This is a genomic window from Cellulomonas uda (assembly GCF_006538705.1).
GTDB classification, from domain to species: Bacteria; Actinomycetota; Actinomycetes; order Actinomycetales; family Cellulomonadaceae; genus Cellulomonas; species Cellulomonas uda.
On record NZ_BJLP01000015.1, the window covers coordinates 1 to 57671 of the forward strand.

General features: G+C 74.9%; 55 protein-coding genes and 1 riboswitch (1 of these 56 running past the window's edge). Of the genes, 21 read left to right on the forward strand and 34 right to left on the reverse strand.

Features of this window, described 5'->3' with window-relative positions:
• Together CUD01_RS05790 and CUD01_RS05795 are read right to left on the reverse strand one after the other, a co-directional pair.
• The coding region (locus CUD01_RS05790) for a glycoside hydrolase family 6 protein (RefSeq protein WP_244937677.1) at positions 1–1687 on the reverse strand (1687 nt) is incomplete at its 3' end.
• Between the two features lie 254 nt (positions 1688–1941).
• The gene (locus tag CUD01_RS05795) at positions 1942–2931 is read right to left on the reverse strand and encodes a LacI family DNA-binding transcriptional regulator (RefSeq protein ID WP_232514659.1); all 990 of its coding nucleotides are present in this window, start codon (positions 2929–2931) and stop codon (positions 1942–1944) included.
• A 318-nt stretch (positions 2932–3249) separates the two neighbouring features.
• Between CUD01_RS05795 and CUD01_RS05800 the strand changes: the two genes are divergently transcribed.
• Complete coding sequence (locus CUD01_RS05800; protein WP_244937678.1) at positions 3250–5751, forward strand: substrate-binding domain-containing protein; 2502 nt, start codon at positions 3250–3252, stop codon at positions 5749–5751.
• Positions 5752–5851: 100 nt separating this feature from the next.
• Here the strand turns inward: CUD01_RS05800 and CUD01_RS05805 are convergent, their stop codons facing one another.
• Positions 5852–7633 carry a DEAD/DEAH box helicase gene (locus tag CUD01_RS05805; protein ID WP_307722667.1) on the reverse strand — a complete coding sequence of 594 codons (1782 nt, stop codon included), beginning with the start codon at positions 7631–7633 and terminating at the stop codon, positions 5852–5854.
• A gap of 343 nt (positions 7634–7976) precedes the next feature.
• Positions 7977–8387 (reverse strand): CoA-binding protein, encoded by a 411-nt coding sequence (locus CUD01_RS05810; RefSeq protein ID WP_244937679.1) that lies wholly within the window; start codon positions 8385–8387, stop codon positions 7977–7979.
• 95 nt (positions 8388–8482) lie between these two features.
• On the opposite strand from CUD01_RS05810, the gene clsA reads away from it, so the two are divergent.
• The 8 genes from clsA to CUD01_RS05850 all read left to right on the forward strand — a co-directional run bounded on the left by clsA (position 8483) and on the right by CUD01_RS05850 (position 14705).
• Positions 8483–9112 (forward strand): cardiolipin synthase ClsA, encoded by a 630-nt coding sequence (gene clsA / locus CUD01_RS05815; RefSeq protein ID WP_244937680.1) that lies wholly within the window; start codon positions 8483–8485, stop codon positions 9110–9112.
• Positions 9109–10227, forward strand: coding sequence for a DUF881 domain-containing protein (locus tag CUD01_RS05820; protein WP_244937681.1), 1119 nt, complete (start codon positions 9109–9111; stop codon positions 10225–10227). The genes clsA and CUD01_RS05820 overlap by 4 nt, the downstream gene beginning before the upstream one ends.
• Positions 10224–10556: a small basic family protein gene (locus CUD01_RS05825; protein ID WP_094180027.1), complete on the forward strand. Its 333-nt coding sequence runs from the start codon at positions 10224–10226 to the stop codon at positions 10554–10556. Before CUD01_RS05820 ends, CUD01_RS05825 begins: the two co-directional genes overlap by 4 nt.
• A gap of 2 nt (positions 10557–10558) precedes the next feature.
• Positions 10559–11947: a DUF881 domain-containing protein gene (locus CUD01_RS05830; protein WP_141319448.1), complete on the forward strand. Its 1389-nt coding sequence runs from the start codon at positions 10559–10561 to the stop codon at positions 11945–11947.
• Between the two features lie 125 nt (positions 11948–12072).
• Positions 12073–12525 carry an FHA domain-containing protein gene (locus CUD01_RS05835; protein ID WP_094180025.1) on the forward strand — a complete coding sequence of 151 codons (453 nt, stop codon included), beginning with the start codon at positions 12073–12075 and terminating at the stop codon, positions 12523–12525.
• A 166-nt stretch (positions 12526–12691) separates the two neighbouring features.
• A complete protein-coding gene (ftsR, locus tag CUD01_RS05840) occupies positions 12692–13375 on the forward strand; it encodes a transcriptional regulator FtsR (protein WP_244937685.1) in 684 nt (227 codons plus the stop codon).
• A 90-nt stretch (positions 13376–13465) separates the two neighbouring features.
• Entirely contained in the window at positions 13466–13969 is a 504-nt protein-coding gene (locus CUD01_RS05845; RefSeq protein WP_141319449.1) for a bifunctional nuclease family protein, read from the forward strand.
• A 148-nt stretch (positions 13970–14117) separates the two neighbouring features.
• Positions 14118–14705, forward strand: a complete 588-nt coding sequence (locus CUD01_RS05850) for a MerR family transcriptional regulator (RefSeq protein ID WP_141319451.1) — start codon at positions 14118–14120, stop codon at positions 14703–14705.
• A gap of 95 nt (positions 14706–14800) precedes the next feature.
• Here the strand turns inward: CUD01_RS05850 and CUD01_RS05855 are convergent, their stop codons facing one another.
• On the reverse strand, positions 14801–15565 hold the full coding sequence (locus CUD01_RS05855) for a ParA family protein (RefSeq protein ID WP_094180022.1): 765 nt from the start codon (positions 15563–15565) through the stop codon (positions 14801–14803).
• Positions 15566–15690: 125 nt separating this feature from the next.
• Here CUD01_RS05855 and CUD01_RS05860 point away from each other — a divergent pair, with 125 nt between their 5' ends.
• The 5 genes from CUD01_RS05860 to CUD01_RS05880 are packed head-to-tail and all read left to right on the forward strand — an operon-like array spanning position 15691 to position 19749.
• Positions 15691–16500 (forward strand): MBL fold metallo-hydrolase, encoded by an 810-nt coding sequence (locus CUD01_RS05860; RefSeq protein ID WP_141319453.1) that lies wholly within the window; start codon positions 15691–15693, stop codon positions 16498–16500.
• A gap of 28 nt (positions 16501–16528) precedes the next feature.
• A complete protein-coding gene (locus CUD01_RS05865) occupies positions 16529–17023 on the forward strand; it encodes a GNAT family N-acetyltransferase (protein WP_141319455.1) in 495 nt (164 codons plus the stop codon).
• Between the two features lie 60 nt (positions 17024–17083).
• A complete protein-coding gene (locus CUD01_RS05870; protein WP_141319457.1) occupies positions 17084–18466 on the forward strand; it encodes a ferredoxin reductase family protein in 1383 nt (460 codons plus the stop codon).
• On the forward strand, positions 18463–19005 hold the full coding sequence (locus CUD01_RS05875) for an FMN-binding protein (protein WP_141319459.1): 543 nt from the start codon (positions 18463–18465) through the stop codon (positions 19003–19005). The genes CUD01_RS05870 and CUD01_RS05875 overlap by 4 nt, the downstream gene beginning before the upstream one ends.
• Before the next feature lie 9 nt (positions 19006–19014).
• Positions 19015–19749, forward strand: coding sequence for an FAD:protein FMN transferase (locus CUD01_RS05880; RefSeq protein WP_244937682.1), 735 nt, complete (start codon positions 19015–19017; stop codon positions 19747–19749).
• On the opposite strand, the gene CUD01_RS05885 is transcribed toward CUD01_RS05880, so the two are convergent.
• The 4 genes from CUD01_RS05885 to CUD01_RS05900 all read right to left on the reverse strand — a co-directional run bounded on the left by CUD01_RS05885 (position 19712) and on the right by CUD01_RS05900 (position 23268).
• Complete coding sequence (locus CUD01_RS05885; RefSeq protein WP_141319462.1) at positions 19712–20956, reverse strand: sensor histidine kinase; 1245 nt, start codon at positions 20954–20956, stop codon at positions 19712–19714. The genes CUD01_RS05880 and CUD01_RS05885 overlap by 38 nt on opposite strands.
• Positions 20953–21627, reverse strand: coding sequence for a response regulator transcription factor (locus CUD01_RS05890; RefSeq protein ID WP_174773831.1), 675 nt, complete (start codon positions 21625–21627; stop codon positions 20953–20955). Before CUD01_RS05890 ends, CUD01_RS05885 begins: the two co-directional genes overlap by 4 nt.
• Before the next feature lie 499 nt (positions 21628–22126).
• Positions 22127–22771 carry a hypothetical protein gene (locus CUD01_RS05895; protein ID WP_141319464.1) on the reverse strand — a complete coding sequence of 215 codons (645 nt, stop codon included), beginning with the start codon at positions 22769–22771 and terminating at the stop codon, positions 22127–22129.
• 5 nt (positions 22772–22776) lie between these two features.
• On the reverse strand, positions 22777–23268 hold the full coding sequence (locus CUD01_RS05900) for an RNA polymerase sigma factor (RefSeq protein ID WP_166772007.1): 492 nt from the start codon (positions 23266–23268) through the stop codon (positions 22777–22779).
• A gap of 320 nt (positions 23269–23588) precedes the next feature.
• Between CUD01_RS05900 and CUD01_RS05905 the strand changes: the two genes are divergently transcribed.
• From CUD01_RS05905 to CUD01_RS05920, 4 genes are all read left to right on the forward strand, one after another.
• Positions 23589–24947, forward strand: a complete 1359-nt coding sequence (locus CUD01_RS05905) for a chymotrypsin family serine protease (protein WP_141319468.1) — start codon at positions 23589–23591, stop codon at positions 24945–24947.
• 739 nt (positions 24948–25686) lie between these two features.
• A complete protein-coding gene (locus tag CUD01_RS05910) occupies positions 25687–26040 on the forward strand; it encodes a VOC family protein (RefSeq protein ID WP_141319470.1) in 354 nt (117 codons plus the stop codon).
• A gap of 64 nt (positions 26041–26104) precedes the next feature.
• A complete protein-coding gene (locus CUD01_RS05915) occupies positions 26105–26527 on the forward strand; it encodes a helix-turn-helix domain-containing protein (protein ID WP_141319472.1) in 423 nt (140 codons plus the stop codon).
• Positions 26528–26584: 57 nt separating this feature from the next.
• Positions 26585–27055 carry a hypothetical protein gene (locus tag CUD01_RS05920; protein ID WP_141319474.1) on the forward strand — a complete coding sequence of 157 codons (471 nt, stop codon included), beginning with the start codon at positions 26585–26587 and terminating at the stop codon, positions 27053–27055.
• 3 nt (positions 27056–27058) lie between these two features.
• On the opposite strand, the gene CUD01_RS05925 is transcribed toward CUD01_RS05920, so the two are convergent.
• Complete coding sequence (locus tag CUD01_RS05925; RefSeq protein WP_141319476.1) at positions 27059–29332, reverse strand: rhamnogalacturonan lyase family protein; 2274 nt, start codon at positions 29330–29332, stop codon at positions 27059–27061.
• A 227-nt stretch (positions 29333–29559) separates the two neighbouring features.
• Between CUD01_RS05925 and CUD01_RS05930 the strand changes: the two genes are divergently transcribed.
• Complete coding sequence (locus CUD01_RS05930) at positions 29560–30063, forward strand: hypothetical protein (RefSeq protein ID WP_094180013.1); 504 nt, start codon at positions 29560–29562, stop codon at positions 30061–30063.
• 193 nt (positions 30064–30256) lie between these two features.
• Positions 30257–30601, forward strand: a complete 345-nt coding sequence (locus CUD01_RS05935) for an RNA polymerase-binding protein RbpA (RefSeq protein ID WP_048341874.1) — start codon at positions 30257–30259, stop codon at positions 30599–30601.
• Between the two features lie 80 nt (positions 30602–30681).
• On the opposite strand, the gene CUD01_RS05940 is transcribed toward CUD01_RS05935, so the two are convergent.
• From CUD01_RS05940 to CUD01_RS05985, 10 genes are all read right to left on the reverse strand, one after another.
• On the reverse strand, positions 30682–31473 hold the full coding sequence (locus CUD01_RS05940; RefSeq protein ID WP_141319478.1) for a polyprenol monophosphomannose synthase: 792 nt from the start codon (positions 31471–31473) through the stop codon (positions 30682–30684).
• Complete coding sequence (gene lnt, locus CUD01_RS05945; RefSeq protein ID WP_141319480.1) at positions 31470–33038, reverse strand: apolipoprotein N-acyltransferase; 1569 nt, start codon at positions 33036–33038, stop codon at positions 31470–31472. The genes CUD01_RS05940 and lnt overlap by 4 nt, the downstream gene beginning before the upstream one ends.
• A 534-nt stretch (positions 33039–33572) precedes the next feature.
• The gene (locus CUD01_RS05950) at positions 33573–35189 is read right to left on the reverse strand and encodes an amidohydrolase (protein ID WP_141319482.1); all 1617 of its coding nucleotides are present in this window, start codon (positions 35187–35189) and stop codon (positions 33573–33575) included.
• 28 nt (positions 35190–35217) lie between these two features.
• The gene (locus CUD01_RS05955; RefSeq protein WP_141319484.1) at positions 35218–38127 is read right to left on the reverse strand and encodes a DEAD/DEAH box helicase; all 2910 of its coding nucleotides are present in this window, start codon (positions 38125–38127) and stop codon (positions 35218–35220) included.
• Positions 38128–38156: 29 nt separating this feature from the next.
• Positions 38157–39074 carry a diacylglycerol/lipid kinase family protein gene (locus tag CUD01_RS05960; protein WP_141319486.1) on the reverse strand — a complete coding sequence of 306 codons (918 nt, stop codon included), beginning with the start codon at positions 39072–39074 and terminating at the stop codon, positions 38157–38159.
• Positions 39071–39856, reverse strand: a complete 786-nt coding sequence (tatC, locus tag CUD01_RS05965) for a twin-arginine translocase subunit TatC (RefSeq protein WP_094180007.1) — start codon at positions 39854–39856, stop codon at positions 39071–39073. Before tatC ends, CUD01_RS05960 begins: the two co-directional genes overlap by 4 nt.
• 46 nt (positions 39857–39902) lie before the next feature.
• Complete coding sequence (gene tatA, locus CUD01_RS05970) at positions 39903–40241, reverse strand: Sec-independent protein translocase subunit TatA (RefSeq protein ID WP_094180006.1); 339 nt, start codon at positions 40239–40241, stop codon at positions 39903–39905.
• A gap of 87 nt (positions 40242–40328) precedes the next feature.
• Positions 40329–40664, reverse strand: a complete 336-nt coding sequence (locus CUD01_RS05975; protein ID WP_244937683.1) for a hypothetical protein — start codon at positions 40662–40664, stop codon at positions 40329–40331.
• The gene (locus CUD01_RS05980) at positions 40657–41658 is read right to left on the reverse strand and encodes a helix-turn-helix transcriptional regulator (RefSeq protein ID WP_141319488.1); all 1002 of its coding nucleotides are present in this window, start codon (positions 41656–41658) and stop codon (positions 40657–40659) included. Before CUD01_RS05980 ends, CUD01_RS05975 begins: the two co-directional genes overlap by 8 nt.
• A complete protein-coding gene (locus CUD01_RS05985) occupies positions 41651–42673 on the reverse strand; it encodes a helix-turn-helix transcriptional regulator (RefSeq protein WP_141319490.1) in 1023 nt (340 codons plus the stop codon). The genes CUD01_RS05980 and CUD01_RS05985 overlap by 8 nt, the downstream gene beginning before the upstream one ends.
• A 35-nt stretch (positions 42674–42708) precedes the next feature.
• Between CUD01_RS05985 and CUD01_RS05990 the strand changes: the two genes are divergently transcribed.
• Positions 42709–43845: a DUF3866 family protein gene (locus CUD01_RS05990; protein WP_141319492.1), complete on the forward strand. Its 1137-nt coding sequence runs from the start codon at positions 42709–42711 to the stop codon at positions 43843–43845.
• Positions 43846–43865: 20 nt separating this feature from the next.
• Here CUD01_RS05990 and CUD01_RS05995 read toward each other — a convergent pair whose 3' ends face one another.
• From CUD01_RS05995 to coaBC, 14 genes are all read right to left on the reverse strand, one after another.
• Complete coding sequence (locus CUD01_RS05995; RefSeq protein WP_369826293.1) at positions 43866–44291, reverse strand: PH domain-containing protein; 426 nt, start codon at positions 44289–44291, stop codon at positions 43866–43868.
• A complete protein-coding gene (hisG, locus tag CUD01_RS06000; protein ID WP_141319494.1) occupies positions 44291–45139 on the reverse strand; it encodes an ATP phosphoribosyltransferase in 849 nt (282 codons plus the stop codon). Before hisG ends, CUD01_RS05995 begins: the two co-directional genes overlap by 1 nt.
• A 56-nt stretch (positions 45140–45195) precedes the next feature.
• The gene (locus CUD01_RS06005) at positions 45196–45459 is read right to left on the reverse strand and encodes a phosphoribosyl-ATP diphosphatase (protein WP_141319496.1); all 264 of its coding nucleotides are present in this window, start codon (positions 45457–45459) and stop codon (positions 45196–45198) included.
• Complete coding sequence (gene pnuC, locus CUD01_RS06010) at positions 45446–46198, reverse strand: nicotinamide riboside transporter PnuC (protein WP_094179999.1); 753 nt, start codon at positions 46196–46198, stop codon at positions 45446–45448. Before pnuC ends, CUD01_RS06005 begins: the two co-directional genes overlap by 14 nt.
• Positions 46195–46671 carry a 6,7-dimethyl-8-ribityllumazine synthase gene (ribH, locus tag CUD01_RS06015; RefSeq protein WP_141319498.1) on the reverse strand — a complete coding sequence of 159 codons (477 nt, stop codon included), beginning with the start codon at positions 46669–46671 and terminating at the stop codon, positions 46195–46197. The genes pnuC and ribH overlap by 4 nt, the downstream gene beginning before the upstream one ends.
• A complete protein-coding gene (ribB, locus tag CUD01_RS06020; RefSeq protein WP_141319500.1) occupies positions 46668–48023 on the reverse strand; it encodes a 3,4-dihydroxy-2-butanone-4-phosphate synthase in 1356 nt (451 codons plus the stop codon). Before ribB ends, ribH begins: the two co-directional genes overlap by 4 nt.
• Positions 48020–48619 carry a riboflavin synthase gene (locus tag CUD01_RS06025; protein WP_141319502.1) on the reverse strand — a complete coding sequence of 200 codons (600 nt, stop codon included), beginning with the start codon at positions 48617–48619 and terminating at the stop codon, positions 48020–48022. The genes ribB and CUD01_RS06025 overlap by 4 nt, the downstream gene beginning before the upstream one ends.
• A 1-nt stretch (position 48620) precedes the next feature.
• Positions 48621–49673, reverse strand: a complete 1053-nt coding sequence (ribD, locus tag CUD01_RS06030; RefSeq protein ID WP_141319504.1) for a bifunctional diaminohydroxyphosphoribosylaminopyrimidine deaminase/5-amino-6-(5-phosphoribosylamino)uracil reductase RibD — start codon at positions 49671–49673, stop codon at positions 48621–48623.
• Positions 49674–49753: 80 nt separating this feature from the next.
• Positions 49754–49895, reverse strand: a riboswitch (FMN riboswitch).
• A gap of 76 nt (positions 49896–49971) precedes the next feature.
• Positions 49972–50634, reverse strand: a complete 663-nt coding sequence (rpe, locus tag CUD01_RS06035) for a ribulose-phosphate 3-epimerase (RefSeq protein ID WP_141319506.1) — start codon at positions 50632–50634, stop codon at positions 49972–49974.
• Between the two features lie 57 nt (positions 50635–50691).
• Complete coding sequence (locus CUD01_RS06040; RefSeq protein WP_141319508.1) at positions 50692–52287, reverse strand: RsmB/NOP family class I SAM-dependent RNA methyltransferase; 1596 nt, start codon at positions 52285–52287, stop codon at positions 50692–50694.
• The gene (gene fmt, locus CUD01_RS06045; protein WP_141319510.1) at positions 52284–53273 is read right to left on the reverse strand and encodes a methionyl-tRNA formyltransferase; all 990 of its coding nucleotides are present in this window, start codon (positions 53271–53273) and stop codon (positions 52284–52286) included. Before fmt ends, CUD01_RS06040 begins: the two co-directional genes overlap by 4 nt.
• A 93-nt stretch (positions 53274–53366) precedes the next feature.
• Complete coding sequence (locus CUD01_RS06050) at positions 53367–55451, reverse strand: primosomal protein N' (RefSeq protein ID WP_141319512.1); 2085 nt, start codon at positions 55449–55451, stop codon at positions 53367–53369.
• An 82-nt stretch (positions 55452–55533) separates the two neighbouring features.
• Positions 55534–56736 carry a methionine adenosyltransferase gene (gene metK, locus CUD01_RS06055; protein WP_141319514.1) on the reverse strand — a complete coding sequence of 401 codons (1203 nt, stop codon included), beginning with the start codon at positions 56734–56736 and terminating at the stop codon, positions 55534–55536.
• 37 nt (positions 56737–56773) lie between these two features.
• Positions 56774–57671: the 3' portion of a bifunctional phosphopantothenoylcysteine decarboxylase/phosphopantothenate--cysteine ligase CoaBC gene (coaBC, locus tag CUD01_RS06060; protein WP_141319516.1), read on the reverse strand. It continues 299 nt past the right edge of the window; 898 of the gene's 1197 nt are visible here — the last part of the coding sequence; the start codon falls outside the window, past its right edge; it ends in the stop codon at positions 56774–56776.

Below are 57671 nucleotides of genomic sequence, written 5' to 3' on the forward strand. Positions count from 1 at the left end.
TGCCGACCTTCGAACCGTTGCGGTAGATGTCGTAGCCCGTCACGCCGACGTTGTCGGTCGAGGCGGTCCAGGACAGCGCCACCGAGGTCTCCGTGACCGTGCCAGCCGTCACGCCGCTGGGCGCGGTGGGCGCCTGCGTGTCGACCGGGTCCTGCGTCGGGTCGTCGGTCGGGTCGTCCGTGGGGTCGTCCGTCGGGTCGTCCGTCGGGTCGTCCGTCGGGTCGTCGGTCGGGTCGTCCGTGGGCTCGTCGGTCGGGTCGGGGCCCGGGTCGTCGGAGCCGGAGATGGCCGGGTAGGCGTTCTTCACGAGCGTGACGAACTGGTCCTCGAACCACTGGCCGGCGAGCGGCGCGTTGGGCGTGGCGCCCGTGAGCTGGTTCGACAGCTTCGGCGAGACGAAGGTCGGGTCGCACATGCGGTCGAATCGCTTGCCCTGGTCGTTCTCGATCTCCGTCGACGCGCCGTCGGACTCACCCGGGGGCTTGATCCAGACGAACGCGTCGAGGTGCGACGCGGTGTAGCCGGACGGCGACGCCTTCGGGAGCTCGCCGATGCCCGCGCCGAGCGGGTTGCACCACGCGCCGCGGTGCACGCGACGGTCGACGCGCGACTCGTTGACGTAGGTGTCGACGTTGGTGCTGGTCGAGACCTTCGTCGGACGGTTCGGGCCGCCCCAGCCGTTGCGCGACGTGTCGATGAGCATGCCGAGGCTCGTCGGGAAGCCCTCGGCGACGAGCAGCCGGTGCATGTGCGCCGTGAAGTCGACCTCGTCGAAGTCGTTGTTCCACTCGTAGAACTTGCTCGAGCGGATCGGGTTGCCACCGAGCGAGAGCGTCGGGTCCGTGAGGAACGGCTCCTCGAGCGGCGTGGTGTTCGCGACGTCGGAGACGAAGCCGTCGATCGACGCGAAACCGGCGACGGTCGACTTGGCGACCTCGGCGAAGAGCTTCGCCGCGGGGCCGGCGTTCGAGTCCCAGCCGAGCCAGCCCGAGTGGCCGATGTCGATGTAGTTGTAGACGTTGCCCAGCGCGTGCAGCTTGTCGAGCGCGTACTTCACGCCCTGCCGGTAGTACGGCGCGGCCTGCTGGCACGCGGCCTCGCTGTTGTTCGTCACGAGGTTCGGCAGCGAGTCGGGCTCGATCGTCGCGGCGATCCGCAGGTTCGAGTACTCGGACTTGCCGAGCAGCGCGGCGATCGCGTCGATGTACTCGGTCTTGTAGCGCGCGAGGCCCGCGTCGGTGGCGGGCAGCTCACCGTTCGAGGCGAGCGCGTAGCAGTCACGGCCGGGCAGGTCGTAGATGACGAGGTTGAAGACCAGCGGCTTGCCCGCGGCCTTCTGCTGCTGCACCGCGTTGTCGAGGTGGAACTTCAGGCCCTTGCCGTCGGCGTTGCCGGTGATCGCGCTGATGCGGTCCATCCAGACCGCCGTCGGCTGCTTGGCGACGGTCTGCATCTTCGCCGCGAGCGACGCGTCGCTCTGCTTGGCCGCCGACGCGCGCACCGAGCTCGCCCACGTCGGGTTCACGTACTGGACGGCCCCGGCGTAGGGGTTGTCGACCCGCGCCTCGGCAGCCGAGGCCGGCGACAGGAACGACAGGGTGAGGGGAACTGCGACGAGTGCGGCCGTCGTGGCTGCGCCGACGGTACGACGGCGCCGCCTGGCGACGCTGGGTCCGTGTCGGGACACGTGGTCCTCCGTGTGGTCGAACGGCACTCCCGCGCGACAGTGCGCGGGCGAGGGTCGCCGGGGTCGTCGGTGACCAGGACTCAACCCACCACGCGTGCGTACTCCAGGGGAGGCCCTAATCGATTCGCCGATACCGGACACCTCCGGAAGCGGTTCCGTGACACGGTTCAGCGGGGTCCGTCACGGTTCGTCCCGCGCCCGGACCACCCCGAGGAGCGCGCCGAGGACCCCCGGCGGCCCCCGCGGGGCGGCGCTCAGTGCGCGTGGGGAGCCGTGCTCCCACGCACCGCGAGGGCGCCCACCGCGAGCGGGACGCGCGTCGGCTCGCCGTCGCCACCCGCGTCCAGGGTCCCTGTCACCGCCGCCGCGAGCGCGGCACCCAGGTCGTGCGCGAGCGCGGGCAGGCTCGTGAGCGCGGGCGTCGCCAGGCGGCACAGCACGCTGTCCGCACCCGCCACGACCGACACGTCCCACGGCACGACGAGGCCCGTGCGACGTGCCACGTCCAGCCCCGCGAGCGCCATGACGTCGCTCGCCAGCACCACCGCCGTCGGCCGCACCGACTGCGTGAGCAGCCGTCGGGTCGCGCCCGCCGCACCCTCGACGCTGCCGTCCGTCACCACGACGTCCACGGACACGTCACCGTCACCGAGACCCTCCCGCATGCCCCGCTCGCACGCGGCCGTGCGCAGCCGGTCCGCGGGGTCCGCCACGAGCGCCACCCGGGCGTGCCCGAGGCCCCGCAGGTAGCGGGCGACACGCGCGTACGCCTCCTCGTCGTCCACCTCGACGGCCGCGAGACCGGGCGCGACGCCGACGGGTCCGATGGCCACGGGCCGCAGCCCCGCCTCGGTCGCGGCGCGCAGGCGCACGTCGTCGGAGCGCACCTCGGGGACGACGACGACCTCGCACCGCCGCTCCGCGCCCCACCGGCGGTACAGCTCCGCCGCCGCGGCCACGTCGGGGACCACCCGCAGGTCCACCCCGAGCCCGCGGTCGTGCAGCGCGCGCTGCAGCACCGCGACGACGTCGAGCACGGGCGCGCCGTGCAACGTCTCGCCGGCGACGACCGCGAGGCCCACGGCCTGGGCACCCGCACGCATGGAGCGTGCGGCGGGGTTGGGGCGCCAGCCGAGCTCGTCGGCCACGCGCAGCACGCGTTCCCGAGTCGCCACGGAGACGCCGCGTCGGTCGTTGAGGGCGTACGACACGACCGCCGTCGACACGCCCGCGGCGCGAGCCACGTCGGCGATGGTCGGTCGTCGTCCTGATCTGGGGGCTGCCGGAGTTGCCACGATCACCTAGTCTGTCGCCCGATGCGGACGAATGGCATCATCTCGGCTCCGACGATGTGGACGGGGTGACCGGTGACGGCAGCGACACCAGCGCGGCGGGGGACCCTCCCCGGGCCTGCGCGGAGGACGGTCGGCGTACTCGCCCCCGTCGTGGGGGGCTTCTACTTCGGCGCGGTGATCGCCGGGGTCGCGCGCGCGTGCAGGGCAGGCGGGCACCGGGTCGTCGCAGTCCAGACGTACCGGGCCGGACTCGAGCGGGAACCCGTCGTGACCTCGGACGACGTCCCCGTGGCGATCGACGCGGTCGACGGTCTCGTGGTGCTCTCGGGCGCCCTGCCGGCCGACCGGCTCCTCGCCCTCGAGCACTCCGGGATCCCGGTCGTACTGGTCAGCGAGGACGAGTCCACGGGCACCGCGCCGGTGGTGCTGCCCGACAACGCGCACGGCGTGCGCGCGTCCGTCGAGCACCTGGTCGCGCACGGTCACAGGTCCATCGGGTTCATCGGCTGTCTCGACCAGCGGGACATGAGAGAGCGGTTCGAGGCCTACCGCGAGACGCTGCTGGCCAACGACATCGCCCCTGACGACGGCTGGGTGTACCCCGCGAGCGACAACAACGAGGCCGGCGGCCAGGCCGCCGCCCGGCTCATGCTCGCCGACGGCATGCGGACCACCGCGGTCGTCGTCGCGACCGACCGCAACGCCTCGGGGTTCGTCGCCGGGCTGCGCCAGGCCGGCCTGTCGGTCCCGCGCGACCAGGCGGTGGTCGCGTTCGACCACGCCGACTTCGGCGCACGGCTCACCCCGCGCCTGACCACCGTGGACGCGCACTTCGACCGCGTCGGCGAGGCCGCCGTCCGCCTCCTGCTCGCGCGGCTGCGCGGCGAGGCGGTGCCCGTCGGCGAGCACCGGACGCCGACGTCGCTCGTGGTGCGCGAGTCGTGCGGGTGCACGCCGCTGCGCCGCATCGAGGACTCGGGCACCGACTGGCGCGACGAGCTGCTCGACCTGGTGCGCACCGCGTTCGCGGGCGGACGGGTCACCGTGCCGGCCCCGCACGCCGCGCGCGGGCACCGCGACAGCCACACCGACGGCCGCGGGGTGCGCGGTGGTGAGCGCCACGAGCGGCGGTCGCCCCAGGAGGCGTGGTGGCGCGCGGTCGTCGAGCCGCTCACCGCGGCCCGCGGGGGAGTGCTGCCCGAGGACCTCGCGATGTCCCGCCTCACCGAGCTCACCACCGGCCTGCAGCCCTACCCGGACGCTCTCGAGCTCCTGGTCGCGGTCGTGCGGCGGGCGCACGACGCCCTCCTCGCGGGCGACGAGCTCGACGCGCGCGCCCGCGAGGCCGTCGAGTCCGCGACGACCGAGGTCATCCTCGCCCTGACGCGCGGCTGCACTGCCGCGCTCCTGCAGCGCGCCGGGCGGCTCGAGTCGACCCTCGTGCACCAGTACGAGGTCGCGACCGACCTGCTGCGCAGCGACGGCGCCGACCCGCGCACGCTCGACTGGCTGCCGCGCTCGCTGCGCGGCCGTGCGTGCCTCGCGCTGTGGGCGGACGACTCGTCCGGCCCGGACCGCCCGCTCGAGATCGTCGGGGTCCGCGACGGGTCCGGCGGGCTCGCGCGGCTCGTCGGCAGCCGCACGGTCGCCGCGGAGTTCCCGCCCGCCGCGATGCTGCGTGGCGGCATGACGGCAGAGGCGACGTTCGTCGTGCCTGTGACCTGTGGGAACAGCGACTGGGGGCTGCTCGCGCTCGAGGGCGCCGTCGACGCCCGGTCCACCACGGCCCGGGACCGCGCCAACCACTGGGCCGCGCTGCTCGCGGTCGCGCTCGACCAGCAGAGCATGCTCGAGTCGCTGCACGAGCAGCGCGTGCAGCTCGAGCAGGCCGCCGCCCGCGAGCGTGCGCTGGCCGACGCGGTCCGGGCGAGCGAGGAGCACTACGCGCTCGCGTCGATGGCCGCCGACGACGGCACGTGGGACTGGGACGTCTCGGCCGGCACGGTCTACTACTCGCCACGCTGGAAGCGCACGCTCGGTTACGACGACGACGCCGTGGGCTCCTCGCCGACCGAGTGGCTCGAGCGCGTGCACCCGGCGGACCGGGACGAGGTCTCGACCGCGATCGCCGCCGCGCTCGCCGGGGTCGACACGACGCTCGAGCTCGAGCACCGCGTGCGCTCCGCGACCGGCGACTACCGCTGGCTGATGTGCCGTGCGATGACCGTGCTCGACGACGCGGGCTGCCCCGCGCGCGTCGTCGGGACCATCGTCGACGTCACCGAGCGCAAGCAGTCCGAGATCGCGCAGCAGCAGGACGCGCTGCGCGAGTCCGAGACGGGCCTCGCGACCCGGCTGCTGTTCCTCGACCGGCTCGGCGGCGCGGTCGTGCGGGCCCACCGCGTGCACGAGTTCGACTGCGCGCTCGTCGTGGTCCGGCTGCCCGGGCTCGACCAGGTCTCGCGCGGCGAGCCCACGGTCTCGGTCCGCCAGCTCGCCGAGCGGCTGCAGGCCGCGGTCCGCGCGGGCGACACCGCGGCACGCATCGCGGAGGACCAGATCGCGCTGCTGCTGGAGGACACCGCGGGCGCGGGCGTGCCGATGCGCGTGCGCCGTGTGATCGACTCGCTCGAGGCCGAGCTGGGCGAGCGCGTGCGGGTCGGTGTCGTGCCGAGCGTGCGGGGCTGCGCCGACGCGTCGGCCGTGCTGCGCGAGGCCGACATCGCGCTGGCACGCGCGGCGGCGGGGCCGGTGCGCACGCACCTGTGACCGGACGCGAACGGCCTCGCCCGGGAAGGGCGAGGCCGTTCGCGTGTCAGGAGCGGCGCCGGGTCCCGCGCCGCGCCCCAGGGGTCAGGAACGCGGGGTGTCAGGAGCGCGCGCGCGACGGGGCATGCCCGGCGCGGCTCGCACCGTGACCGCCGCGCGGCCCGGAGTCGCCGTGGCCGCCACGCGGGCCCGAGTCCACCCGGATCCGCAGCGGGCGTCCCGCGACGCGCGTGCGGGACAGCCGGTCGACGGCCTCGGCGGACAGGCCGCCGGGGATGTCCACCAGCGCGAAGCTCGGGAAGATGTCGATCTTGCCCACGTCCGCGCCCGTGAGGCCGCCCTCGCCCGTGAGCGCGCCGACGAGCGCGCCCGGCTGGAGGCCGTCGCGGTGCCCGACGGCGACGCGCCACCGCGGCGGACCGCCGGCGATGTGGGTGCTCGTGCGGCGACGCTCGCGCGGCGGGGCTCCGTCGCGGGACGCGCCGACCCGGTCGTGCGACGGGGCCGCCGCGGCACGCGCGAGCGCGTCGTCGAGGTCGTCGGCAGCGCCGGGGCCCTCGTCGCCGACGGCGAGCGCGAGCACGGTGGCGAGCAGGTCGGCCAGGTCGGCTCCCGGGTCCTCGCGCACGAGGTCCGCGACCGCCGTGCGGTACACGTCCAGGCGACCGGCGGACGTGCGCTGCGGCACGCGCTCCAGCAGGGTGCGCACCCGGTGCGCGCTGACCTCGGCGGGCGACGGGATGGTGACCTGCTCGAGCGACGTGCGCGTGGTGCGCTCGATGGTGCGCAGTCGCGACTGCTCGGCGGGCGTGACGAACGTGAGCGCGGTGCCGTCGCGGCCCGCACGGCCGGTGCGACCGATGCGGTGCACGTACGTCTCCGGCTCGCGCGGCACGTCGAAGTTGACGACGAGGCCGATGCGCTCGACGTCGAGCCCGCGCGCCGCGACGTCCGTGGCGACAAGCACGTCGAGGGCGCCGCTGCGCAGCCGCTCGACGATCTTCTCGCGCTCGCCCTGGGCGACGTCGCCCGAGATGTACGCCGCCGAGACCCCGCGCTCCACGAGCGCCGAACCCAGCTCCTCGGCGTTGCCCCGCGTACGGACGAACACGATCGCGGCGTCCGCGTCGGTGACCGCGAGGACGCGCGCGAGCGCACCGGCCTTGTGTCGGAACGGGACGACCGCGTAGGTCTGGCGCACGCTCGTCACGGTCGAGGACTGGCGGGCGACGGTCACCTCGACCGGGTCGACCATGTGCTGCTCGGCGACACGGCGGATCGGCGTCGGCATCGTCGCGGAGAACAGCGCGACCTGACGCTGCCGCGGTGCTCGCGACAGGACCTTGTCGACGTCCTCCGCGAAGCCCATGCGCAGCATCTCGTCGGCCTCGTCGAGGACCAGGAACCGCACCTGGTCGAGCACGAGGGACCCGCGCTCGAGGTGGTCGATCACACGCCCCGGCGTGCCGACGACGACCTGCGCACCGCGCTGCAGCGCACGCTGCTGCGGCAGGTACGGCGAGCCGCCGTACACGGGGACGACGTCGACGCCGGGCAGGTGCTTCGCGAACGACGAGATCGCGTCGGCGACCTGCATCGCGAGCTCGCGCGTCGGGGCGAGGACGACGGCCTGCACGGCACGCAGCGCGGGGTCGACCGCGGCGAGCAGGGGCAGGCCGAACGCGGCGGTCTTGCCGGTGCCGGTCTGCGCGACGCCGAGCAGGTCACGCCCGCCGAGCAGGGCCGGGACGGCGCGCTGCTGGATGGCCGACGGGGTGGTGAAGCCGAGGTCCGTCACCGCGCGGTGCAGCGCGGCGGGCAGGCCGAGGTCGTCGAACGTGGGACCCGACGGGGCGACGGGGGAGTCGGGACCGGCAGGCACGGGGGTGCCCGCGTCGGTCGAGGGGTCGGTGAGGACGTGCGAAGGCGCACGGGTGCCCGAGGGCAGCGACATGGAAGGCCGTTCCGTTCGAGGGAGGACTGAACCGGCGCCCGGATGGCGCACGGCTGTCGCAGCCCCGACACGCACCCGGCAGGTGACTGCAGGTGCCTCACGTACGCGACGCGACGCCGGCTGGCAGCCAGGGCATCGGTCGACTCGAACTTCTGGGGGACGCGACGAACTCCGCGATCGGCGACAGCCTACCCGCCACGGGCGTGCCGGTGCAGGCCACGGCCGGGCGGGACCCGGGTGAGTTCGCGCACACCGGGACCGCAGGCTGCGGTCACAGGCCCCGGGCGCGACCCTCGATCGCGGGGCAGGTGTCCATCACGACGTCCAGTCCGGCGTCCCTCGCCCGGGCCGCCGCGGCCTCGTCGACGACGTCGAGCTGCAGCCAGACCGCACGCGCGCCGCGCGCGATCGCCTCGTCGACGACACCGCCCGCGAGGCCCGCGTTGACGAACACGTCGACGACGTCGAGGTCACCCGGCACCTGGTCGAGCGTCGCGTACCCCGGGGCGCCGTGCACGGTCGCCCCGGACGGGTGCACCGGCACGATCTCGTGGCCGAGCTGCTGCAGGTACGCCGCGACGCCGTACGCCGCGCGGGACGTGTTCTGCGACAGCCCCACGACGGCCCACCGCCCGGGGGCGCGCAGCAGGCGGTCGATCACGTCCGGGTCGTTGGTGTGCACGTCGACAGCCTCGCACGCGCGCCGCGCGGGTGCGCGAGGGTCGCGTGCGGGCCGCATAGGATCGGGCCCGCACACGACGAGGGAACGGCGACCGCGTGACGGAGCAGGCAGAGCAGGGCACCCGGGACGACCACGGCGAGGGTCCGGCCGTGACGACGCGCGTCCTGACGGTGCCCAACGCCATCAGCTTCGCGCGGCTGCTGCTCGTCCCCGTGTTCGGCGTGCTCATCGCGTCCGGTCGGGACGGCTGGGCGGTGGTGGTCCTCGCGGTCTCCGGGGCGAGCGACTGGCTCGACGGCGTGCTCGCCCGTCGGCTCGGTCAGGTCAGCCGGCTCGGCCAGCTCCTCGACCCGGCGGCGGACCGGCTGTTCATCGCTGTCACGCTCGTGGGGCTCGTCTGGCGGGACGTGGTGCCGCTGTGGCTGCTCGTCGTGATCCTGGCGCGCGAGGTCGTGCTCGGGATCATGCTGATCGCGCTCGGGCGCGCGGGCTACCCGCCGCCGCAGGTGCACCTCGCGGGCAAGGCCGGCACGTTCGCCCTCCTGTACGCGTTCCCGCTCCTGCTCCTCGCGTCGTGGGACTCGTGGGTCGGCACGGTCGCGGAGGTCGCCGGATGGGCGTTCGCGCTGTGGGGCGTGGGCCTGTACTGGTTCGCGGGTGCGCTGTACCTGCTCCAGGCCCGCCGGCTGCTGCACGCCCCGCCCACGCGTGAGGCCCCCGCGTGACGACGCGGCACACCACGGCGGAGCGCGGCGGGCGGCGGCCCGACGCGTCGATGACGCTGCTCAACGAGGTCTACAGCTCGTCCCTCGACGAGGGGTACGCGCTCGTGGCTGCGCGCCGCGCGGCCGGGAACGCGACGCGCCCGTACGCCGCGCGCCGGGCCGTGGTCCTCGTCGTCGCCGTCGGGGTGGGCCTCGCCAGCTCCGCCGCGGCGATCGCCCTCCACCAGCCGACCGCGGCCGCGCAGGAGGCGCGTGAGCTGCTCGAGTCGAGCATCGTCGACCGGAGCGAGGAGGCCGCCGCGCTGCAGGAGGAGGTCGCCGCGCTCAGCTCGAACATCACCGCGCTGCAGTCCGCGCTCGTCGGGCCCGAGAGCACCCTGCTGCAGGAGGCGGCCGCGGTCGGCGTCGTCGAGGCCGGTCAGGTGCCGGTGGCCGGCTCCGGGCTGCGCGTCGAGCTCTCGGACGCCCCCGACGCGGACCCGGACGCGGGCGACGACGACGCGCGCGTGCAGGACGTCGACCTCCAGATCCTGGTGAACGGCCTGTGGTCCGCCGGTGCCGAGGCGATCGCGATCAACGACCAGCGTGTGACGGCCACGACCGCGATCCGCAGCGCCGGAAGCGCCGTGCTCGTCGACCTCGTGCCGCTGTCCGGTCCGTACCGCGTCGAGGCGCTCGGCAACCCGGTCGAGCTCCAGACCGGACTGGCCCGGGACACGGCCGGCCAGCTGCTCACCGCGTTGCGCACCACCTACGGCATCGGCGTGGACATCTCCCGGCAGGACGAGCTCTCGCTGCCCGGTGCCGGGCAGGTCACGCTGCGTCACGCGACCGTGCCCGACGACGCGCTGCCCGACGCGCTGCGTCCGACCCCGCCGGCCGCCGACGACCGCGCAACACCCGGCCCGACCACCGACGGCACGCTCGACCACGGCGCCGGCACCGCCGACGGGTCGTCGCTCGACGCCGCGGCGGACCGCCGGGCGGGCGACGCGCCGAGCCGGTCGGTTTCGTCCCGCGGGGCGCGTGTGGCAGGGTCGGCCACGCACGCGGCCGCGCTGCCCGCCGAGCCGCAGGTGGCAACCGTGCGTGAGCCTGGGGAGGGACAGCCGTGATCGCGGTGATCGGACTCGTGATCGGCGTGGTCGCCGGCCTCGTCCTGCAGCCCACCGTGCCCGCCGAGCTGCAGCCGTACCTGCCGATCGCCGTGGTCGCCGCGCTCGACGCGATCTTCGGCGGTGTCCGCGCGATGCTCGACGGCATCTTCGACGACCGCGTCTTCCTCATCTCGTTCCTGTCGAACGTGATCGTCGCGGCGCTGATCGTGTTCCTCGGCGACCAGCTCGGGGTCGGCAGCCAGCTCTCGACGGCCGTCGTCGTCGTCCTCGGCATCCGCATCTTCTCCAACGCCGCGTCGATCCGTCGCCACCTGTTCAAGGCCTGACCGTGACCGCTCGCGACCCCGCCGCCGACCCCGCGCGGGAGGACCGCGTCCGGCCCGCGGTCCCTGACGCGGTCGTGCCCGCGGTGTTCGACCCGCTCGCCGACACGCCCCCGACGGACGACGACGCGCCCCGGCAGCCCGAGCCGCCCGACGACCGGGCCGCCCTGCCGGCGTCGAACGAGGCCGGCGTGTCGGACGACGAGGTCCCCGACGACGGGTTCCTCGACGACGCGCCCGACGGCACGCCCGACGACATGCCCGACGACGTGTCCGAGGAGACGTCCGACCGCAGGCCGGGCGACACAGCGGCGGACGACGAAGCGGAGGACGACGAGGCGGTGGACGACGACGCGGTCGACGCCCGTGTCCCGTCGGACGACGAGCTCGCGCGCCCGTTGTACGACCCGCTGCCGCCGTCCGACGACGAGCTCGACGACCTGCCGGGGGACCCGCGCGGCACGCTCGCCGAGTCCGACGGCGAACCGGCCGACGTGCCGCCGAGCGAGCCGGATGCGGACGAGACGGCGACCGACGACGCAGCCGCCGACGACGCAGCGGTCGACGACGCAGCCGCCGACGAGGGGCTCACCGACGAGCAGGCCGACGAGCAGGCCGCTGCGCAGGCCGCGGTGCCCGCGACGAGCGCCGGGCTGGTCGACGTCCCGTCGCGCAGCGGCTGGGCCACGCTCGCGCGTGCGATGGCACCGCGTGCGACGCGCGCCCAGATCGCCGCCGGCGTGCTCTGCGCGCTGCTCGGGTTCGCGGTCGTCGTGCAGGTGCGTCAGAACGACGAGAGCGCGCTGTCGGGGCTGCGCCAGTCGGAGCTCGTCCGCGTGCTCGACGAGACGACCGAGCGTGGTGACCAGCTGCGTCGCGAGGTCTCGGAGCTGCGCGGCGAGCGCGACCGGCTCGCATCGGGCTCGGACGGTCAGGCCGCGGCGATCGACTCGCTGCGTCGCAGCGCGATCACGCAGGGCATCCTCTCCGGCCGGCTCCCGGCGCAGGGTCCGGGCGTCCAGGTGACGCTGCTCGACCCCGGCCGCGACCTGCAGCCCGTGACGATGCTCAACATGCTCGAGGAGCTGCGGAACGCGGGCGCGGAGGCGATCCAGCTCAACGACCGCCGCATCACCGCCAGCTCGGCGTTCACGGGGACGCGCGGTGACGTGCTGCTGGACGGGGAGCGCCTCGAGCCGCCGTACGTGTGGTCGGCGATCGGCGACCCGTCGACGCTGTCGATCGCGCTGCAGATCCCGGGCGGGGCGATGGCGACGGTCCGTGGCACGGGCGCGACCGGGACGGTCGAGGAGCGCGACGAGGTCGTGGTGTCCGCGGTCCGTACGCTGCCCGACCCGGCGTACGCGAGCCCGGTACCGATCGAGGCGGGCTGACGATCGGGGCGCGACGCGGCCGGAGGGCTGCGCTCGGGCCCGCCGATTGCATAGGGTGGACCGATCGGGACGCGACCCGACGGTGGGTTCGACGACACAACCGATGACGGACACGGGAGGCCTTGATGACCGACGACGAGCGGGCGACGCACGCCGCCGGCCCGGAGACGACCGTCAACTTCGGCCAGATCGGCCCGGTCGAGATCGAGCAGGGCGCGCCGGTCGGGCTGACGCCCGACGAGTCGTCCGCGGTGCAGGCGCTGCCGCCGACGTCCGCGCTGCTCGTGATGCAGCGGGGTCCGAGCGCCGGCGCCCGGTTCCTGCTGGACGCGGAGCGCACGGTCGCGGGCCGGTCGACGCAGGCGGACATCTTCCTCGACGACGTGACGGTCTCGCGCAAGCACGCGGAGTTCGTCCGTGAGGGCTCGCACTTCGTCGTGCGGGACATCGGCTCGCTGAACGGTACGTACGTGAACCGCCAGCGGATCGACTCGGCGGCGCTGCGCTCGGGTGACGAGGTGCAGATCGGCAAGTACCGCATGACGTTCCACCCGAGCCCGCACCGCGAGGACGCATGACGCGCACGGGGACCCGGCCGTGAGCGGGACCTCGAGCGCTCGTCGCTCCGCCACCGAGCGGGTCGCCGCCTCGACGGCCGATGTCGGGTCCGTCGACGCCGCGGCGCCCGGCGACGCGACGGGCGAGAGCGCCGCGTCCCGCGAGCAGGAGCCCTGGCCGCGGGGCATCTCGCGCCGGGCGTCCATGCGCATCTCGGACGTGCTGCAGGCGCTGCAGATCGAGTTCCCGGCGGTCACTCCCTCGAAGCTGCGGTTCCTCGAGGAGCAGGGTCTCGTGGAGCCGGTGCGTACCCCGGCGGGCTACCGGCAGTACTCGCCGGCGGACGTCGAGCGCCTGCGCTTCGTGCTGCGCCAGCAGCGCGACCGCTACATGCCGCTCAAGGTCATCGGCGAGCGCCTGGCCGCGTTGGACGCGGGTGAGGAGGACGAGCCGACCCCCCGGGCCCGCCTGGCGGCCGCCGACGGGGTCCTGGCGCGCCCGGACACGCGGCTGTCCGCCGACGCGCTCGCGCGTGACGCCGGGGTCGAGGCGACGTTGGTGGCAGAGCTGGTCGAGGCCGGCGTGCTGACGCCCGGCCCCGGCGGCGGGTTCGAGCCGTGGGCGCGCGAGGTCGTGGTGACCGCCGCGGCGCTCGCCGAGCACGGCATCGACGTGCGGCACCTGCGGCAGTTCCGCGCGGCCGCGGAGCGGCAGGCGGACCTCGTCGAGCAGGCGGTGGCGCCGTGGAAGGGCCAGCGCAACGCGTCGGCGCGCGCGCGTGCGGCGACGATCGCGGCGGAGCTCGGGGAGCTGTGCGCGCGGATGCACACGGCGCTCGTGCGCTCGTCGGTGGCCGACCTCCTGCCGTGACGGCGGCCCGCCCAGGCGCGGAGGACGCGGGCTCACGCGTTCGTCGCGCGTCCGGCGCGAAGCGGCGGCGGGCGACGTAGCGTGGACCCTGTGGACCCGGATCTCGTCGTCGTCGAGGTGGTCGGGGTGCGACGGCACCCGACCGTGGACGAGAACGTCGTGCTGCTCCTGGACCCGGACTCCGAGCTCGTCGTGCCGATCCTCGTCGGCCCGCACGAGGCGGGTGCCATCGCGGCCGCCCAGGCGGGCGTCGTGCCGCCGCGTCCGATGACGCACGACCTGCTGCGGGACGTGATCCTCGCGGAGGGCGACCAGGTGCAGCGCGCGGCGATCACCCGGCTCGAGGACGGCGTCTTCTACGCCGAGCTGCTGCTGGGCAACGGTGCGCGGGTGGACTCGCGCGCCTCGGACGCGATCGCGGTGGCGCTGCGGTTCGGCATCCCGGTGCTGTGCTCGGCCGAGGTGGTCGCGGTCGCGGGTGTCGAGGTGCAGCGCGAGGACAGCCCGGACGACGACGTCGAGCGGTTCCGGGAGTTCCTGGACCAGGTGACGCCGGAGGACTTCGAGACGGGCGACGAGCCCGGCGAGAGGTGATCCGGACGTCAACCTTCAGGTTGAGGTTGAACTTCAGACACGCCCGCCGCGACACGCCCCGCGTGTCGTTGCGTCCGGGGGTCGGGGTCCCTAGCGTTGCCCTCAGGCGGTCGGGCGATCGCACGACCGTACGACGACTGGAGGAAGCGTGGCCAACGAGAACGCGGAGGACGTGACGATCGTCCCGCAGCGCGCGCAGGGCCTCCTGTTCGACGACGACCTGCCGGACCTGGACGACGCGACCGGCTACCGCGGCCCCACCGCGTGCCGCGCCGCGGGCATCACGTACCGGCAGCTGGACTACTGGGCCCGCACGGGCCTGGTGGAGCCCGCCGTCCGCCCGGCCACCGGCTCGGGCACGCAGCGGCTCTACTCGTTCCGCGACATCCTGGTGCTCAAGGTGGTCAAGCGCCTGCTCGACACGGGCGTCTCGCTGCAGCAGATCCGCACCGCGGTCGGGCACCTGCGGGAGCGCGGGGTCGACGACCTGGCCCAGATCACGCTCATGTCCGACGGCGCCTCGGTCTACGAGTGCACGTCGGCGGACGAGGTCATCGACCTGGTCCAGGGCGGGCAGGGTGTCTTCGGCATCGCGGTCGGCCGCGTGTGGCGTGAGGTGGAGGGCTCGCTCGCCGAGCTCCCGACGGAGCGCGCCGAGGAGGAGACCCCCGCGCCCACCGGCCAGGACGTGCACGACGAGCTGGCGCTGCGCCGGCGCGCACGTACCGCGGGCTGAGCCCCAGCATCACCCGACGTCCACGAAGGCCCGCGGTCCCTGCGACCCGGGCCTTCGTCGTGGCCGGGCGCTCGACAGGCGGGGAGCGGTGCTAGCTAGCGACGCGGCGCGCGCAGCGCGCGGTCCAGGAGCGCGTCGAAGATGCCCGACAGCTCGGCGGCGGCCTGGCCGGGCCACGCGTGCACGGGCTGCGCGGCACCCTGCGCCTGCTGCAGCGCCGCCCGCTCGGGCACCGAGGGCGCCAGCAGAAGGGGCCCGTACAGCGAGCCGAGCTCCTCGAGGCGGTACGCCTGCTCGAGCGAGCGCGCCCGCACGCGGTTCACGGTGATGCCGAGCGGCTGCAGCTGCGGCGCCGGCCCGCGCCGCAGCTCGTCGATCGTGCGCATCGCGCGGCCGACGGCCATCACGGCGAACAGCCCGGGCTCCGTGACGACCATGGCCCGGTCGCACGCGGTCAGGCCCGTGCGCGTGAGCGAGCCGAGCGACGGCGGGCAGTCGACCAGGACCAGGTCGTAGTCCTGGACCCACGACAGCGCGAACCGCAGCCGGTCGAGGTCGTCATCGCCGAGGCGGTCGTGCTTGGCGTTGCGCTCCGAGCCGACGAGCACGTCGAGACCGTCCTCGGCCCACGAGCTCGCCACGGTCGCGGACCGCACCGTCTCGGCGTTCGGGGCGTCGAGCACGTCGGACACGTCGCCGCCCTCGGCGCGCGCGCCGAGCGACATGGAGCAGTCGCCCTGCGGGTCCATGTCGACGACGAGGGTGCGCAGCCCTCGTTCGAGGGCCGCGGAGGCCAGGCCGAGCGTCACGGACGTCTTGCCGACGCCACCCTTGAGGCTGCACACACCGAGCACGAGCACCTGGCAACCGTATCGGCTGCGGCGCGCCCGGGGAGACCGTGTCCAGCGGGCACGAACCGGGCGGACCGGGAGGAAGTCGGGCGCGGCGGCGTGCGTCCGCGCTGGTGGGCGCGCAGAATCGCCCCATGACACTGCGCCTGACCCGGTGGGGGCACTCCTGCGTGCGGTTCGACGACGAGACCCGCCACCTCGTCGTCGACCCCGGCGCGTTCTCCCGCCTCGACGACGCCCTCGCGGGCGCCCAGGCGATCCTCGTGACCCACGAGCACGCGGACCACCTCGCGGTCGAGACCGTCGCGGACGCGGTCCGCGGTGGCGTCCCGCTGTGGGGTCCCGCGCCCGTCGTCGCGCTGCTGCGCGAGGCAGGTGCCCCGCAGGAGCGGCTGCACGTCGTGAGCGGCGGGGACCATGTGGAGGCCGCTGGCTTCCAGGTGCGGGTCCTGGGGGAGTGGCACGCCGTCATCCACCCGGACATCCCGCGCATCCCGAACGTCGCATACCTCGTCGCAGGCGTGCTGCACCCCGGCGACGCGCACGTGCAGCCCACGGACGCGCCCGACGTGCTCCTCCTGCCGATCTCCGGCCCGTGGTTCAGCCTGACGGACGCCGTCGACCGGGCGCGCGACATCGGGGCCCGGCGCATCGTGCCGATCCACGACGGGCTCCTCAACGACCGTGGTCTCGGCTTGCTGCACGCCCTCGTCGGCCGTCTGGTGCGCGACAGCGAGCTCGTCGTGCTCACCGCGGGGGAGTCCCTCGAGCTCGCTCACCCCGGAGGTGACGTCATGACCGGCACGCACCCTGACCTGCCGCCCCACGCCGACGAGATCCCGCTGCTCGAGCAGGACGAGACCATCCCGCCCCGCCCGGAGGAGGAGGTCGCGGACGTCGCGCGCGCCGTGCCCGACCCGCTCGGGCACGGCGGTGGCCAGTGAGAGCCGGTTCGTACGGCATCCTGTGAACGTGCAGATCACGCTGGCAACTGAAGACGACTGGGCGCGAGTGCGTGAGATCCGGCTGCGCGCTCTCCGCGAGGACCCGGGCGTCTTCGGCTCGTCGCTCGAGCGCGAGGAGCGGTTCAAGGAGAAGCACTGGCGCATGCGCACCCGCACCGTGCCGACCTGGATCGCGGTCGATGCCGACGGGCTCACCCGCGGGCTCGTCTCGATGCTCCTGGAACCGGGTTCGCCCACGGACGACCGGCACATCGTGAGCCTGTGGGTCGCGCCGGAAGCGCGCCGACGCGGCATCGGGTGGGCGCTGCTCGACACCGTCCGGCAGGCGGCGATCGCCGACAAGGCCCGGACGCTGTCGCTCTGGCTCGTGGACGGCAACAACGCCGCCGGCGACCTGTACGTGCGCGCGGGGTTCGCTCGCACCGGCGAGCGGATGGCGCTGCCGCGAGACCCGGACGTCACCGAGGAGCGCTACGTCCTCAAGCTCCCTCGCCACCGCTGACCCGCACGGCGCCGCCCGCTTCCGAGAACGCTCTGAGAATCGGTCGTCACGATCGTCCCCATGAGCACGATCCTCGAGGGACGACCCCGCACCGCGTCCGCCCGCCTCCCGCGACCCGTCCCGCGTGGCGCCGCACCGGGCGGCGCGGTCGTGCGCGGTGCGCTGGTGGTCGGCTGCCTCCTCGTCGTGGCCTTCTGGTGGAGCGGGACGCCCGCGGCGGCGGGCGCCACGCCCGGCGGCGCGGCCACGGGCGCGGGGGAGCTGGCGGGCCTCCTGGCGGCGTTCCTGGTGTGCGCGCAGCTCCTGCTCATCGGCCGCGTGCCCTGGTTCGAGCGCGCCGTCGGCTTCGACCGCCTCGTCGCGTGGCACCGGTCCCTCGGGACGAGCGTCGTGCTGCTGGTCCTCACGCACGTCGCCCTCATGGTCGTGGGCGGCGCGCTGCTCGACCGGCAGACGCCGTGGGGCGAGGCCGTCTCGATCCTGACGACGCAGCCCGAGATGGTCAGCGCGTTCGTCGGCACCGGGCTGTTCGTGCTCGTCGGCGCGACCAGCGCGAGGCTCGCACGCCGCGTGCTGTCGTACGAGGCCTGGTTCGTCGTGCACCTGTCGGTCTACGTCGGCATCTACCTGACGTTCGGCCACCAGATCGCCGCCGGCGCGCACTTCGTCGCCGATCCCGTGGCGCGCGCCGTGTGGACCGCGCTCTACCTCGCGACCGCGGCCGCGCTGCTCACGTGGCGGGTCCTCGTGCCGCTGCTCGCGCACCGCCGGATGCTCCTGCGCGTCGAGCACGTGGTGCCGGAGGCTCCCGGGGTCGTGAGCGTGTGGCTGCAGGGCCGCGCGGTCGACGAGCTGGAGGCACGTGGCGGGCAGTTCGTGCTGCTGCGGTTCCTCGTGCGCGGGCACCTGACCACGGCGCACCCGTACTCCCTGTCGATGGTGCCGACCGCGCACCGGCTGCGGGTCACGGTCGCGGCGCTCGGTGACCACTCCGCCGACGTGGCGCGGCTGCGGACCGGGACGCGCGTACTCGTCGAGGGTCCGTTCGGGCGGTTCACGGCGGACGCGGCGCGCGGCCACCGGTCGCTCCTCGTCGCGGGCGGCGCGGGGATCGGCCCGATCCGGGCGCTCGCGCAGGAGCTGGTCGCGCGCGGGCACGACGTCGTGGTCGTGCACCGCGCGCACGACGTCGCCGGGCTCGCGCTCGGCCGTGAGCTGACGGGCGTGCCGGGCCTGCGCTACCTGGCGCTCCCGGGACGCCGCGCCCAGCTCGGGTACGACCCGCTGGACCGCGAGCACCTCGCCGCGGCGGTCCCCGACATCGCCGGACGCGACGTGTTCGTGTGCGGTCCCGAGTCCATGACGGCCGCGGTCGTCGACGTCGCACGGGCGCTGGGCGTCCCGCGGCGAGCCATCCACCACGAGGAGCTGAGCCTGGCATGAGTGCAGCACGCTGGCGCGGGACGCTGATCTACACGGGGACGCTGGCGACCATCGGGACCGTCGCGTTCGCGCGGTTCGGCCCGCTGGCGCAGGCCGAGGCGCCCGCCACGGCCGCCGGCGCGTCCAGCGGGAGCATCGGGGGAGCGGCGCCGTCCGTCGTCGGCGCTCCCGGCTCCACGTCCGTCGCGCCGGGTACGGGGACGGACGGGTCCGGCACGTCGGCGACCGACCCGGCGGACCCGCAGACCGGCACGCCGCAGGCCGAGACCGTCACGGTCGTCGGGTCCGTCGCGCAGACCCGGTACGGGCCCGTGCAGGTCCAGGTGACGTTCACCGGGTCCCGGCTCATCGACGTACGCACGCTGCAGGCCCCGAGCTCGCACCCCGAGAGCGCACAGATCTCGGCCCGGGCGACCCCGCTGCTGGCCCGCGAGGTCCTCGCCGCGCAGTCCGCGTCCATCGACACCGTGTCCGGCGCGACGTACACCTCCGAGGGTTACCGCGAGTCGGTCCAGTCGATCCTCGACCAGCGGGGCTGACCGGTGCGGGTGAGCGAGCACGTCATGGGCACGGTCTTCTCGCTCGACGTCCGAGCGACCGCGCCCGACGTCGCGGCGCGTGCGGCCGCGGACGCGTTCGCGCTGCTGCGCGAGGCCGAGGCACGGTTCAGCCCGTTCCTGGCGGACAGCGAGCTGCGCCGGTTCGAGCGGGGCGAGTGCGCGCCCTCGTCGGACCTGCACGAGGTGCTCGCGATCGCGGAGCGCGCGTCGGCGGCCAGCGGCGGCGCGTTCGACGTGCGGGCACCGGACGGGTCCCTCGACACGAACGGCGTGGTCAAGGGCTGGGCGGCCCAGCGGGCAGCCGACGCGCTCGCGGCCGCAGGCTGCGGCGCGTTCTGCCTGAACGCCGGGGGAGACGTCGTCACCCGCGGGGTCCCCGAGCCCGGGCGCGGCTGGCGGACCGGGGTGCGGGACCCGCACGACCCGCGGCGCATGCTCGCGGTCGTCGAGCTGGGTGACGGCGCCGTCGCGACGTCGGGCGTGTACGAGCGGGGCAGCCACGTGTGGGACGGCCGCACGGGTCGCCCGGCGACCGGGCTCCTGGCGGCCACCGTCGTCGCGGAGGACCTCACGACCGCGGACGTGCTCGCGACGAGCGTGCTCGCGCTCGGGCCGGACGGCGTCGCATGGGCACTCGACCACGGCGCGCGCGACGCGTTCGGCGTGCGACCCGACGGCCGGCTCGTCACGGCCGCGCGCGCGGCACCGTCGCCGGGAGCGTGAGCGTGACGGTCGTGCCGGGCCGCCCGTCGGCACGAGGACCGGCGTCGACGGCACCGCCGTGCTGCGCGGCGACCTCGGCGACGAGGGCCAGCCCCAGGCCGTAGTGGCGCGCGCCGTCGTCGCTGCGCGCGCGCCGCGACGCGAACCGCTCGAACACGTCGAGGGAGCCGCCCGCCGGCAGGCCGGGCCCGTCGTCACCGACCTCGACCGTCACCGATGCCCCGGTCGCGCGGGTCGTGACCTCGACGGTCGTCGTCGCATGGTCGAGCGCGTTGTCGACGAGGGCCGTGACGGCGCGCCGCACGGACGTGGGGGAGACCTCGGCGACCGGCCCGGTCCCGGGAGCCCCGAGGTGGACCAACGCCACGCCGCGCTCCTCGGCGGCGGCGGCAGCGGCGTCGACCACCCCGCGCACGAGGGCGTCCAGGTCGGTCGGCTCGGTCTCGGGAGCGCGCGTGTCGGCCGCGACGAGCATGTCCTCGAGGATCGCGGTCAGCGCGCGGGCGTCCGCCAGCACACCGTCGACCGCCTCCGGGACGCGTGAGTCGCGCGCGAGCACCCCCTCGCCCTGCAGGCGGCGCCGGAGCAGCTGCACGCGGGTCGTCAGCAGCGTCAGGGGAGTGCGCAGCTCGTGGCTCGCGTCGGCGACGAACCGCCGCTGCAGCGCGAGCGCCTCGACGGTGGGCCGCACCGCACGCCGGCCGAGCCACGCGCCGCCGAGCCCCGCGAGCAGCACCCCCGCAGCGCCCGCGACACCGAGCGCGGCCACGAGCCGCTCGGTCTCCTCGTGCGCGGGGCGCGGGTCGAGCACCGCCTGCGTCACGCCCTCCCGCGCAGGCGCCGTGAGCACGACGAAGGACCCGTCGTCGCCCGCCACGCGCGACCACTGCTCGGTCCCCGTGACTGCCGCCGCACGCAGCGCCGCCACGTCCGGGAGCGGGGTGGGCATGCCGTCGGACACCTCGAGCCCGCGCGGGCCGGCGATCGCGAGCCACACGCCGGCGGGTGCGTCCCGCACGTCGTCGGCGGTCCGGACGGCCGAGCGCAGCCGGTCCTCACCCGCACGAGCCTGCGTCGTCGTGACGACGGCCAGCACGACCGCCGCGACCAGCACGACGCTCGCGAGCACGAGGGCCGCGGTCTGCCACCCGAGCACGGCGGCCGTGCGCCGCAGGCGGGTCTGCTCGGCCGGCGTCAGCCCGCTCACGCGTCACCCAGCCGGTACCCGAGCCCGCGCACCGTCGCGACCGCCGACCGGCCCAGCTTGCGGCGCAGGTAGTAGACGTACGTGTCGACGACGCCCTCGTCGTCGGCGCCGTCGAACACGTGGGTGAGGATGTCCGCGCGCGAGAACACCTGCCGTGGGCGGGTCGCCAGCAGCGCGAGCAGCGAGCACTCGCGCTCGGACAGGTCGACCGCCGTGCCGTCGGGGCCCGTGACGCGCCGCCCGCGGACGTCCAGCTCGCGAGACCCGAGGCGCAGGACGCCCGTGGGCACCGGACCGGCCGCGCGTCGGTGCAGCGCTCGCAGGCGCGCCGCGAGCTCGTCGAGGTCGAACGGCTTGCCCATGTAGTCCTCGGCGCCGGCGTCGAGCCCGGCGACCCGGTCGGCCGGGTTGCCGAGCGCCGACAGGACGAGTGCCGGGGCGGTGACGCCACGTGCCCGCAACCGCGTCAGCAGGTCGAGGCCCTCGAGGGCCGGCAGGCCGCGGTCGAGCACCAGGAGGTCGAACGGCCGGGTCAGGCCGAGGTGCAGACCACGCTGGCCGTCGCGCGCGAGGTCGACCCGGTAGCCCTCGTCCGTCAGGAACTCCTCGAGCATGCCCGCGAGCTCGCGGTCGTCCTCGACGAGCAGCACCCGGACCCCGTCGTTCGTCATCGGCACGCCTCCCGGCCCATCGTAGGCGCCGAGCGCCGCGCGGCCGTCACAGATACCACCGGGGGTATGCGACCTACGTCCCGCGTCGCCCGTCGGCACCCACCACATGGGCGTGCTGCTCTCCGGAGACGGGCCGTTCGGCAAGTCTCAGGACGAGAACGAGCGTGGAGAGCCACTGCCGTGCGAGGCTCCGCCGGCACGGCTCTTCGACGCGTGACCCGCGAACCGCCAGCCGGTCGAGCTGCTCGACAATCTCCCCGCTGCGGTAGAGCTTGTGGGCCCGCACTCCAGTTCGCCACCGTCGTGCAGGCGACAGCGACCTCGCGACCCGCCGTGGCGATCGGCGAATCCCGCGCCCGAAGCTTCACGAAGCGCGCCAGATTTGTACGACTGCCGACGAGACCCGGACCCCCTTCTTCGCACGCCACAACGAGAACAACACGCCCCCAGGATCCAGGACGTGCTGCGGCGTCCACTGGACCCCACCCGTCGCCACGGGTCAGCCTTCAGGCGGCACCGACGATGACGAGGTCTGCGCCCCCGGTGCCCACACGAAGAGGGCCGGACCCGAGTAGTCGGCGCACGCGAGGGGGACCGACTCGATCGGCCAAGTCACCCTACCCGTGTCGAGTGCTCCACCGCCGCCAGCCATCTCGACCGCGTCTCCGAGGTGGTAACGCTCACCGGTCGGGACGGAGGTCAGGGTCTCGGTCTCCGGGTCCCAACTCCAAGACGGATCGAGGACGAGCAACCGGCCGTCCTGATCGGCAAGGCAACCGCTCTGGCTCGAGAGGGTAACCGGGCCCAGCGCCGCGAACATGCGAACGCCAACCTGTCCGGTCACGGCCTCGGTCGGGCCGCTGACAGCCACAACCGTCGGCGCAGTGCTCATCGTGGGTGTCGACGCCGAGCGCAAGCCGCGTGGCCCGTCGCGCATGGTGGAAGCCGCGACGACCGCCCCCACCGCGAGGAACGACGCGACGACGGCTGCGACTGCGATGGGCCTGCCCCAACCTCGTCGGTGGGGCGCGAGCAGCAGTACTCGCTCGTCCGCCTCCGGATGAGGCGCCTGCTTCAGAGCTGCGGACAGTTCTTGGTCAACGGTACGCCGGAAACGATCCGCGAACTCGCTCTCGTCGGGCACGGATGTCACGTCCCTTCGTCGATCTTGAGGACTCGCAGTGCGCGGTGTGCAGTAACCCGTACTGCCACCCGGGAGGTGCCCAGGGCGTCGGCGATCGCAGCGTCGTCGAGGCACTCGATGTACCTGAGCGTGAGCACAGCCCGCGCGCGTGGTGCCAGCTGGTGAAGACGGCGCACAGCCGCATCGAGTTCATCGACCTCGCCGAACGCGTCGCGGTGATCCACCACATCATCGATGAGCGGTAGCGACCGATGATGTGGGTTAGGCCGACTCAGGAAGACGCGCACCATCGTCTGGCGTACGTACGCCCAAGGACTGCGAGCGGAACGCACCATGGGCCACCGGGTCACGAGACGCAACAGCGTGTCCTGGACCAGGTCCTCTGCTGCATCGGGATCTCGACACAGACCCAGCGCGAGCCGAAGCAACTTCGCTCGGTGTCGCTCGGCGAACGCGCCGAGATCGTCCTCCACCTGTGCCGGTACTTCAGTCGTCACCGCACCCCCCTTCGTGTCGCTCGCTTCCATACATGTAGACGGGCCGGCCGGTGCGAAACGTTACGTCGATCACCCGGCGAGAAGCGCTGGCCCATCCCGCGGACATCGTCGGTCACCGACGGCGATGACGCGAACGGCAGGTGACCCAATCGGCGAGCTAGTCCCGTCTCGCTGACCATCGCCCGATGGCCCCCACCGTCATGGTCACGGCGCTGCAGGCCGAGAACTACACCACCCAAGAGCCATCACGCGCAGTCCCGAGACGCGCGGACCTGCGAGACTGCCTCCGTCCGAGGTAGGCAGAGACTTGGGGGTTCGAGATGGTCCGGCTACGGCAACTCGGGATCGCTTCAGCACTCGCGCTGGCCGCGATCGCGTCCACTGTCGCGGCAACGGGCGCGACTGCGGATGCGAGTCCACAGGGACTCGCGGTTGAGGTAGTCGACCGGCTCGAGCCAGATCCGTTCGCGACTCTCACCGACGGCGTGATGGCCGAAGCAGAGCAGGTCATCGATCGGTACGCCGCCGCGATGGCGGTCACCGGCGACGGACGGCTCCCTGACAGGAGCGAGTTCTGGGGATACGACCGCGATGGCTTCGTCACACTCTCCTACAACACGTTCGACACACTCGCAGCCAAGTACCCAGACATCTTCGGGGGTGGCGCCGTCGACCCGCTGAAGCCGATCGCGTACGTGGGTTATGTCGGCGAGAGCGAGAAGGAGATCGCAGACACGCTGCAGGCGCTCGCGCCCGAGCTCGACTACCAGCTCGTCCCGCTGCCCTACAGCTACGCGTACCGAGCGAGTGTCGACGAACGACTTCGGGCGGCGGGGTTCGGATCGATCAGCGGCTCATCGATCTCTAGATACTGGTGGGTAAATGTCGACCCCGAGCGGCTCAAGTCCGACCCGACCGAGGTCGCACAGGCTCTTTCGGAGGCCATCGATATGCCGGGCGTCTCCGCCGCGCTTGAGAACGCACTGGACGTAGCGGCACGCGAAGGCAAGTACGCCGTCGCTGGCCCTGTGGCGCTGATTCCTGAGCGCCCGCGACTGGAGGAATATTCGCTATCAGCGGGCGTGTATGTTGCACGGTCCGACGCGGACGGTGATTCCGCCGGGTACTGCACAAGTGGCTACGCAATGAAGAAGATCTCGAACAACGTCAAGTACCAGACGACCGCGGAACACTGCGTGTACAACGGATTCACCGTGGCGCGTAGTGGAACGACACTTCCCACGTTCCTTGAGGGAATGCGTCTGCAGCCGATGAACTACTACCCGGATGAGGACTGGGCCTACTTGTCGGTGCCTTCACCGATCGCGCCGCCCGTCGGCAAGATCTACGTCTCGGCGACCGAGACCCACCCTGTGGCAGGCGCGTGGCGCTCAACGTGGACGGGCGACGCCCGCTGCGCGATGGGTGCCACCACGGGGAAGGACTGCGGCTTCGACGATGGCGTGTGGTGCGGCTACGGCGCAGCAACCTACTCGATGACCGGCGGCGACTCCGGCGGTCCGGTCTTCTACCCGTATGGCACTGTGCTGGCGGCCGGCCTGACTACCGGAGCATGCAGCCCGGGATCCGGATATCCCGTGAAGAACATCTACACCCGCATTTACAATGTCGAGAAGGCAGGCAGTGCGACGCCGCAGTTTACAGTCATCACCGGCTGACCAGCACTCCGGCATTAACAACAGGTAACCCTGTCGCGGGCCAGACTCGCGACAGGGTTACCTGTCAACATCTTGGTGCACGGATGAGCTGGACCACGGACAACGGCGAGCACGAGCTGTACATCAGCCCGACGTTCGCCGACGGCGCCGTCGGCGGATCGTCGAGCGGGCAGGGAATCCGCGTCGCGCGGCTCGCATCGGGCGAGGACGTGCCGCGGGAGCAGGGGGAGTGGCGGTCGGAGGACGGCGTCGTCGGTTGGGTGGTGTGCTGCGACTGCCGCCCCGGTCTTGCGTGGCGGCCGTCGACGACCGTGCTGGCCCGCTGGAAGCGCGTGCTACCGCCTACGCAGGAGAGCCTGCCCGCTGGCCGGGTCGTTGCGGAAGGGGCGTACGCCGTCGTCGACGTCGGAGACCGCGACGACGTCTACGAGCTCGCGGCTGCGCTGTGGCAGGCACATCTCGAGCCGTCCCAGGCGCTCGAGGCGGGTCCAGGCGGCCGCCGCCGCCGGCGACCACGCGGCGCGCGCCCTCGACGGGGCGGTGCAGAGCGCGCGAGCCGTCGGGGTGTGGGCGGACATCGGCCGAGCGGTCGGCATCACCCCGATAGTCAGCCCGAGAGCGCTGGGACCGGTCGTAGTCCCCGGCTCGCGGCGCCCGAAATGTCATAATGTGCATTATCGGCGTTACGCCGTGATGCTCGTCCGGAGACGACGGACCGGATCGCTGGCACGATGGCCCGATGGAACGCGTCCTCGGGATCGGTGGCTGCTTCGTCCGCTCAGCGGACCCCGACGCGCTGCTCGCGTGGTACCGCGACGCGCTCGGCATGGACCTCGGTCCGTACGGGCTGTGGCACCAGGACGACGGCCCGACGGTCGTCGCGGCGTTCCCGACGGACACCGAGTACCTCGGTGACCCGACGCAGCGCACGATGCTCGGCTTCCGCGTGCGCGACCTGGACGCGATGCTCGAGCAGCTGCGCGCCCTGGGCGCCCGGGTGGACCCGCAGACGCAGGACATGGACGGCGTCGGCCGGTTCGGCTGGGTCACCGATCCGGACGGCAACCGGGTCGAGCTCTGGCAGCCGACGTGACCGCTCCTGGCGCACCCGGCGTCGAACGGGTGTTCGACACCCGGCCGCGGTGTCACGGGACCGCATGACGCGGGACAGCGAGGACGTCAACCGGCGGCTGCTCCGCGCGCGGGACGCCATGGACCGCGACTACGCCGCACCGCTGGACGTCGCCGCCCTCGCGCGGGTCGCGCTGATGTCGTCGTCGCACTTCTCCCGCGAGTTCCGACGCGTGTTCGGCGAGACGCCGTACCGCTATCTCCAGCGCCGCCGTGTGGAGCGTGCGATGTTCCTGCTGCGCACGACACGCGCGAGCGTCACGGACACCTGCATGGCCGTCGGGTTCACGAGCCTGGGCACCTTCAGCCGGACGTTCACGGAGGTCGTCGGCTGCTCCCCCAGCGACTACCGCACGCGCACCACGGGCGGGCCCGAGCCCGGGCCGGGGACCTGGCCGATCCGTGACCCCTTCGGCAACCACATCCGCATCGGGAGCCTCAAGGGCTGAGCGACCGTGCCGCAAAGCCGTTGAGCCGGTCCCGCTCACCATGTCAGGGTGCTCGGCATGCGATGGGTCACCGCGGACGAGATCACGGCGGCACGCGACGCGTTCGAGCTCGCGATCGACGGGTGGCGGCGGCCGCGCGCGCACGGGGTCGGCCTCGTACCGTCGGACGCACCCTCGCCGCGGCCCGAGCACTTCCCGCTCGTGAACTCCCGCGAGCACATGCTGCCGGGGGTCGTCGTCGCGCACGTCGTCGGGCACGCGCGAGGCACCGCGGCCTACCGGCTCACGCGGGTCGGGCTCGAGCGCGCGGTCGCGATGCTCGCACCGGCCGAGGCGTGCGACGTCTACCAGCACCCGAACCTGTGGACGTGGCGCGACACGTACCTGCCGAGCCTCGACTCCGACCCGGACGCGACGCTCGTCGCCGTCTTCCTGGACGACGAGGACGACGAGGACGACGAGGACGACGCGACCACGGTGCCGGACCCGGCGGTCGCGGCGTTCCGCAGCGCGCTCGCGGCGCGCTGACGCTCAGGGCGTCCAGACCGCCGGCCAGGCGGGAGCGGTGAACCCGTCCCCGAGGAAGAACCCCGTGTGCGGCGGCTGGTTGTACGCGGTGTTCTGCCACGCGATCGCGACCCGGTACGTCTGGTCGTGCAGCAGCGTCGGCAGACGCAGGCTCGTCGCGATCGGCGTCGCGTAGATGCGCAGCGCGGAGTCGTCGCTCGTCGGCCAGACCACCTCCTCGCGCCAGTCCCCCAGCAGGTCGCCGGACAGCGACGGCGTGGCCTTCGTGCCGTTGTTCGAGTGCACGCCCGAGGCCGTGAGCAGCCGCGTGTCGCCGCTCGGGCCGTACTTGTCGACGCGCGTCTGGTCGAGCAGCTCGCGGACCGGGTCACCGTCCCACCAGGCGAGGAAGTTCGTCGACGAGGGCTTGCGGCCGATCTCCTGCCCGGACGTGCTGCGGAGCTGGGAGTCGGCCGACGACCAGGACTCCGCGCCGGGCGAGCCGGCCCACACGTCGTCGGACACCCCGCGCCCGTTGTCGGTGGTCGCGCTCGTGCGCCAGAGCAGCTGCCCGGTGCGGGCGTCGGCCATCCACGAGTCGGGCTGCGAGGTGGACTCGGTGACCTTGTAGTACTCGAGCCCCGGCCTGCTGGGGATCAGGTCGCCCACGTGCCCGGCGTCGCCGTGACCGGTGCCGTTGCTCCACAGGAATCGACCGTCGTCGTCGATCGCCGCGGCGCCGTAGAGGACCTCCTGGCGCCCGTCGGAGTCGACGTCCGCCACCGCGAGCGCGTGGTTGCCCTGCCCGGCGACCGACGCGTTGCCGCTGCTCGAGCTGTTCGAGTCGAACGTCCACCGGCGCGTCAGCGCCCCGCCGCGGTAGTCCCACGCGACGACGACGGCCCGCGTGTAGTACCCGCGCGCCATGATGATCGACGGGCGGACGCCGTCCAGGTATGCCGTGCCGGCGAGGAACCGGTCGACCCGGTTCCCGTACGAGTCGCCCCAGCTCGAGACCGTGCCGCGCGCCGGGACGTACGACGTCGTGGCGCCGATCCGCCCGTCGGAGCCCTCGAACACGGTGAGGTACTCGGGCCCGGACAGGACGTAGCCCGACGAGTTGCGGTGGTCGGCGTTCGCGTCGCCGATCACCTGCCCCGTGCCCGAGCGCGTGCCGTCGGCGGTCTTGACCGCGACCTCGGCTCCCCCGTCACCGTCGAAGTCGTAGACCTGGAACTGCGTGTAGTGCGCACCGGCCCGGATGTTCCGGCCCAGGTCGATGCGCCACAGCCGCGTCCCGTCGAGCCGGTAGCCGTCGAGGTACACGTTCCCCGTGACGCCCGACTGCGAGTTGTCCTTCGCGTTCGTCGGGTCCCACTTCAGGACGAGGTCGAGGTCCCCGTCGCCGTCGAGGTCGCCGACGCTCGCGTCGTTCGCGGTGTAGTCGCTCCCCGGCTTGGAGATCGGCACGTCGAGGTAGCCGTTCGCGAACGTCAGGCTCGCCGCCGAGGACGCCTGCTCGCTGCCGCCCACGACCGCGCGGACCGTGTAGCGCGCGGACGACGACGCGCCCGCGTCCAGGTAGCTCGTGGTGGTCGTCAGCGGTGACGAGGTCAGCCGTGTGCCGTAGCGGTAGATGTGGAACGCGACGTCACGGGGGTCGGTGCCGAGCAGCCGCCACTGGACGAGGTTGCCGCTGCCGGAGCGGACGCTGATGACGCCGCGGTCGAGCCGCTCCGCCTGCCAGGCGCCGGCAGGCGGGACGGTGGGCGTGGGCGTGGGTGTCGGGGTCGGCGTTGCGCTCGGCGTCACCGAGGGCGTGCTGGATGCCGTCGGTGACGGGGTGCTCGTCGGCTCGCTCGTCGGTGCGACACCGCCGGTGCACGCCGTCCCGTTCAGCGACACGCTCGTCGGGACGCGGTTCGCGGACTGCCACGAGCCGATGAAGCCGAACGACGCCGAGCCACCCGCCGCGAGAGCGGCGTTCCAGTCGACGTTGCGGGCCGTGGCCGTGCTCCCCGACTGGGTGACCGTCGCGTTCCACGCCTGGCTGACGGTCTGACCGTCGGCGAACGTCCACGCGACGGTCCAGCCCGTGAGCGCGTCCCCGAGGTTCCTGACGACGACCTCGGCGCCGAACCCGCCCGACCACTGGCTGGTGACCGTGTAGGCGGCCGTGCAGCCGGTGACCGCCGCCGCCGGGCTCGCGACCAGCCCTGCCGCCGCGAGGGCGCCCGCCACGCCGAGCGCGGCCGCCGTCGTCGCGGGACGTGCGCGGTTCGTCGTCGTCCGTGGCATGTCCCGAACGTACGGGAGGGCGCACGACGGACCGCAAGCCTCCTGGGGAAGAGCGCGCCCTCCCGAAACGATTCCGCCGCGGCGGTGCACGAGCACGCCTCCCCCGCCGTCGGGCTGCTCCGGCACGACCGCTCGCGACCCGACCCCAGCCGTTCCCGGACGCGCCTCGTCCACAGCGGGCGCCGGCCACGGCCCGCGGGCGCTCGCGGGCGGGCACCGTGGCCCGCATGACGCCACGACACTGGGACGCGCACGGTCCCGACGACGACCTCGCCGACCTCGCCGGGCTGGCCGGCACCCCGATCCGCTCCCCCACCGAGGCGTCGCGCGTGCTGCGCCTGCTCGTCGGACCCGAGTCGCGCGGACCCGCCGCGCTGTGGTGCGTGCTGCTGGACGCCGACGACCGGCTCCTGCCGTTCGTGCTGGCCATCAGCGACCGACCGCTCGCACCCGACGCCGGCTTCGCGGACCTGCTGTGCGACGACCTCGCGTCGCTGCTCGAGCACCACGCGGTGGGCGGGTCCGTCGTCGCCGCGCTCGTCGGGGACGCCGACGAGGACGTGTGCGACCAGCTCACGTGGTCGACCGCGCTCGAGCGGTCCGCGGAGCGCGCCGGGGTGCCGCTCGCCGCGGTCGTGACCGTGGGCCCGCACGGCCCCACGGTCCTGGTCCCCTGGACGCCGTCCGGCTGCTCGGGCGAACCGGACCCGGGCGGCTGGCCCGAGGGGTAACGTCGGGGTGCGCCGGGCCGGGGACGGGAGCCCGCGTGGGGAAGGTCACTGCCGGCGGAGCGAGCCTGTGCGGCCCGCTCCGCGTGCGTTCACGAAGCCTTCACGTCACGCTGGAACACTGAAGAGCTCCCCACCGTTGACGTCGGTGGAAACCCACACTCGACGGCCGCGATCCGGCACGGAGGTCACACCCATGGCGAACAGGTCCCTGCGCGGCATGCGCATCGGGTCGCAGAGCATGGAGACCGAGGAGGGCGTCGACTTCGCCCCTCGTCTCCAGGCGCACTACGACTGCCCCAACGGCCACACGATCATCCTCCCGTTCTCGGTCGAGGCCGACGTCCCGGTCGTCTGGGAGTGCCGCTGCGGCGCGGAGGCGCTCCTGCGCGACGCGTCCAAGCCGGAGGCGAAGGCCACCAAGCCCCCGCGCACGCACTGGGACATGCTCCTCGAGCGGCGCACCATCGGTGAGCTCGAGGAACTGCTCGACGAGCGCCTCGACCTGCTCCGCGCGGGCAAGCTGCGCCGCAGCGCCTGATCCCAGCGGCGCCTGATCCCAGCAGGGCCTGATCCCAGCAGCGCCTGGTTCGCCGGCCTCCCCCGCCGACCGCGACCGCGTCAGTGCCGCGCCGGGTGCTCCACGTCTCGGCCCGTCACCTTCCGGAACGCTCCCGCCACCTGGCGGGAGCGTTCTGCCATCCCCCACCCCGTGACCTTGAGCAGAGCCTCGACGACGATGTCGCGGCTCATCTTGGACGCGCCGAGCTCGCGCTCGACGAAGGTGATCGGCACCTCGACCACGCGGGCCCCGGCGCGCAGCGACCGCAGCGTCATGTCGATCTGGAAGCAGTAGCCGCGCGATGCGACGTCGACGAGCTGCAGCTCCCGCAGCAGGTCCGCCCGGTAGGCCCGGAACCCGCCCGTCGCGTCGTGCACGGGGATACCGAGCAGCAGGCGCGTGTAGGTGTTCGCGCCGCGGGACAGCACCTCGCGGTTCTTCGGCCAGTTGACGACCTCGCCACCCGGCACCCAGCGGGACCCGAGCACGAGGTCCGCGTCGGGGACCGCGGCGAGCAACGCGGGGAGGTCCTGCGCGCGGTGCGAGCCGTCCGCGTCCATCTCGACCACGACGTCGTAGTCGCGCTCGAGGGCCCACCCGAACCCCGCGACGTACGCGGCGCCCAGCCCTTGCTTGCCGGAGCGGTGCAGCACCGTGACGGTGCGCGCGACGCCCGCCGCACGTTCGTCGGCCGCGATCTGCTCGACGAGCGGACCGGTGCCGTCGGGCGATGCGTCGTCGACCACCAGCACGTCGGCGCCCGGCACGTGCTCCAGCAGCCGGGCGAGTGCGCCCGGGATCGACTCCTTCTCGTTGTACGTCGGGACGACGACGAGCACTCGAGGACTCACGCGGGCTCCCCCCGGTTCGTGCCGCGCAGGCGCGCGGCTCCTACGACGCCGGACACCACGGCGGCCAGCGCGAGGGCGTCGATGACCCACGCCGGCCACCCACCCAGACGCGTCGCCCAGGTCTGCGACGTGCGCAGCGGAAGGCTAGCGATCATCTGGTCCGCCGTGAACAGCTCGGTGCGCCGGGTGACCGCGCCGTTGGGCTCGATGACCGCGCTGACACCCACCGTGGAGATCTGCACGGTGGCCCGACCGTGCTCGACGGCGCGGATGCGCGACATCGCGAGCTGCTGGGTCGACTCGTCGGACCAGCCGAACGTCGCGTTGTTGGTCTGCACCACGAGCACCTCGCCGCCGGAGCGGACCGCCGACCGCACGAGCGGGTCGTACGCGACCTCGAAGCAGATGACGTCACCGATCCCGACCGTGCGCCCGAGGCGCTCGGACTCGAGCGGGACGAAGCCGGGCCGGGCGCCCGGGAGCATGTCGCGGGTCACGCGGTCCACGGCGTCGGAGAAGATCCGTGCCACCGACCGCAGCGGGATGTACTCGGCGAACGGCGCCGGGTGCTGCTTGGAGTAGGACGCGACGACACCTTGTCCGGGCTCCCACAAGACCGAGGTGTTGTAGCGGCCGCCCGAGTCCGGGTACTCGACGGTGCCGACGAGCATGGGCGCACCCACGGCCTGCGCCGCGGCGTCGATCGCTGCGGCGGCGTCCTCGTCGACCTGCGGGTCGATGTCGGTGCCGTTCTCCGGCCACAGCACCAGGTCGAGCTGCCCTGACTCGACCTGGTCGAGCAGCGCGTGGGTCCCCCGCACGTGGTTGTCGAGCACCACCGCGCGCCGCCCGAACGCGTCGAGCCCCTGCCCCGGGACGTTCCCCTGCACCGCGCCGACGCGCAGCACGCCGCTCTGAGCGGAGGTCGGCAGCGGGATGGCGACGCCCAGGACGACGAGCAGGACCGCCGCCAGGCCCGCGCTGCCGGCCCGGACGAGCCGGGCGTGGCGCAGCGAGCCCAGGCTGATGCCGAGCAGCACGCCCGCGCCGACCGTCACCGCGCTGAGGGCGGGAACGCCACCGAGCGAGGCGAACGCGACGAGCGGCGAGTCCGACTGCGAGAACGCGAGCCTGCCCCACGGGAACCCGCCGAACGGCCAGGCGGCGAGGCCTTCCTCGAGCGCGACCCAGACGACCACGAAGACGGGCAGCTGCCACCACACGCTGCGCCACACGGCCTCGCCCCGGCGCGCCCAGGTCCAGGCCGCGCCGAACACGGCCACGTACGCCGCGCACGCGAGCGACAGCGCCAGCCACGGCACGGGACCGACCGCGTCGTCGGCCCACGTGATGAGCGCCGGGTAGAAGGACATGCCCCACACGAGACCGACGAGCGCGTTCCACCAGACCCCGTCGCGACGCAGCGCGAGGTAGAGCAACGCGATGCCGCCGAACGCGGCGGGCCAGACGCCCGGCTCGGGGAACGCGACCCGCGTGAGCAGCCCCCCGGCGACGGCGAGCAGCAACGTCCAGACGCGGGACGGCGGGGTGGCGGCGGCGGGCACCGCGCCAGCCTAGGCGAGAGAACCGGGTGCCCCGACGGACGTCGGGCCCGCGTGCGCTGTCGCCCGTCGCCCTCGTCCTGCGTGCCGGCCGACCGACCGGCCCGCGTGTCCTTCGTACCGGTCGTGCGCCGCGGCGCGATGACCGTTGTCTACTGAACACGCGGGCCCGGTCGGAGCCAGCGAACCGCCTCGAGAGGCGTCCCCCGGACGGGCGTCGTCGGCTCGTCCAGGGCGGGACCTCGTCGTCGTCTGCATCCCCTTGGTCGGCGGGTCAACCGGAAAACTACCGCGCTGGAGAACGGTGTCAACCCCGGCGTCCGCGCAGGCCAGAGGACTCGCCGCAGGTCAGCACGCCCGGATTTCGGGTGGACCGGGGAGGATGCCCGGCGTGTCGCCCCGCGTGTCGCGCCACCCGCTGTCGTCGACCCGCGTGCTACGCCGAACGGGTGACCCCCTCGGCCGCCGACCGACCGGGAGATTCCACCCTCCGCGCAGCCCGGTTTCACCCGGTCGCCGCACACGCCCCGGCTGGCCTCAGGCCAGCGTGTCGTACAGGACCACCCCGTCGCGCACGGTACGCAGGCAGCGGGGCGGCTCCTCGTCCGCACCCAGGAGCGGCAGCAGCGGCGTGCCCGCCTGGGCGTCCGGGTTCCATGCGGACAGCCGCCCGTCGGGCGCCTGCACCGCGAGGTGCTCGGCGCGCCAGACCGCGAGGTGCGCGGGTGAGCCCACCCGCAGCTCGCCCACCTGGTCGTGCCCCGCGAGCCGCCAACCCCCGCGGGTCGCCGCGCGGAACGCGGCGCGCGCCGAGAGCCGCTGCTCGACCGCGTGGTGCTCCACGGCGGCGCGTACCGCCGCCCACCCGTCGACGGGCGTCACGGGCGAGTCCGAGCCGAACGCGAGCGGCACCCCCGCGCTCGCGAGGTCCGCCAGCGGGTTCAGGGCCGCCGCACGGCCGGCCCCGAGACGCGCGGCGTACATGCCGTCCGCGCCGCCCCACCACGCGTCGAACGCGGGCTGGACGGACAGCCGCACCCCCAGGAGCACGAGCGCCGCGAGCGTGGGCGCGTCGACCATCTCCGCGTGCTCGACCCGCACACCGGTGCGCGCGACCGCGGCCGGGCCGTCGACGTCGACCGCGGCGCGCAGACCGATCAGGAGCTCGTCCATCGCGCGGTCCCCGATGACGTGGAACCCCGCCTGCACGCCCGCGCGGGACGCGGCCGTGATGTGGTTCGCGATGTGCTCGGCCGTCAGGTGCAGCACGCCGTCACCCGGGGCGTCCGCGTACGGCGCGCGCAGCGCCGCGGTCCGCGACCCGATCGAGCCGTCGACGTTGAGGTCTCCCCCGATCCCGGTGAGCCCCGGGATCGTGGCGAGCAGCTCGCGCGCGTCGTCGACCGTCACGCACGCCTCCCCGCGGTAGCCGACGAGGTGCGGCAGCCCGCCCTCGGCGTCACGCGTGAGCTCGAGGAGCTCGACCAGCCCCGCGCGCGTGTCGATGTGCGGCGCGGAGTGCTCGTGCACCGACACGACGCCGCGCGCGGCGGCCTCCGTCAGCGCACGTCGGTACAGGCGTGTGCGGCGCGCCGGGTCCACGTCGCGCGCGGCGTCGCGGGCCACGTGGTGGGCCTCGCCCTCCACGCGACCGTCGGCGGACCAGCCCGGGAGCGTGTCGAGCGCAAGCCGCCGCGCGAACCCGGTGGAGACCACCGCGCTGTGCAGGTCGGCGCGTCCGAGGTACACCGCACGACCGCCGGCGGCGGCGTCGACTTCCGCAGCGGTCGGCGCGCGGCCCTCCGCCCAGGCGGTCTCGTCCCACCCGAAGCCCAGCAGCACCTCGTCGCGGTCGTCGTGCGCGTCCGCCGCGCGGCGCAGCGCGTCGAGGGCCTCGTCGAGCGAGCGCGTGCCGCTCAGGTCGACGGACTCGAGCGCGAGACCGGTCTCGAGCACGTGGACGTGCGCGTCCACGAAGCCGGGCGTGACGAGCGCGCCGTCGAGGTCGACGACCTCGTCGGCGCGGGACGCGAAACCGGCGGCGGTGTCGTCGGCCCCGAGCCACGCGACGGTGCCGTCCTCGACGAGCACGGCCTCGGCGAACGGGTCGGCGGGCGAGTGCACGACGCCGCCGCGGTAGAGGGTGGAGCTCACACGCGCACGATAGGGCACGCCGGGGGCGTCACACCGACGAGTAGGCGACCACCCCGCGGCGCAACGCGTCCACCGCACGGTCGGCGGTCGCCCGCAGCCGCGCGTGCGGGGCGGCCTGCGAGAGCTGGTCGAGCACGTCGATCACCTGCTTGCACCACCGCACGAAGTCTCCGGCCGTCAGGTCCCCGCCCCGCAGCACCGCGTCGAGGCTGCGGCCGGCCGCCCACCGGTGGACGGCCTCGACGAGACCCATGTCGAGCGGCTGGATGGTCTCCAGCCGGTGTGCCGTCTCGAGGTCGTCGAGCTCGGACCACGCCCGCACGGTGCCCTCGAGCGCGACACCCAGGCGCGACCGCGGGCCGCCGGGGACGCGCGGCTCGGCGTCCTCGTCGCGGCGCGAGCGGTACACGAGCGTCGAGACCGCCGCCGCGAGGGCGGGCGGGTCGAGCTCGTCCCACACGCCTCGACGCAGGCACTCGGCGAGCAGCAGGTCGTTCTCGGCGTACAGGCGACGCAGCCAGCGACCGTCGGCCGTGACCGCCAGCCCGCGCCGGGCCGCGCCCGACGGGTCCTGCGCGGGGTCGTCGGCCGGCTCGAGGTAGCCGAGCGTCACGAGCACGTCGCAGGTGCGGTCGAAGACCGCCGAGATCGAGCCGGTGCGGCCCTGGATCCGCCCGACGAGCGCGTCGTGCTCGGACGAGAGCCGGGACCAGCGCTCGGCCCACCGCGCGTGGTCCTCACGGTCGGGGCACGCGTGGCACGGGTGCGCGCGCAGCCGTCGTCGCAGCTCGGCCACGTGCGCGTCCTCCTGGGCCGGGGACGGGCGGCGGGTGCGGGCCGCGCGCTCGGGCGCGACGTCCTCGACCGCGGCACGCAGCCGGGCGGCGAGGTCCCGGCGCGCGGCAGGCACGCGCACGTTGAGGTCGCGCGGCACGCGCACGTGGCCGACGGTGCGCGCGCCCCCACCCACGTCGGCCGCCGTGAGCCGTCGCACCTGCCGGTCCGTCGTCAGGACGGTCGGGCGCGGCCCGTCGAACCCGCCGGCGCGGCCGGGGTCGACGACCACGACGAACCCGCTGCGCCGTCCGGTGGGCACCTCCAGCACGTCGCCGGGCCGCAGACCCTCGAGCGACGCGACCGCGCGTGCCCGCCGTGCCCCCGCCTCCTGGCGGGTGGCGTCCTTCTCCGCACGCGAGATCTCCCGGCGCAGCGCGGCGTACTCGGCGAAGTCCCCGAGGTGGCACCGCATCGCCTCGGCGTACCCCTCGAGCGCCTCGGTGTGCGCCTGCGCCTGCCGGGCGAGGCCGACGACCCCGCGGTCCGCCTGGAACTGCGCGAAGGACGTCTCGAGCACCTCGCGCGCCCGTTCCCGGCCGACCTGCGCGACGAGGTTGACGGCCATGTTGTACGTGGGCCGGAAGCTGGAGCGCAGCGGGTACAGACGCTTGGACGCGAGACCCGCGAGCTGCACGGGGTCCAGCCCCTGATGGGCCACGACGACCGCGTGCCCCTCGACGTCGATGCCGCGACGTCCCGCACGACCCGTGAGCTGCGTGTACTCCCCCGGCGTGATGTCGACGTGCCGCGAGCCGTCCCACTTGACGAGCTTCTCGAGCACGACGGACCGCGCCGGCATGTTGATGCCGAGCGCCAGCGTCTCCGTCGCGAACACGACCTTCACCAGCCCGCGCGAGAACAGCTCCTCGACGGTCTCCTTGAACAGCGGCAGCATGCCCGCGTGGTGCGCCGCGACGCCGCGGCTGAGCGCGTCGGCGAGCTGCCAGTAGCCCAGGACGTCGAGGTCCTCCGGCGGCACGGCCGCGCAGCGCTCCTCGACCACCTGCCGGATCTCGGCCTGCTCGGCCGGTGTCGTCAGCCGCACACCCGCCGCGAGGCACTGCTGCACCGCCGCCTCGCACCCGGCGCGGGAGAAGATGAACACGATCGCGGGCAGCAGCCCCTCACGGTCGAGCAGGTCGACCATCGCGAACCGCGGCACGGGCCGTACGCCCACGCCGGGGGGCCGCCCGCCGCCCGGTCGGTGCCCGCCACGCCCCCGGTAGCCGCGGTCCCCCGGACCGCGGCGCTCGTCGGGCGGCCGGGTGGACAGCAGGCGCCGCAGGTCCGGGTTGATCGGGGGGTCCACTCCCGGGTCCGTCGGGTCCACGTGCCCGGCGTACAGCTCGAGCAGCTCGTCGCGTACCAGCACGTGCTGGCCGAGGGGCACCGGCCGGTGCTCGCTCACCACCACGGCGGTGTCGCCGCGCACCATCGCGAGCCAGTCGCCGAACTCCTCGGCGTTGGACACCGTCGCGGAGAGCGAGACGAGCTGCACGTCGTCGGGCAGGTGGATGATGACCTCCTCCCAGACCGGTCCGCGGAACCGGTCGGCGAGGTAGTGCACCTCGTCCATCACGACGAACCCGAGCCCGACGAGCGTCGCGGAGCCCGCGTACAGCATGTTGCGGAGCACCTCGGTGGTCATGACGACGACCGGCGCCTCGGAGTTGATCGTGGTGTCACCCGTCAGCAGGCCCACCCGGTCCGGGCCGTAGCGGCGGACCAGGTCGTTGTACTTCTGGTTCGACAGCGCCTTGATGGGCGTCGTGTAGAACGCCTTGCGGCCCGCGCGCAGCGCGAGGTGGACGGCGAACTCCCCGACGACGGTCTTGCCCGCACCGGTCGGCGCGGCCACCAGCACACCGCTGCCGCGCTCGAGCGCACGGCACGACTCGAGCTGGAAGTCGTCCAGCTGGAAGCCGATCAGCTCGCGGAACTGCGCGAGCTCGCTCGCGTCGTCCTGCGCGCGACGGCGCGCCGCCGCGTAGCGCTCGGCGGGCGACGGCTCGTCGGGCTCGCGCGGTGCGGACGTCGGGGCCGGGGCGGACGCGCCGGCGTCCGCGACGCTCTGCCTGCGGTGACGGGAACGGGAGGGCACGCCACCACCCTAGGCACTGCGGCACGCCCTCACGCGAGCACCCGCAGCGCGCCGGGGACCACGTCGAGCTGCAGCGGGAGCGGTCCGACGCGCTCGCCGTCCGCGAACGCCGGCGGCGGCGGCGCCCCGAGCGCGGCCACCGGCTCGACCCGCACGCTGCGCGCGCGCAGGACCTGCACGGCCGGGTGCGCGAGGTGCGTGCCGCGGTAGACCGACGGCAGGACCCGCAGGACGCCCGGGCGCGCGAGCGGACCGGCGACCACGACGTCGAGCAGGCCGTCGTCGACGCGCGCGTCGGGGGCGATCCGCACCCCGCCGCCGAACCAGCCGCAGTTCGCGACCGCGACGACGGGGCTGCCCGACTCCCACACCTGGCCGTCGTACGTCACGCGGTAGCCGAACGGCCGGTACCGGCCGACCTCCGCGAGGAGCGCGCGCACGTACCGGCTCTCCCCACGCGGCCACGTGTACCCGTTCGCGCGGGCGTTCACCGCGGCGTCCAGGCCGCACGACAGCACGCCGACGTACCACTCGCGCGCCGACGTGCCCGGCGGTCCGACGCGCACCGCGTCGACGCGCCGCGGGGTGCCCCGCAGCGCGCGGCCGATCGCCTCGACCGACGCGGCGACGTCCGCGCGTGGCAGCCCGAGGGTGCGCGCGATGTCGTTGCCGGTGCCGGCCGCGACGATGCCGAGCGGGACGTCCGTCCCCGCGACGACGTTCGCGCCGAGGTGCACGATGCCGTCACCCCCCACGACGACGACCGCGTCGAGACCCGCGACCGCGGCCGCGCGCGCCCGGTCCGTCGCCTGCGCGAGCGTCGGTGCCGAGAGGTCCGCCACGTCCAGCCCGAGCGTGCGCAGACGCGCGTGCGCCTCCCGTCCGGCCGTGGTGCCCCGTCCCTTGCCCGCGGTCGGGTTCACGACCAGCCCGACCCGGGCGGTCACGCGGGCGACCCCGGTCCGGACGGGAGCGTCCCGTCGAGCGTCGGCAGGCCCTGCGCGACGCGCCTGCGGTCGACGCGGCGGTCGTGCAGCGTGCAGACGCCGAGGGCGACGAAGTACAGCGCGCAGATCGGCAGCGCGACCGCGATCATCGTGAGCGCGTCGGGCGTCGGCGTCATGACGGCCGCGAACGTGAACGCGACGACGACCGCCCACCGCCACCCGCGGCGCCATGTCGCGGCGCGCCCGATGCCGGCGAAGTTGAGCGCGACCATGAGGACCGGCAGCAGGAACGCGAGACCGAACGCGAGCAGCAGCCGCATGACGAAGCTGAGGTACGTCTGCGCGTCGATGAGGTTGGTCGCGTCGTCCGGGGTGAACTCCGTCAGCAGCCGCACCGCGTTGGGCAGGGCCCAGAACGCGAGCGCCGCGCCCGCGAGGAACAGCGGGACGGCGGCGGCGAGGAAGCCGACCGCGTAGTGCCGCTCCTTGCGCGTGAGGCCGGGCGTCACGAACGCCCACAGCTGGTACAGCCACCACGGGCTCGAGACGAACACGCCGAGGAACAGCGAGACCTTGATCTTCATGTCGAACGACGTCGCGACGCCCGCGAAGTTCAGCGCGACGACCGAGTCGCGCTCCTGCGCGACGTCCCGCAGCGGCTGCTGGAGCAGGCTGAGCACCGGGTCGTAGAGGAACCAGCCTGCGACCGCGCCGACGACGAGGCCGAGCGCGGCGAAGAACAGCCGACGACGCAGCTCCAGCAGGTGCTGGCGCAGCGGCATCCGCCCGCCGGGGGCGGAACCGCGGCGATCGGTGGACACGCGGCTCTCAGGCGGACGTGCTCGGGCCGCTCTCGCCCGGCCGGTCCTGCGGCGCCGGGGCGGACGGCTCGGGTGCCACGTGCGGCTGCGCGGACGGCTGTACCGGCGGCTGCCCGACGGGCGGTTCCGCCTGCGTGACGGGCGGCGCCGCCGGCGCGGTCGAAGGGGAGGCGGGGGGAACCGGCGCCGGGGCGTCCGTCGTGAGGTCCTTCATCTCGCGCTTGAAGATCTTCATCGACTGGCCGACGCTCTTCGCCAGGTCGGGCAGTCGCTTCGCCCCGAACAAGAGCAGGATCACCACGACCAGGACGACGATGTGCCAGCCCTGCAGTGCATTCCTACCCATGACAGCCCCTCGACGGACGATGCGACCAGGCGATCCTAACCGCCGCCGCGCCGGGATCAGGTCGAGCCGGATCAGGTCCCGTCGGGATCAGGTCCAGTACGTGCGCCAGCCCCGCGCGACCTCGGCGTGCCGACGTGCCCGCTCCTCGCGCCGGTGCGCACGCTCCCGGCGCAGCCCGCGCACGGCGTCACGCAGCTCGTCGCGGTCCGCGAACAGGGTCGGGTCCGTGCTCGCGCGCCGTTGCGCGGCGAGCTCGGCCAGCTCGGCCGCCCGGTCCGCGAGCTCGGACGTCACCTCACCGGCCCGGGCGAGCTCGCGACCGAGCGCCACGAGCGAGCGCCACAGGCGCCGCGCCAGCAGGAACGCGCCCACGAGCGTCCCGACGACGAGCACCGACCACAGCGCGAACCACACGTCAGGCACCCCCGTCCTGGACGAGGGCGTCCGCCGGCAGGTCCGCGAGCGGGCCGTACGCGGCGAGCGCCGCCCGCGCGACCTGCGCCACGTCGGCGGCGACCGACACCGGACGCACGTCGAGGACGTCGTCGGCGGCCTGCAGCACCAGGTGCCGCAACCACGCGGGGCTCACGATGCGCAGGTCGATCTCGAACGAGCCGTCCGGGAGGTTGCGCACCTCCTGCACGGGCGTGCTCTCGGCGACCCACCGGCCGTGGCTGGTGAGGTGCAGCGTCACGAGCGCGCCGTCGTCGCCCGGGACGAACTCTCCCCCGCCCGGCGGCACGGGATGCTGCTCGGCGGGCACGTCGAGGACGCGGGCGGACAGGATGCGGTCCACGCGGAAGAGGCGCTCGCCCTCGACCGCGTGGCACCAGCCGAGCAGGTACGAGCGGTCCGTGTCGGTCACGAGGCGGATCGGGTCGACCTCGCGCTCCGAGGCGACGTCGGCCGCGTTGACGTAGCGCACGTGCAGCCGACGGCCCTCGCGCAGCGCGGTCGCGAGCGCGGACGCCACCGCGGGCGCGGCGGCGAGCGTGAGGGACACGTCGACCGTGCCGGCGGCGTCGCCCACGGCGGCGGTGAGCTTGGCGAGCGCGGAGCGCACCACCTGCGCGCGCTCGTCGTCCAGCGCGCCGCCGAGCCCCGCGTCGAGCGCGCGGAGCGCCGCGACGAGGGCGACGCCCTCGCGCGCGGACAGCCGCAGAGGACGCGTCATGCCCCGGGACTCGGTGAGCCGCACCACGCCGCGCTGGTAGGACGAGAAGTCGAAGTCGATGAGGTCGTACGGCAGGTAGCCGGGCGTCCCGCTCACCCACAGCGTGTCGACGTCCGCCATGACCTGCTGGTTCGACACGCCGAACAGGCGTGCGAGCTCGTCGACCGACGCGCCCTCGTGACGGTCGAGGAACGCGATCATGCCCAGGAGCCGCACGACGCGGTCGCTCGCGCGCTCAGCCACGGGTCACCTCCGGGGCTAGCTCGGCCGCGCGGCGCAGCAGGCTGAGCACGTGCCCGCGCACCTCCGGCGGATCGATCACGAGCACCGCGTCGCCGTACCCGACGAGCTCCTCGGCCAGCTCCCACGCGTTGCGGTACTCGACGTGCACGATGTCGCGGCCCACCAGCACCGGCGCCACCTGCGGGTCGGCGGACCAGTCGACGGCACCCGCGGGGGCGTCGACCGCGCGCACGCGCGTCGCCTCGGCCCGCTCCGGCAGCACGGCGAGCGTCGCGACCCGCGACGGCCCGGCCCGCCAGGCGGCGAGCGCCCGGTCGACGAGGTCCGGGTCGGGCGGCGGGAACGCGCCGGGCTCGCCCGTCACGCGGACCGAGCCCTCGATGCGGCTCAGCCGGAACGAGCGCGGCGCCTGACGGTCCTGGTCCCAGCCGACGAGCACCCAGCCACCCCGGCGCGCCACGAGCTGCCAGGGCTCGACGCGACGCTCGCGCACCTCGCCCGTGCTCGCCGCGCGGTACGTGAGGCGCACCACCTGCCGCGCCTGCGCGGCGTCCAGCAGCGGGGCGAACACGCTCCCGCCCGAGCGCACGCGCGGCGCCAGCCCCGCGACCAGGTCGGTCGCACCGGGGCCCTGCCCCACGGCGCGCAGCTTGGTCAGCGCGCGCGACGTGTCGCCCCGCATGGTGCGGTCCTGCCACGTCTGCGCGGCGAGCGTGAGCACGCCGAGCTCGGCCGCCGTGAGGTCGATCGGCGGGAGCGCGTACGCCTCCAGGTCGATCCGGTAGCCGATGTCGTCCCCGTGCCCCGCGTCCGTGACGGTGACGAGCGGGATCCCCAGCTCGCGCAGCGTGTCCTTGTCCCGCTCGAACATCCGCTCGAAGGCGTCGTCGGACGGTGCGTCGGCGTAGCCGGCGACGGAGGCACGCACCTGCTCCTTCGTCATGCGTCCGCGCGAGTTCACGAGGGCGATGAGGAGGTTGAGCAGGCGCTCGGCGGGGTCGATCGGACTGGGCATCGGGTCCAACCGTAGTGGCCGGTAGCGTTGCGGACGTGATCACGTGGCGCGTCGGTGTCGTCGAGCAGGTCGGTACGTCGTGGCAGGGGGCCACCGAGCTGAGCGTCGCCCTGGACCAACCGTGGGCGGACCCGACGCTGCCCGCGCGGGTCAAGGCCCTCGCCTACCCCGCGCTCGTCGGCGAGATCGCCCCGGGCCGGCGCGTGTGGCTCAACGTCTCGGCCCTCGCGCGCGGGCTCGGCACGGGCGGGTACGCCCTGGTCATCGCGCCCGCCGACGGCCAGCCGGTGGAGCCGGCACCGTCCGCCGGCCACCTGGTCAAGGCCCGCTACACGCCGCTGCAGGCGATGGTGCTCGGGGTCGACGACCAGGAGTCCGAGCACCACGACACGATGCGTGACGCCGACGACCTCGAGGGTCTGCCCGTCGTCGTCGCGGACCTGCACTCCGCGCTGCCCGCGATCGTCGCGGGCGTCCGGCTCGAGGCCGCGCGGCTGGGCCGCCCGACGCCGCGCGTCGCGTACGTCATGACGGACGGCGGTGCGCTGCCCGCGTGGTTCTCGCGCGCGGTGGCGGGACTGCGCGACGCCGGCTGGGTCTCGACGTGCATCACCGCCGGGCAGGCCTTCGGCGGCGACCTCGAGGCCGTGTCCGTGCACACCGCGCTCCTCGCCGCGCGCCACGTGGCCGGGGCGGACCTCGCCGTCGTCGTGCAGGGCCCCGGCAACCTCGGCACCGGCACACGGTGGGGCTTCTCGGGCGTCGCCGCGGGCGAGGCGGTCAACGCGGCCGCGGTGCTCGGCGGCCGTCCCGTCGCGTCGCTGCGCGTGTCGGGCGCGGACCCGCGCGAGCGGCACCTCGGGATCTCCCACCACTCCCTGACCGCGTACGGCCGGGTCGCCCTGTGCCCCGCGGACGTCGTCGTACCGCTCCTCGACCCGGCCGACGAGGCGCTCGGCCCGCTGGGCGCGCGCGTGCGTGAGCAGGCCGCGTCGCTCGTCGCTCCCGCCGGGCGGCACCGTCTGGTGGAGGTCGAGGCGGGTGACGCGCTGCGTCGCGCGCTCGCCACGTCCCCCGTGCGTCTGTCGACCATGGGCCGCGGGCTCGACCAGGACCCCGCGGCGTTCCTCGCGGCGGGTGCCGCGGGCGTGCACGCGGCGACGCTCGTGTGACCGCCGCGGGGCGGCCGCGCTCAGTCGTCCCGGTCGGTGCGGGTCCTCGCCGCGACGAGGGTCGCCAGGCGGCGCGCCTGCGCCCGCGCGAGCTCCCCGTCCGCGCGCTGGATGCCCATCACCGCGAGCGTGTCGCCGTCCGCCAGGTCGAGCTGGACCCAGGGACTGTCCCCGAACCGCACGGCGACGACCTGCGCCCACGTGAGCCGCGTGGTGACGAGCAGGTTGCGGACCGTGAGGCCGTCCTCGTCGGGCACCGCGCGGACCGACGCCTGGCGCCAGCAGAACCACACGATCGCGAGCGCGAACACCGCGAAGCTCGCGACGTCGAGGGACGTCAGCCCGGGCATGAGGACGACGAGCACGACCGTCGCGGTCACGACGACTCCCGCGAGCACCAGCGACGCGGTGCGCGCGAGCCGGGGCCGGAACGGGGTCAGGTCCACTAGAGCCTGCAGGCGTGGATCGACGTGACGAGGATCGCGCGCGCGCCCAGGTCGTAGAGCTGGTCCATGACGCGGTTGGTCTGGTCGCGTCGGACCATCGCGCGCACGGCCGCCCACTCGCGGTTGTGCAGCGGGGCGACGGTCGGCGACTCGAGGCCCGGCGTGATCGCGACGGCCTGGTCGACGAGGTCGATCGGGCAGTCGTAGTCCATGAGGACGTACTGGCGCGCGGTCAGCACGCCCTGCAGCCGCCGCGTGAGCACCTCGAGCCCCGCGGGAGCCTCGACGTCCGAGCGGCGCACGAGCACGGCCTCGGAGTGCAGCAGCGCCTCACCGAACACCTCGAGCCCCGCGGCACGCAGGGTCGAGCCGGTCTCGACGACGTCCGCGATGACGTCCGCGACGCCCAGGCGGATCGCGCTCTCGACCGCGCCGTCCAGCCGCACGACGCCGCTCGGGGTGACACCGCGCTGCGCGAGCGTGCTGCGCACGAGCACCGGGTACGAGGTGGCGACGCGCTTGCCCTCGATCTGCGCGATGTCGCTCATCGCGCCCGCGGTCGTCGCGAACCGGAACGTCGAGCGCGCGAAGCCGAGCCCGAGGTGCTCGACCGCCGCCGACTCGGAGTCCAGCAGCAGGTCACGGCCGGTGATGCCGACGTCGACCGTCCCCGCCCCCACGTACACCGCGATGTCCCGCGGGCGCAGGAAGAAGAACTCGACGTCGTTGTCCGGGTCGGGCAGGACGAGCTCGCGCGAGTCGCGGCGCTGGCGGTAGCCCGCCTCACGCAGCATCTCGACGGCGGGCTCGGACAGCGAGCCCTTGTTGGGGACGGCGATGCGCAGCACGGGGGTTCCTTCGGGTCAGGACGACGGCTCGGGACGACGACGGACAGCGGCGCGGTCTACAGGTGCGCGTAGACGTCGTCGAGCGTGAGCCCGCGCGCCACCATGAGCACCTGCAGGTGGTAGACGAGCTGGGAGATCTCCTCGGCCGTGCGCTCGTCGCCCTCGTGCTCCGCGGCCATCCAGACCTCGGCGGCCTCCTCGACGATCTTCTTGCCGATCGCGTGCACGCCGGCGTCCAGCTCGGCGACGGTGCCCGAGCCCGCGGGCCTGGTCACCGCCTTCTCGGACAGCTCCGCGAACAGCGACTCAAACGTCTTCACGTCGCCCAAGGGTAGACGTTGCGACCGGCACCCCTGTCGCGGGTTCGGCGGCTGGGACGGGCGAGACGTGCTGCGGGGGCGCGCCCCGCCGCGCACGCCACCACACGACGAACCCGGACGTGACCACGCCGCCGTACACGAGGTACAGCACGGCGGACGGGTAGTAGCCCGCCGAGAGCAGCAGGGGCACACCCACGACGTCCACGGCGATCCAGATGAGCCAGAACTCGATGTAGCCGCGCGCCATGCCGTACGTCGCGAGCAGCGAGCCGGTGAAGATCCATGCGTCGGCCCACGGACCCCACGACCCGAGCTCCCGGAACACCCACGCCAGACCGACCGTCCCGACGACCGCGGCCGGACCCAGGACCGCCCAGCCGCGCACGCCCGCCCACCGGGGCTCGACGGCCGGCGCGTCGGGCAGGCCCGCGGCCTGCGCCGCGCGCCGCGTCCGGCTCCAGCGCAGCCAGCCGTACACCGACACGGCGACGAAGAACACCTGCCGGCCGGCCTGGCCGTACAGGTCCCGGTCCTGCGGGGTGCCGAACACCGCGCCGAGGAACACCGTGAACAGCAGCACGTTCCCGACGATGCCGACCGGCCACGCCCACACCTTCCGGCGCAGCCCGCCGACCGCGGACGCGAGCCCGAACAGGTTCCCGACGACCTCGCGCCAGAGCACCTCGTGGCCGGCGACCGTGAGCGTCGCGTCGAACAGCCAGCCGAGCGGTCCGCTCACCCGTGGCCCAGCCCGCGCAGCGCGGCCACGGTCGCGACCGCCGCCTGCGCCGCCTCGTAGCCCTTGTCCTCGCTCGAGCCGGGCAGCCCGGCGCGGTCGAGCGCCTGCTGCTCGTCGTCGCACGTCAGCACGCCGAACCCGACGGGCACGCCGGTGCTCACCGCGACGTCGGTCAGGCCGTTCGTGGCGCCCGCGCACACGTACTCGAAGTGCGGCGTGCCGCCCCGGATGACGACGCCGAGCGCGACCACGGCGTCGGCTCCCCCGCGCGCCGCAACGGCCGCGGCGACGGGCAGCTCGAACGTACCCGGCACCCGCACGACCGTGAGGTTCTCCACGTGCGCCTCCGCCAGCGCGCGCATCGCGCCGTCGAGCAGCCCGTCCATGACGACCTGGTGCCACGAGGCGGCGACGACGACCACGCGCAGGCCGGTCCCGTCGACGGTGATGCTGGGTGCTCCGGCGCCGCTCATGCGAGCTCCTCCAGGGGTGCGTAGGTGTGGTCGGTGCGGTCCGCACCGGGGGTCGCCGGTGCCGCGTGCACCGGGTTGACCGGGATCGGGTCGCGCACGTCCGCCGGGTCGTCGAGGTGCAGCACGTGCCCCATCGAGCGCGCCTTGGTGCGCAGGTACTGCTCGTTCTGCGGCGTGCGGCCCACCTCGAGCCCGCGCACCTCGACCACGTCGACGCCGTGCGCGCGCAGGCCCGCGACCTTCGCGGGGTTGTTGGTCAGGAGCTGAACCCGCTCGACGCCGAGGTCGCGCAGGATCGCCGCCGCGGCGCCGTACTCCCGCCGGTCCGCGGGCCAGCCCAGGTCGAGGTTCGCCTCGACCGTGTCCCGGCCCTCGTCCTGCAGCGCGTACGCGGCGACCTTCGCGAGCAGCCCGATGCCACGGCCCTCGTGGCCCCGCAGGTACACCACGGCGCCGCCCTGCTCGGCGGCGAGCCGCAGCGCGGCGTCGAGCTGCGGGCCGCAGTCGCAGCGCGCCGAGCCGAACGCGTCGCCCGTGAGGCACTCCGAGTGGACGCGCACGACGGGCACGGGCGCGAGGCCGCGCGTGGGCACCAGCGCGACGTGCTCGTCGCCCGTGCGCAGGTCGCGGAAGCCGTGGATGCGGAAGTCGCCGTGCCGGGTCGGCAGGTACGCCGTGTGGGTCGCGTGCACGCGCGGGCGCCCGTCCCCGGGCGTCGCGGGCTCGACCGTGTCGTCGTGCTCGCGGCGCCACGCCACCAGGTCCGCGATCGTCAGCAGCACGAGACCCTCGTCCTGCGCGAGCCGTGACGCCTGGGTGAGCCGCACCATCGTGCCGTCGTCGTTCACGAGCTCGGCGATCGCACCCACGGGCCGCAGGCCCGCGAGACGGCACAGGTCGACCGCGGCCTCCGTGTGCCCCGCCCGGTGCAGGACCCCGCCCGGCACCGCGCGCAGCGGCAGCACGTGCCCGGGCCGGATGAGGTCGCCCGGCCCGCTCGCCGGGTCGGCCAGCACGCGCAGCGTGCGCGCGCGGTCGGCGGCCGAGATGCCCGTGGACACACCCGTCGCGGCGTCGACCGTCACCGTGTACGCGGTGCGACGCGGGTCCTGGCTGTGCGGCACCATCAGCGGCAGGTCGAGCGCGTCGGCGCGGCCCGCGGGCATCGGCGCGCACAGGTAGCCCGACGAGTGGCGGATCGTCCACGCGACCCACTCCGGGGTCGCGGACTGCGCGGCCAGGATCACGTCGGCCTCGTTCTCGCGGTCGGGCGAGTCCGCGACCAGCACCGGCCGTCCGGCGCGCAGCGCCTCGAGCGCCTCCTCGACCGTCCCGGTGACGACGTCGCTCATCGCGCCACCGCCGTCAGCAGCCGCTCGGCGTACTTCGCGAGCACGTCCACCTCCAGGTTCACGGGCGAGCCCGGCTCGAGGGTGCCGAGGGTCGTGTGGGCGAGCGTCGTCGGGATGAGCGAGACGCCGAACGACTCGTCGCCGACGTGCGTCACCGTGAGCGAGACGCCGGACACCGCGATCGACCCCTTCTCGGCGACGTACCGCGCGAGCCCGGCCGGCAGGCCGATCTCGACCTCGTCCCACCGCTCCCCCGGCTCGCGCCGCAGCACGGTGCCGACGCCGTCGACGTGCCCCTGCACGACGTGCCCGCCGTAGCGCCCGCCGACCGCCAGCGCCCGCTCGAGGTTGACCGGCGCACCGGCCCGCAGCGCGCCCAGCGCGGTGCGCCGCAGCGACTCGGGCATGACGTCCGCCGCGAAGGTCCCGTCCCCCGGCAGTCCGCTCACCGTGAGGCACACGCCGTCGACGGCGATCGAGTCGCCCAGGTGCGCGTCGGACACGACGAGCGGTCCGCGCACCACGAGGCGCGCGTCCTGGCCGCGGTCCTCGACGGCGACGACGGAGCCCAGCTCCTCGACGATCCCGGTGAACATGTCAGACCTCCCGGACGGGTGTGGCGACGACGAGCACGTCCGGCCCGAGCGGCAGCACGCTGACCGGCTCGAGCCGCACGGCGGCGGCGATGGACGTGATGCCGAGGTCGCCCACGGCGGACGGCCCGGCACCGAGCAGGACGGGCGCGACGTACGCGTGCACCTCGTCGACGAGGCCGGCGCGCAGGAACGCCGCGGCGAGCGTCGGCCCGCCCTCGACGAGCACGCGCCGGACGTCGCGCGCGGCGAGCTCGCGCAGCACGTGCGCGGGGTCGTGCGTGCGCACCTGGACGAGCGGGCCGCCGGGGCCGCGCAGCCGGGCGTCCCGGGGGACGTCGCGGTGCCCGACGACCACGCGCAGCGGCTGCGCGCCGGCGAGCGTGCCGTCCGCGGTCCGGGCCGTGAGCGTCGGGTCGTCGCGCAGCGCGGTGCCCGTGCCGACGACGATCGCGTCGACCTGGGCGCGCAGCTCGTGCGCGTGCCGACGCGCGACCGAGGAGGTGATCCACCGGCTGGAGCCGTCGGTCGCGGCGACGCGGCCGTCGAGCGTGGTCGCCGTCTTGAGCGTGACGAACGGGCGGTCGGCGCCCACGGCCGGCAGCCAGGCTCCCAGCAGCGCGCGACCCTCGTCGGCCAGCACGTCCGTGACGACCTCGACGCCCGCCGCGCGCAGGATCTCGACGCCGCCCGCCGCGACCGGGTTGGGGTCCCGCACGGCCACGACCACCCGCGCGACGCCGGCGGCGAGCAGCGCGTCCGTGCACGGGCCCGTGCGGCCGGTGTGCGAACAGGGCTCGAGTGTGACGACGGCGGTGACGCCACGCGTGTCCTCGCCCCGCGCGGCGGCGTCGGCGAGCGCCGCGACCTCGGCGTGCGGGGTGCCCGCGCCGCGGTGCCACCCCTCGCCGACGGTCGTCGGACCCGCCGTGCTCGTCGCCGGGCCGGGCCGCAGCAGGACGCACCCGACCCGTGGGTTCGGGTCGTGCTCAGGACCGCGCCGCGCGAGCTCGAACGCGCGCGTCATCGCCGCGCGCTCGTCGCCTGTGCTGGTCATGTCCACCTCCCGGCCCGTGCGGGCTCCGGGGGTGCGCGTGCGAGGCACCACGCGTCAACGGCACGCCACCGGGCGCGCCGCCACGTACTTCCTCCCATCCGGACTTTCACCGTCGGTCCTGGAGTTCCACCAGGTCAACCGCCTCGGCCGACTCTCGTCGCCCTGGGCGGGTCGCGGACTGTCACCGCCGGCTCGGACTTTCACCGACCCCGGAGCACGTGTACTCGACCCCGGCTGACGCCGTGGCCTTCTCCTGGATGATGCCACACCCCGCGGGGTGCATCGGCGAACGTGCTCGTCAGGCCCAGATCGTGGACGCGAGGTCGCGCAGCGCGTCGACCTCCGCCGCGGCGTCGTCGGCCCCGTAGACCGCCGAGCCGGCGACGAACACGTCCGCCCCGGCCTGCGCGACGCGCGCGATCGTCTCGCGCGAGATCCCGCCGTCGACCTGCAGCCAGGTGTCCGTCCCCGCGTCGGTGATCGCCTGCCGCGTGCGGCGGATCTTCGGGAGCGTCCCGTCGATGAAGGACTGGCCGCCGAAGCCCGGCTCGACGGTCATGACGAGGACCATGTCGAACTCGGGCAGCAGGTCGAGGAACGGCTCCACCGGCGACGCGGGCCGCAGCGCGACGCCCGCGCGGACCCCGAGCGCGCGCAGCTCGCGCGCCAGCCGGACGGGCGCCTGCGTCGCCTCCGCGTGGAACGTGACCGACGCCGCCCCCGCGTGCGCGAACTGCGGCGCCCAGCGGTCCGCGTCCTCGATCATGAGGTGCACGTCGACCGGGACCGGCGAGACCTCGGCGATGCGCCGCACCACCGGGAGCCCGAGCGTGAGGTTCGGCACGAAGTGGTTGTCCATCACGTCCACGTGCACGAGGTCCGCGTTCGCGATCCGCCCGAGCTCGCGCTCGAGGTTGACGAAGTCGGCGGACAGGATGCTGGGCGCGATCTTGGCGGGCACGCGGCCAGCCTAGTCAGCCGTCCCGGCCGGCGCCCCGCCGCGTCCGCCCACGGCTCCTCATCGGCGCCGCAGCAGGGTCAGGTGCATCGCGTCCGTGCCGTGCACGTGCGGCCACAGCTGCAGGTCCAGCCGGTCGCCCACGAGGTCCAGCGGCCCGGCGGCGACCTCGCGCGCCACGGCACGCGCGTCGAGCGTCTCGACCTCGAGCCCGGCCTTCGCCGCGGCGCGCAGCGCGTCGGTCACGACGAGCCGCGTCTCGGCCAGGTGGGGCGAGCACGTCACGTACGCGACGACTCCCCCGGCCCGCACGGCCCGCAGCGCCGAGCCGAGCAGCTCGCGCTGCAGCGCCGCGAGACCCACGAGGTCCGCGGGGGTGCGCCGCCACCGCGACTCGGGCCGGCGCCGCAGCGCGCCCAGCCCTGTGCACGGCGCGTCGACCATCACGCGGTCGAACGCGCCCGGCTCGGCCGCCCCGACCTCGCGCCCGTCGCCCGTGCGCACCGACTCGACAGCGCTCGCCGGCACCGCCCGCAGCGACTGCTCGACCAGCCGCGCACGGTGGGGCTGGACCTCGTTCGCGACGAGCCGGGCACCGCGCTGCGCGGCCAGGGCCGCGAGCAGCGCCGCCTTGCCGCCCGGCCCCGCGCACAGGTCGAGCCAGCGCTCGTCGCGGCCCTCCAGCGGCGCCGCCGCGAGCGCGAGCGCGACGAGCTGGCTGCCCTCGTCCTGCACACCCGCCCGGCCGGTGCGCACGGCCTCGACGCCCGCGGGGTCGCCGCCGCCCGGCAGCACGGCCACGGGCGACACCCGGCCGGGCTCCGCCTCGGCACCGGCCTGCTCGCACAGCTCGGCGGTCGTCACCAGACCCGGCCGGGCGACGAGCGCGACGCGCGGCGCCGCGTTGTCCGCCGCGAGCAGGTCGCCGACGTCGTCGGCCGCGCGGCCGTCGCCCACGAGGGCCTCGCGCAGCGCCCGGACGACCCACTCGGGGTGGCTCTGCGTGACCGCGAGCCGCGCGACGGGGTCGGTCTCCTGCGGGTCCGCCGCATCACCGACCAGCGCGAGCCACGCGTCCAGGTCCTCGCGCGCGACAGCGCGCAGCACCGCGTTGACGAACTGGGACGCACCCGCGCCCGCGCGCTCACGCGCGAGCCCCACCGTCTGCGAGACGGCCGCGTGCGCCGGCACGCGCATGCCGAGCAGCTGGTGCACGCCGAGGCGCAGCAGGTCGAGCACGGGCGGGTCGATGCGCGTGACGTCACGCCCGGCGGCCTGCTCGACCACGGCGTCGTAACGCCCGCGCAGCCGCAACGTGCCGTACGTCAGCTCGGTCGCGAACGCCGCGTCCCGGCCCCGCACCCCACGCTCGCGCAGCAGCGGAGGCAGCACGAGGTTGGCGTACGAGTCGCCCTCGTCGACCGCGCGCAGCACGTCGTACGCCGTCGCGCGCGCGACGTCCGCCGTCCGCGCACGCTGCGACGGTGCCTGCGCCGACCGCTGCCCACGCCCCTCGGCACGCGCCGCGCCACGCTGGCGGCCGCGCGCGTCACGCCGGTCGTCGGCGCCGCGGCGGTCCTGCGCGCCCCGGTCGCCCGGACCGCGGCCACGGCCCTCGCCCCGGCGGGGCTGCTCGCCGCCGGCCTGCGGGCTCACGCCGCGCCGCCGGCGAGCCCGCTGCCGCCGCCGAGCATGCCGGCCCCGGCGACCACGGTGCCCAGCACCGTGCCCTCGGCAGGCCGTGCCCCGCGCGCCCAGTCCGCGGCGGGCATCGCCCGCTTGCCCGGGGGGGTCACGTCACCGAGCCGCACCGCGTGCCCCGCGGTCCCGACGAGCACGTCGTGCTTGCCCGCGCGCACCTCGCCGGGCGCGAGGTCCGTGACGTCGGGCACCTGCGTGACCGGACCGAGGCCGAGCCGCGAGCCGTCGGGCAGCGTCGTCCACGCGCCCGGGGCGGGCGTGCAGCCGCGGATGCGGCGGTCGACGACGTGCGCGGGCGCGCCCCACCGCACGCGCGCGTCCTCCACCTCGACCTTGGGCGCGTGGCTGACCCCGTCGAGCGGCTGGGCGACGGGCGTGAGGTGCCCGTCCTCGAGCGCGTCGAGGGTGCGCACGAGCAGCGTCGCGCCCGCGACCGCGAGCCGGTCGAGCAGGTCGCCCGAGGTGTCGCGGGGCCGGATCGTCTCGGTGAGCGTGCCGAGCACGGGGCCGGTGTCGAGCCCCTCCTCGAGCAGGAACGTCGTCGCGCCGGTCACCTCGTCGCCGGCCATGATGGCGTGCTGCACGGGCGCCGCGCCGCGCCAGGCGGGCAGCACCGAGAAGTGCAGGTTCACCCAGCCGTGCGCCGGCACCGCCAGCAGCGCCGGCGGCACGAGGGCGCCGTACGCGACGACGGGCGCCGCGTCGACGCCGAGACCGCGGATCTCCTCGACGACCGCGTCGTCGCGCAGCGTGCGGGGCGTCATCACGGGGATGCCGGCCTCGAGCGCGCGCTCCTTGACGGGGCTCGGGGTGAGCGACCGTCCGCGGCCCGAGCGGGCGTCGGGACGGGTGAGGACGGCGACGACCTCGTGGCGGGAAGCGAGGAGGGCCTCGAGGCTCGCCAGCGCGGGCGACGGGGTTCCGGCGAACAGCAGACGCATGGGCTCGATCCTAGGAGCGCACGCGGCCGGCAGCCGCACGCGGTGACGACCGCGCTCGTCGGCGCACGCGACGGCCCGGACCTCGGCGGCCCCTCAGCCCAGGTCCGAGGGGTCGAGCTGGACGCGCACCGTGCCGCCCTCGCGCCGCGCCGACCGCACACCGAGCGACGCCGCGACGGCGGTGGCCAGCGCCGCACCGGCGCTGCGCGGCACCCGCAGCAACGTGCGCACGTCGGGCTCGAACGCGCCCCGCTCCGCGCCCGCGACCGGCACGGGACCGAGGACGTCGAGCGGTGCCGGCAGCGGCGCGGCCCGCACCCGCTGCACGACCGCCGTGACGGCCTCCCGCGTGCCGGTGACGGACGCCATGCGCACGCTCGGCGGGAGCCCGAGCACGGCCCTCTCGTCGAGCTCGCGCTCCGCGAGACCCGCGGGGTCCCAGCGCACGAGGGCCTGCGACGCGCGCGGCTCCGCGTCCCCGACGAGCAGGACGACCCCGCCCTCGCCCACGGGGCGCACGAGCGCGGCCGCCGTGAGCCAGCGCCGCACCGCGTCGGGCAGCACACCGAGAGCCGAGCCGGCGGTCGAGACCGCCGCGTCCAGGAGCACGGCCGCGGCGTAGCCCGCGGGCGCGACCGGTTCCGCGCCGGGGGTCGCGACGACGAGCGCGGGGCGGTCGGGCACCTGCGCGACGACGCCGCTCGCGGCGCGTGCGCCGGACACGACCACGGGCACGCCCGGGAACGCCCGCCCGAGCTCCTCCGCGGTCCGCTCCGAGCCGACACGCACCGACCGCAGCGCGGACGCGCCGCACTCGTCACAGCGCCAGTCGGTCGCCATCCGGCCGCACCAGGCGCACGTCGGGCTGCCGTCCGCGCGGTGCAGCCCGAGCGGCCCGTGGCACGCGGTGCAGCGGGCCGACGCGCGGCAGCGCCCGCACGCCACCGCGGGCAGGTAGCCCGCCCGCGGGACCTGCACCAGCACGGGACCGTCCGCGAGCCGGTCGCGGATCGTGCGCCACGCGGGCGTGGGGAGGCGGGCTGCCGCGGCAGCGCCCTCACGCGCGAGCTCGGTGGACGTCAGAGCCTGCACGCGCGGCGTGCGGGCGCGGACCCGGCCGCGGTCCGCGCTCACGTCGCGCGCCCACCCCGACGCGACGAGTGCCTGCGCCTCGACCGTGCGCCCGTGCCCGCCGACGAGGAGCGCCGCGCCCTCGAGGTCGGAGCGCAGCGCGAGGACCTCGCGCACGTGCGGGTACGGCGCACGCGGCTCGGCGTGCAGCGGGTCGCCGTCGTCCCAGCAGACGGCCAGGCCCAGGTCGTGCACCGGCGCGAACGCCGCCGCCCGCGTCCCGACGACCACGTCCGCGTGGCCCCGGACGGCCGCGAGGAACGCGCGGTACCGGGCAGCCGGCCCCTCCTCGGCCGTGAGCCGGACCGCGCCGCCGCGCACCCCGGGGCTCCACCGCGGGACGTCGGCGGCGGCGAGCGCGTCGAGCACGCGGTCGACGTCACGTCCGTCCGGGAGGACGACCAGCGCGCCCCGGCCGCCCAGCACCGCGGCGGCGGCGGCCTGTGCGACCGCCGCGGGCCACCGCTCGTCGACGTCCCCGGGCAGCGCGGTCCACACCGCGCGCGGCGCTCCCCCGCCCCGGACGTGCTGCACGAACGCGGACCCCCCGCGGTAGTCCGCCCACGCGGTCGCGTCGGGTGACGGCGGCGGCACGAGCGCGGGCTCGGTGGCCTGCACCTCGGCCTCGACCCGCGCGTGGCGCGGCGGGACGGCGAGGCGCAGCACGTCCGCCAGCGTCCCGGCCCACCGGTCCGCGACCGCGCGCGCGAGCCGCGCGACCTGCGGCGTGAGCACCGGCTCGGGCGACACGAGGCGACGCAGCGGGACCAGTGCCCCGTCGTGATCGGCCGTCGCCACGCGCTCGAGCACGTAGCCGTCGGCGTCCTGCCCGCCGAACCGCACCTTGACGCGCGTGCCGGGGACGGCGTCGTCGGCCATCGTGGCGGGCACGAGGTACTCGAAGGTGCGGTCGAGGTGCGCGGGCGGCAGGTCGACGCACACGCGGGCGACGGGCAGCGTCTGCGCGACCGCCGCCGTGGCGGCGCGCGGACGCCGGCGCGCCCGCGGTGCGGGCACGCCCTCGAGCGTCAGCTGCTCCGGGTCCACGGGGTCATCTCACCATCACCGGCCCACGCGGCGCGGTCGGCCCGGGACGGGCCCGCGCCGCCCGCGAGCACGACGGTCCGGGTCAGCCGACCGCCGCACGCAGCTCGTCGACCCGGTCCGTGCGCTCCCACGTGAAGTCCGGCAGCTCACGGCCGAAGTGCCCGTACGCCGCCGTCTGCCGGTAGATGGGCCGCTGCAGGTCGAGCGTGCGGATGATCGCCGCGGGCCGCAGGTCGAACACCTGCCGGATCGCCTCGGTGAGCCGGGCGTCGTCGACGACGCCGGTGCCGAACGTCTCGACGTACAGCCCCACGGGGTGGGCCTTGCCGATCGCGTACGCGACCTGCACCTCGCACCGGCGTGCGAGCCCGGCCGCGACGACGTTCTTGGCGACCCACCGCATCGCGTACGCCGCGGAGCGGTCGACCTTCGACGGGTCCTTGCCCGAGAACGCGCCACCGCCGTGCCGCGCCCAGCCACCGTACGTGTCGACGATGATCTTGCGTCCCGTCAGGCCCGCGTCACCCTGCGGACCGCCGACCACGAACTGGCCGGTCGGGTTGACGAACAGGTCGTACGACGACGTGTCGAGGTCCACCTGGTCCAGGACCGGGCGGATGACGTGCTCCAGGATCGCCGGGCGCAGCTGCGTGTCGAGCTGCACGTCCGGCTCGTGCTGGGTGGACAGCACCAGCGCGTCGAGCCGGACCGGGCGGTCCCCCTCGTACCCGATCGTCACCTGCGTCTTCCCGTCGGGCCGCAGGCCGGGGACCGTGCCCTCCTTGCGGACCTGGGCGAGGCGCTCGGACAGGCGGTGCGCGAGCCAGATGGGCAGCGGCATGAGCGACGGCGTGTCGTCCGACGCGAAGCCGAACATCAGGCCCTGGTCGCCCGCGCCCTGCAGGTCGAGCTCGTCGTGGTCGTCCGCGTCCTGGCGGACCTCGATCGACTTGTCGACGCCCATCGCGATGTCGGGCGACTGCTGGCCGATCGACACGGACACGCCGCACGACTCGCCGTCGAAGCCGATGTGCGACGACGTGTACCCGATCCCGCGCACGACCTGGCGGATGATCTGCGGGATCTCGACGTACGCCTCGGTGCTGACCTCGCCCGCGACGTGCACCAGACCGGTGGTCACCATGGTCTCGACCGCGACCCGGGCGACCGGGTCCTGCTCGAGGATCGCGTCCAGGATCGCGTCCGAGATCTGGTCGCAGATCTTGTCCGGATGCCCCTCCGTCACCGACTCGGACGTGAAGAGGCGCATCGCGGGAACAGTCATGGGACCAGCGTAATCGCGTGCGCGGGGGTCCCCGCGCTCACACCAGCGCGCGGACCGCGTCCCACAGCGCGTGCGCGACGTCGTCCTTGCTGCCGCGCGCGCTGGCCACGGGACGGCCCGCCGCGTCGAGGATCGTCACCTCGTTGTCCTCGGTGCCGAAGCCGAGCCCGTCCCCCACGGCGTTGACGGCGAGCAGGTCGGCGCCCTTGCGCAGCGCCTTGGCGCGGCCGTGCTCGAGCACGCTGCCGTGCGCGTCCCCGGTCTCGGCGGCGAACCCGACGACGACCTGACCTGGGCGGACACGGTCACGCGCGAGCTCGGCGAGCACGTCGACCGTCTCGACGAGCTCGATCGTGGGCGCCGCGGCGCCCTCGCGCTTCTTGATCTTGGCGTCGGCCGGGCTGACCGGCCGGAAGTCGGCGACGGCCGCCGCCATGACGACGACGTCGGCGTCCTTCGCCGCGGTGCGCACGGCGTCGCGCAGCTGCGCTGCCGTCCCGACCGTCACCACGTCGACGCCCCCGGGCGGCGGCACGGCCAGGTTCGCGGCGACGAGCGTCACACGCGCACCGCGCGCGAGCGCGGCCCGCGCGAGCGCGACACCCTGCCGTCCCGAGGACCGGTTGCCCAGGTAGCGCACCGGGTCGACGGGCTCGCGCGTGCCCCCCGCGGACACCACGACGTGCAGCCCCGCCAGGTCGGCCGGGCGTGCGTCGACGAGAGCGAGGGCGGCCGCGGCGATCTCGTCCGGCTCCGGCAGGCGGCCGGGGCCGGTGTCCGCCCCCGTGAGCCGCCCCGAGGCGGGGTCGAGCACGTGCACACCGCGCGACCGCAGGGTCGCGACGTTGGCGACGGTGGCCGGGTGCTCCCACATCTCCGTGTGCATCGCCGGCGCGAGCAGCACGGGTGCCCGTGTGACCAGCAGGGTCGCGGTC

Bases quoted from the DNA above. Each gene is read 5' to 3' on its own strand.
- CUD01_RS05835 (WP_094180025.1), top strand. From the start codon at position 12,073: ATGACCGACGACGAGCGGGCGACGCACGCCGCCGGCCCGGAGACGACC.
- CUD01_RS05860 (WP_141319453.1), top strand. From the start codon at position 15,691: ATGACACTGCGCCTGACCCGGTGGGGGCACTCCTGCGTGCGGTTCGAC.
- CUD01_RS05870 (WP_141319457.1), top strand. From the start codon at position 17,084: ATGAGCACGATCCTCGAGGGACGACCCCGCACCGCGTCCGCCCGCCTC.
- CUD01_RS05875 (WP_141319459.1), top strand. From the start codon at position 18,463: ATGAGTGCAGCACGCTGGCGCGGGACGCTGATCTACACGGGGACGCTG.
- CUD01_RS05890 (WP_174773831.1), bottom strand. From the start codon at position 21,627: ATGACGAACGACGGGGTCCGGGTGCTGCTCGTCGAGGACGACCGCGAG.
- CUD01_RS05905 (WP_141319468.1), top strand. From the start codon at position 23,589: ATGGTCCGGCTACGGCAACTCGGGATCGCTTCAGCACTCGCGCTGGCC.
- CUD01_RS05910 (WP_141319470.1), top strand. From the start codon at position 25,687: ATGGAACGCGTCCTCGGGATCGGTGGCTGCTTCGTCCGCTCAGCGGAC.
- CUD01_RS05915 (WP_141319472.1), top strand. From the start codon at position 26,105: ATGACGCGGGACAGCGAGGACGTCAACCGGCGGCTGCTCCGCGCGCGG.
- CUD01_RS05920 (WP_141319474.1), top strand. From the start codon at position 26,585: ATGCGATGGGTCACCGCGGACGAGATCACGGCGGCACGCGACGCGTTC.
- CUD01_RS05925 (WP_141319476.1), bottom strand. From the start codon at position 29,332: ATGCCACGGACGACGACGAACCGCGCACGTCCCGCGACGACGGCGGCC.
- CUD01_RS05930 (WP_094180013.1), top strand. From the start codon at position 29,560: ATGACGCCACGACACTGGGACGCGCACGGTCCCGACGACGACCTCGCC.
- CUD01_RS05935 (WP_048341874.1), top strand. From the start codon at position 30,257: ATGGCGAACAGGTCCCTGCGCGGCATGCGCATCGGGTCGCAGAGCATG.
- tatC (WP_094180007.1), bottom strand. From the start codon at position 39,856: ATGCCGCTGCGCCAGCACCTGCTGGAGCTGCGTCGTCGGCTGTTCTTC.
- tatA (WP_094180006.1), bottom strand. From the start codon at position 40,241: ATGGGTAGGAATGCACTGCAGGGCTGGCACATCGTCGTCCTGGTCGTG.
- CUD01_RS05985 (WP_141319490.1), bottom strand. From the start codon at position 42,673: ATGCCCAGTCCGATCGACCCCGCCGAGCGCCTGCTCAACCTCCTCATC.
- ribH (WP_141319498.1), bottom strand. From the start codon at position 46,671: ATGAGCGGCGCCGGAGCACCCAGCATCACCGTCGACGGGACCGGCCTG.
- ribB (WP_141319500.1), bottom strand. From the start codon at position 48,023: ATGAGCGACGTCGTCACCGGGACGGTCGAGGAGGCGCTCGAGGCGCTG.
- CUD01_RS06025 (WP_141319502.1), bottom strand. From the start codon at position 48,619: ATGTTCACCGGGATCGTCGAGGAGCTGGGCTCCGTCGTCGCCGTCGAG.
- ribD (WP_141319504.1), bottom strand. From the start codon at position 49,673: ATGACCAGCACAGGCGACGAGCGCGCGGCGATGACGCGCGCGTTCGAG.
- fmt (WP_141319510.1), bottom strand. From the start codon at position 53,273: ATGCGTCTGCTGTTCGCCGGAACCCCGTCGCCCGCGCTGGCGAGCCTC.
- metK (WP_141319514.1), bottom strand. From the start codon at position 56,736: ATGACTGTTCCCGCGATGCGCCTCTTCACGTCCGAGTCGGTGACGGAG.